The following is a 57,671-nucleotide window of genomic DNA, read 5'->3' on the forward strand; positions in this document are numbered from 1 at the left end:
GGAAACAATTTTCGCGTCCGTATCCGGCCGCGGAACACCGATGCTTCCTTTCACCCGCTCCCCGTCCCAAAGAAAGTTGCTATGGGTGACAGGGGATGCCTCGGTCAACCCGTATCCTTCAATCAATTTTCCGCCCGTCACCTGTTCAAACTGCTCCTGCACCTCAACCGGTAGCGGAGCGGATCCGCTGATGCAGACGTTGATCGAAGATAAATCATATTTCAGCAAATCCGGATGGTTCAACAAAGCGATGTACATCGTCGGTGCGCCTGGGAACATCGTCGGCCGGGTGCGCTCGATTGCTTTTAATGTTTGCTTGACATCAAAGCGCGGGAACAGCACCATTTTGCTCGCCATCATCACGGACAAATTCATCACCGTCGTCATGCCGTACACGTGGAAAAACGGAAGCACACCGAGCACCGTTTCTTTTCCTTTTTCGCATTTATACACCCAATGGGCGCACATGAGCGTATTGGCGATCAAGTTGCGATGCGTCAACATGGCCGCTTTCGGATGTCCCGTCGTGCCGCCTGTATATTGCAGCAGCGCCACATCTTCCACGGGGTCGATGTCCACCCCGATCGGAGCGGTTTCCTTGCGGCTCATGATCGTACGGAACAGATGAACAGTTTCGCTTTCCGCGATGCGGACAATCGGCATGTTTTGCTTCCATTGCACAAGCGGATACAGCCATTTCTTCACCGTGGGCAAATACTCTTGCATTCTCGTGACAATCCAATGCTTGACCGGCGTCCTCCCTTTCACCTTTTCCGTCTTTGGATACAAAAGATCCATCGTCACGAGCACCGAGGCGCCGCTGTCGTTCAGCTGGTATTCAAGCTCATACTCGGTGTAAAGCGGATTCGTCTGCACGACGATGCCGCCCGCTAGGAGCGTCCCGTAGTAGCTGATCACCGCCTGCGGGCAGTTTGGCAGCATCACCGCCACCCGGTCTCCTTTTTTGAACACCAAGGCGGCGCAAAATTTCAACTGCCTTTTATTGGCGACACAAAATTCTATATGCGATTCGTTCTCTTGGTCATCCAACACTAAAGGGAATCGTGGAAAGCGATGAAACTTACTTTTTAGAAAGTGAAAAAGGCAAAAAGTTCATCGCTCACAGAAAGGCTCGTAAACGTGGCGGTGTAGCCAAAAAACGTGGCATTTCTGAAGAACAAATTTGTGTGGTAGTTGCACACGATAGAAACGGACAAATCCTTTCCCAAATGGTAGGAAGAGGTCGTGTTACGGCTATGGAAATTGATGAGGTGTTAGGAAAACATATTGACACCTCTGCTTTGCTATGCACAGATACAGCAACCAACTATAAAAAATTCGCTACGATGAAGGAATTACAACACGAAGCCATTAATGTTTGCAAAGGTGTCTATACAAAGAAAGGAATTTACCATATTCAACACGTCAACGGGTATCATACTCGTTTGAAAAAGTGGATGGATAGGTTTCAAGGTGTAGCAACGAAATACCTTGATAACTACTTATTCTGGCATCGTTTTCTTGAATTGAATAAGAAGATACCGAAAAAAGAACAAGCGAAAGAAATGTTCCTTGCCTCTTGCCAACAAGTAAATTTTACAACTGTTGAAACAATTAGAAGGAGTGCATAAATCAATCCCCTCCTAAGGCATTGACCTTGTAATTACTTCAATGACTAACGTAAGAACACCTAAAACGATGGTCATTAAAGTTGAACTGAATAATACTTTTCTACTGACAACAGTAAATTTTTGGTTTTTAATGAACTTTCGATAAGCAAAATAGACGAAAATACCCAATATAATTGAGAAAATCCAACTTATTAAGCCCACTTGTGTAACCAATTTTCGCCAATCGAAAACCCAAAAGTATAGAATGGCGAAATGAATGGCTACTAAGGGTATCGTTATGATTACCGATATTAACCTTAACATAATCATCACTCCCAGATTTATTATACCATTATTTTTAAAAAAATTTGGTAAACATTTATTGAGGTTATTAGCAACAATTTTTTAGAAAAGAGCCTTCCGAAAAAATCGATGGCGTCTTTGTCGCCATATTGTTCCGCCGTCTCCCACAAATAGTCGGAAAGCGTTTTCTTTGGATAGTCGAGCGTAGCAGGAATGGACGGCGGATAATGAGCGAGCCACGGTTTTTCCATATGCATCCCTCCTTGTTTCTATTTTATTTCACTTTTTGTAATTTTTCATCAAAAAAACGCCTCGCCTGAGCGAGACGTCACCAAAACCAGTACACCAAACCAATGAAGAAAAAGCACGCGCAAATGACAAACAAGATTTTCGCCAGCACATCGACCGATCGGTTGCGCACCGCCATATACGCGATGCCGGCGATCAAAAACAGCCCGACCGCAATCAACAACCATTTGACTACTGCGTTCATTCGGTTGTTCCCCTTTACTGAATCCCTTCGCCGATGACAAACGACAAACCGACGGAAATGACCATCGAGATAAAGCCGACCGCCCGGTTGTCGTTGGCGATTTCATCATCGATGTTAAACTTCGGCGTCAAAAATTCATAAATAAAATACGCAGCGAGCAGAAGCAAAAACCCGTACACGCCCCAGCCGACCATCGACAACAGCGACTCATGGTGGGCGAGCGCGTAACGAAAAATATTGGCAATGCCAAAAATCTTTCCGCCGGTTGCCATCGCCACTGCCATATTGCCTTTTTGAATTTCTTCCCAGTTTTTATACTTCGTGACGAGTTCAAACACGGCCAAAAACACCACGATGCACAGCACGGCGACGCTGAAATTGGCAGCGGTTCTCACCATTTCGTGCTCCCAAAACGGCGCCATCATTCTCGCCCCCATCATTTCAGTTCCACGACCGTCACCCCGGTCCCGCCTTCATTCGCCTCACCAAATCGGAAGCTTTTGACCGCCCTGTGCTGCTTTAAAAACTGCTGCACCCCTTGACGGAGCGCGCCTGTCCCTTTGCCGTGGATGATGGAGACGCGCGCATATCCGGCGAGCACGGCGTCATCCAAGTATTTCTCAAGCCGAAGGAGCGCATCTTCGTACCGTTCGCCGCGCAAATCAAGCTCAAGGCTCACATGGGCGTCCTTGCCTTTCACGGTCGCAATCGGCGTCACGTCGTTCACCGGCGCGCTGCCGATGTATTCTAAGTCACGCTCGTGAATTTTCATTTTCAAAATGCCGAGCTGCACTTGCCATTCATCGTCCGACACTTTTTCGATCAAGTAGCCTTTTTGGTTGAGGCTCGTCACCTTCACTTCATCACCCGGCTGGAATACATGGCGCGGCGCCTGTTTTTTTGCTCTTTTCCGTTTCTCGACTTTCGGCACGGCGGCGGCGAGCCGCTGTTTTGCCTCGGCGAGCTCATGTTCTTTCACTTCCGCCTGCTTTTCTTTTTGCAGGCGGCGCAGTTCATGGATCACCCGCTCGGCTTCGCGCTCGGCGGCGCGGATGATGTCCGTTGCCTGCTTCGCCGCTTCAGCCAGCCGCTCTTCTTTTTCCTCTTCGAGCGCTTCGAGCTTTTGCTCCCACTCGGCGCGCAGCCGCTCCGCTTCCTCCAACGCCGCGCGCGCCCGTGCTTCGTCTTCCTCGGCTTGCTTTTTGCTCCGTTCGAGCGACGCGATCATGTTTTCCACGTTATGGCTTTCCGCGCTCACTTGCGCTTTCGCCCGCTCGATAATCCGCTCATCCAACCCCAAGCGGCGTGAGATGTCAAAGGCGTTGCTGCGGCCGGGAATGCCGATCAATAGTTTATACGTCGGACGGAGCGTTTCGGTGTCAAATTCAACGCTCGCGTTCACCACCCCGGGGCGGTTGTAGCCGTACGCTTTCAATTCGGGATAATGCGTCGTCGCCACCGTCCGCGCCCCGCGCCCGTGCACTTCATCCAAGATGGCGATGGCAAGCGCCGCCCCTTCCTGCGGGTCGGTGCCTGCTCCGAGCTCATCAAACAGCACAAGGCTTTGGCCATCGACATGGCGCAAAATGTCGACAATATTGACCATATGGGACGAGAACGTGCTCAAGCTTTGTTCGATCGACTGCTCGTCGCCGATATCCGCGTACACTGCGCGGAACACCGCCGCTTCCGATCCGTCGGCCGCCGGGATAAACAGCCCCGCTTGCGCCATTAATGTCAACAAGCCGACCGTTTTTAACGTCACCGTTTTCCCGCCGGTGTTTGGGCCTGTTATGACGATCGTCGTATAATCGCCGCCGAGTTCAATGTCATTCGGCACCGCCTTTTCTTGATCAAGCAGCGGATGGCGGGCCTGCACAAAGCGAAGATAGCCTCGGTTATTGACCGCTGGCTTCGCGGCTTGCAGCCGGCGGGCGTATTTCGCCTTGGCAAACGCAAAATCGAGCGCCGCAAGCGACTCAACCGCCCGCGCAAGCGGTTCAGCCTGCTCAGCGACTTTTGCCGACAGTTCGCGCAAAATGCGTTCGATTTCTTGCTTTTCTTTCGCCCGCGCTTCGCGGAGTGCGTTGTTCAACTCGACGACCGCCTGCGGCTCGATAAACAGCGTCGCCCCGGACGCCGACTGGTCGTGGACGATGCCGCCATAGGCACTGCGATACTCTTGTTTCACCGGAATGACATAGCGGTCGTTGCGGATCGTAATGATGGCGTCCGACAGCCGCTTTTGCGCCGACGGAGAGCGAATGATGCTCTCAAGCTTCTCGCGGATGCGCGCTTCCACTGACCGAATTTGCCCGCGGAGCGAACGGAGGCGGTCGCTTGCGGCATCCAATACCTCGCCATGGTCGTCGATCGAACGGCGAATGTCATGCTCAAGCGCCGGCACCTCCACGAGCTCATCGGCATAAATGGACAGACGATCCAATCCCCCCTGCTCTTCATGCAGATCCATAATCAGCCGTTTCATCTGCCGGCTTGCGGTCAAGGTGGATGCCGTTTCCACGAGTTCTTGCGGACTGAGCACGCCGCCGATCGACGCCCGTTTCAAATGAGGGCGAATGTTGACAACTCCGTCAAGCGGCGCATAGCCAGCAAGTCGCAAAACAGCGGCCGCTTCATCCGTTTCCTCAAGCCAAGCGGCCACCTCCTCCAAATCGGATGACGGCATGAGCGCCTCGATTTTTTCCAAACCGAGCGGCGAGGACGCATGCTCAGCCAACTGCTCTTTCACTTTATCGAACTCCAAGATGTGAAGCACTTTTCGTTGCACGTATCTGACCCCCAGCTCATTCATTTCGTTCGTTTGTCGCGCAAAAACTGCCGCAGCTTGTCAAGCGGCCATGTGTTGATGACCGTTTCGTTCTTGATCCAGCCTTTCCTTGCCGTCGCCACGCCAATAGCCATATCATCAAGCATGTCCAAATGGTGGGCGTCCGTGTTAATGGCAATATACGCCCCCGCTTCCTCGGCTTTTTTCACGTAAGCTGCCGACAAATCGAGACGGCTCGGGTTGGCGTTTAACTCAAGCACCGTGTTCGTCTCGGCCGCGAGTTTCATGAGCCGATCGAGATCGACGTCATAACCGCCGCGCTGGCCGATGAGCCTTCCGGTCGGATGGGCGATGACATCGACGTACGGATTGCGAAACGCCGCCTCGAGCCGCTTCATGATCGCCTCGCGCGGCTGTTTGAACGCAGAGTGAATGGCGGCGATGACAAAATCCAGCTCCTTGAGCACGTCATCATCGTAATCGAGCGTCCCGTCCGGCAAAATATCCATCTCAATGCCGGCGAGGATGGTAAAATCCGAATAGCGCGCGTTCAGCCGTTCGATTTCCTCGCGCTGGCGCCGCAATCGATCCGGCGTCAAACCGTTGGCGACTTTCAAAAATTGCGAATGGTCGGTGATGGCCATATACCGATAGCCGCGGCGGCGGCACGCCTCAACGAGCTCCTCAAGCGAACACGCCCCGTCGCTCCATGCCGAATGCATATGCAAATCGCCTTGAATGTCTTCAAGGCGGACAAGCGGATATCGATCCGAATAGCGCTCGATTTCCGTGCCGTCTTCACGCAGCTCCGGGGGAATGTGCGGCAGCCCGAAATGGGCGTAAAACGCCGCTTCATCCGGGAACGTTTTCACCTTGCCAGTCGCTTCGTCTTCCACGCCGTATTCGCTGATTTTCTCCCCGCGCTCTTTGGCGAGCTGGCGCATGCGCACGTTATGCTCCTTCGATCCGGTGAAATGATGGAGCGCGGTCGCAAACTGCGCCCCGCTAACCAGCCGGAAGTCGACGGCCACATCGTCGTCATAGCGAAGCAGAAGCGACACTTTCGTTTCCCCAGCAGCGATGACCTCGCGGACACGCTCAAAACGAAGAAGCCCGTCGCGCACCGCAGCCGGACGGTCGGTGGCGATGACATAATCCAAATCTTTCACCGTTTCGTTTACGCGACGCAAACTGCCGGCCCGCGAGAAGCGGATCACGCCATCAAGACAAGCAAGCTGGCGTTCCACATCCGCCGCGGCGGCGAGCACCCGAGCGAGCGGCAGCCGCTCAGGGCGTTTGCCCGCCTCCTCAATCGCCGCCAACAACTTTTCCTCCGTTTTCGCGCCAAAACCAGGAAGCTCCCGCACTTTTCCCACCAGACACGCTTCTTTCAATCCATCCATATCGACAATACCGAGCTCTTGATGCAGCTTGGCGATTTTTTTGCCGCCAAGCCCCGGGATCTTAAGCAAGGAAAGAAGCGTTTCCGGAATATCGCGCTTTAATTCCTCGAGCACCGATGATGAACCGGTTTCGACAAACTCGGTGATGATCGCCGCCGTGCTTTTGCCGATGCCGGGAATGGCGGTGAAGTCGCCGATTTCCGCGAGGCTCCGCTCATCCGTTTCCAAGGCGTTCGCCGCTTTGCGGAAGGCGTTGACCTTAAATGGATTTTCTCCTTTGATCTCCATATACAGTGCGATCGTTTCAAGCAGGCGGATGACTTCTTTTTTATGGACGCTCATCCCCATTTCCTCCCTTTCCCGCAAAACCGCGGCCACGCCCGGTCAGACGCGGCCATGAATCCACCAGTTGCCAAGCATCTCCGACAACACCGGCGTATGTTTCACAATCACGGTCGCCATAAGCGAACGCTGCAGCTGCTCCTGCACGCTGTCAATCGGCACGAGCGCCCCGATATACAACAGCAAAAAGACGAGCAAATACACTTCCGCAAACCCGAGCGCCGCCCCCGCCAGACGGTTGACGCTTCGCAAGAGCGGCAACTGGGCGACGAAATCAAGCATCGAGCCGATGATTTGCAGGACGATTTTCACAGCAAAAAACAAAAGCGCAAAGGAAATCGCCCGATAATAGGCATCGTCCAAATGCGTGCTCTGAAACAGCAGCTTCATCGTCTCCGGATCTCCGAACGTCGGATACGGAATCCAAAGGCGCAATGTCGGCACAAACCGTTCATAATAGCGATAGGCGACGAAAAAGGCGATGAGAAACCCGGCCATATGAATGAATTGAAGGATAAAGCCGCGCTTCAGCCCGATCATCGCCCCCATCAACAGGACAAACAGCAGCACGACATCAATCATCCTGTTTCCCGTCCTTTTCCTGTTTCAGCTGTTCCGCCAGCCGTTGATATTGTTCTTTCAGTTTGAGATACTCACTGGCGATGTTGACGGCTGTCAACACGGCCAGCTTCGGCACATCAAGGAGCGGATTTTTCTCGCTGAATTCATGCATTTTATCATCAACGAACGCCGCCACGAGCCGGATGTGGGCCGGGCTTTCCGCGCCGACGATCGTGTAGTCTTGTCCATAGATGCGGACGCTCACTCGCGTTTTTGGCTGTTCTGTCAAGCTTTCTCCCCCATTTCGCCAAATCCTACTGTTTATCATATCATGAACGCTGGTATAATGGAAAGAAGCGACACACAGCAACGATAGAGAAGATTAAAGGAGCGATCGAACGTTGTCAAACTATGTGATTCAAGCCGACCAACAGCTGCTTGACGCCTTGCGCGCCCACTATGAAGGCGCCTTGTCCGACCGGCTTCCGGCTGGAGCGTTGTTTGCCGTCAAACGCCCGGATGTCGTGATCACCGCCTACCGCTCAGGCAAAGTACTGTTTCAAGGGAAAGCGGCGGAGCAAGAAGCAGCGAAATGGATATCAGGGGCGAGCGCCTCAAACGAAACAGCTGACCACCAGCCGTCCGCTTTGGCAGCTCATCAACTCGGGTCTCTTTCCGCCATCGGTTCCGATGAAGTCGGCACCGGCGATTATTTCGGCCCGATCGTCGTCGCCGCCGCCTACGTGGATCGGCCGCATATCGCCAAAATCGCGGCGCTTGGCGTGAAAGATTCGAAACAATTGAACGATGAAGCGATCAAACGGATCGCACCAGCCATCATGGAAACCGTGCCGCATGCGGTCACCGTGCTGGATAACCCCCAATACAACCGCTGGCAGCGAAGCGGCATGCCGCAGACGAAAATGAAGGCGCTGCTTCACAACCGGACGCTCGTGAAACTCGTTGACGCCATCGCGCCCGCCGAACCAGAAGCAATCATCATCGACGAATTTTTAAAACGGGATTCGTATTTCCGTTACCTTTCCGATGAAGATCGCATTATCCGCGAGCGGGTGCACTGCCTTCCCAAGGCGGAAAGTGTCCACGTATCAGTCGCCGCCGCCTCGATCATCGCCCGCTATGTGTTTTTAGAGGAGATGGAGCAATTATCCCGCGCCGTCGGCCTCCTGCTTCCAAAAGGTGCCGGCGCCATCGTTGACGAAGCCGCCGCCCGGATCATCCGCGCGCGGGGGGAAGAAGCGCTCGCGGCGTGCGCCAAGCTTCATTTCGCCAATACGAAAAAGGCGCTTGCCATCGCCAAGCGCCGGTAGTGAAGGAGTGGGATTGATGAACAATGATGTTTGTTTGAGTTTATCTAGCACCACGGGTAATATGTGTGTCCCTGCATCCCGTCATGAAGAAAGGGTGCCCCGTTCTCTTGGGACACCCCTTTGCCGCACATTCAGCCTTTATCGCTCACGCCCGCTCTTCCAGCGCGGCGACGACTTTTTCCGCCGTGCTTCGGCTTGATTGCGGATTTTGCCCGGTGATCAAGTTACCGTCGCGCACCGAGAAATCGGTCCATTTCTCGCCGTGGACGAAATTTGCACCGCGCAGGCGCAGCGTCGACTCGAGCAAAAACGGCATATGCACATCAAGCCCGACTTCACGCTCTTCTTCATCCGTAAATGACGTGACCGTTTTTCCTTTCACAATCGGCGTGCCGTCTTTGTATGTGGCGTTCACCAGCCCTGACGGACCGTGGCAGACAGCGGCGATGATGCGCCCGTCTTCGGCAAACTGCTGCAAGACGTATTGCAGCGTTTCATTGTCGGGAAAATCGAACATCGTCCCGTGTCCACCGGGAAGGAAAATGGCGTCAAACCCGTGTGCATCATCCTTGCTTAAACGTGTTGTGTTCTTCAGCACTGCTTCCGCCTCCGCCCAAGACGGGTCTTTTTCATTGATGCTGCGCGGGTCAAGCGGCACCTCGCCGCCTTGAATGCTCGCCACTTTCACGTCATACCCTTTTTCTTTAAATACCAAATACGGTACGGCAAACTCCTCAAGCCAAAGCCCGGTTTTATGGTCGTCGGTGATCGTCGTATGGTTCGTCACCACCATGAGCACTCGTTTCGTCATGCGGCAGCCCTCCTTTAGGTTTTGGAATGTTCTCTACTACTCATCATACTTTATGTTGGGCAAAAGAGGAAAAAATATGCTTTGTGAAATGGAAAAGGAATGAATCGCTGGCGGACGATCAAGCAACGAGCACCTATATTTCGTTGATGAGGAGAGGCGGCATCGTGCCAGCTCTCCTGAAAAAGAACGCCGCCCCCAGCATGCGGGGAGCGGCGTTGACTCGCCTTCCTAACTGATTTTTTGTTGTTCCAGACCATCCACTTCGCTCACTGGTTGCCGAAACGGCCACCAGTTCGCGCGGCCGAACGTGCGGACCATGACCGGCACAAACAGCGGCAGAACGACGAGGGCGTAAAGGAGAAGCCCTGTCAGCACAATCGTCGCGATTTGCAAGAGCGACAAGACACCGGACGGATACATCGCGGTGAACGTTCCGCCTAAAATCACGGCGGCCGAGATGATGACCGGCCCCATATGGCCCATCGCCGACAGCATCGCTTCCTTCACCGGCCAGCCGCGGTATTCGTTGAACCGATCCATGAGGAAGATGCTGTAGTCGATGCCAAGCGCCAACAGCAACACAAAGGCGAAGAACGACACCGCCCAGTTCAAGCCGGCATAGCCGAGGCCGTTGACGAAAATGAGTTCGGTGACGGCCATCGATGTGTAATACGTCAGGACGAGCGACAAGATCAAATAGAGCGGCATGATAAGCGAACGAAGGAGCGCTGCGAGCACGATGGCGATGCCGATCAACATCAGCACGGCCGTCCGTTTATAGTCGGCGTTTGAGATCGCCTGCAAATCGGCGTACGTGCTGGTGACGCCGCCGACAGCGATCGTCGCGTCTTCCCACTTCGTCCCTTTCACCGCCCGCTCAGCGGCGGTGTGAATGTCATCCACACGGCTGAGCGCCGATGTCGAATACGGATTTTCTTGTGAACTACCCACCACCTACGCTTCGCTTAGAGGTGGGGGCTTCAAGCGACTTGTGTGTGTTCGCTGAACGGTAAGCCACACACAAGAACCCTTTACGCTTCCCTTCGTTCCGAAGGTGTCCGTTCTAGCCATATTCTATCCTATTCGTTGGCTAACGCCAACCGAAATTCATCTCCCACTTTCACTGGTGCTGGCGCACCTTCACGTTTAGAAGTAGGAGACTTCTTTCCGAGGGAAGTTAAAGGTTTCCTTGTCGGCTTGGGCGACGACTGTTCGCAAATCAACCAACTCTCTCCGCAATGCGTTGACCAAACATTTCGGTTCATAATCGCGAAAATCGCGAATCCGACCATCAAACTCATCATCGATCGATTGGTTATAGTAGCCATCGCTAAAGTATCGCAATGTCTTGAATCTCTCTTCCACTCTTGCCCTCGCCATTCTAGTCTCCTCCCCTGGCTCAACAAATCGCAATCTCTTTTCTCCCTCCCGTTCAGAAATCAAGCCCGTTTTTCATTGCCGCTCATCACCGCCCCACGCGATAGCCAAGCCACGCCAGCCACACGCCACACGAATACGTAGCCGCCAAATAAACGACCACCTTCGCCCATTGGCGCTGCTGCATCATTTGCACACTTTCCCATTTCAACGTCGAAAACGTCGTGAACGCGCCCATGAAGCCGGTGCCGACAAGTAGCTTCGTCGCATCGGCGGCGCCGCTTCCGGCGAGCCAGCCAAGCAAAAAGGACCCAAGCAAGTTGACAATGAGCGTCCCTATGGGAAAACGCGGTGAACGCCGAGCCGCCCAGCGGCTGACGGCATAACGGCAGATGGCGCCAAAAAAACCCCCCATCATCACCAATAGCGGTGCGGTCATCATGCTATTTCCTCCTTTCGCTTTGGATGGGCGGCAACATATCCCGCCCATGCGGCGGCTAGGCCGCCGAACAGGCTGGCGGCGATATACACGGCCGCCATGCCAAAGCGCCCTTGTTCCATCCATTCCACACATTCGACGCTGAGCGTCGAAAACGTCGTATACGAGCCGATGAACCCGGTCGTCGCCGCTGTTTTCAGCCACGGCGGCCAAGACGGGCGGCGGGTGAACACCACCGTAAGCCAGCTGAGCAAAAACGAGCCGGTCCAGTTCACCAAAAGCGTTCCGAGCGGAACCCCTCCCAACCAGGCAGCGGGCACGACAAGACCAACGACATAGCGGACAAGCGCGCCGATCATGCCGGCTGCGCCGACGGCGAGATAGACCAATAACCATCCCTCCTTCGTAAAATAAACAGACTCCTGCCGCTTTTCATTTGTAGCAGGAGTCATCAGCCGGAAGCCGGCGGTTATGGCGAACTCCATCGCCTATAACGTTTTCTTGTTTGTTATTTTACCATAATGTCCCCTTCCCATGTGAAGGACAGCAAACAGGCGGCATTTTGCCAAAAAAGAAGGCTGATTGTGCTAGGCTTCTCTAGTTGAGAAAAGACAGGATTCAGCGGTATTTTTACCCGCCCACCAGTCTTCTAGCGGGCGCGGCGAAATCCGTGCTCTTCGAACATTTGCAGCGCTGGACCGCTTGTCAAATACGAGTAAAACTGTTGCGCCTCCTTGAGATGTTTGCTCGTCTTGACGACACCAAGCGGATAGACGATCGGGTCGTGCATGCCGCTTGGCACTGCAGCGACGATATTGACGTTCTCCGAGGCAAGCGCGTTCGTCCGGTACACAAATCCGGCGTCGACATTGCCGGTTTCCACATACGTCAACACTTGGCGAACGTCTTTCGCGTACACGAGCTTCGGTGCCACCTTCTCCCACAGCCCCGCCTTCTCCAACGTTTGTTTCGCGTACATGCCGGCCGGCACCGATTCGGGGATGCCGATGGCGATCCGTTTGGCACGGATGATGTCATCGAGCGACTGAACCGCTCCTTCCCCTTGTTTTGGCGCAATGAGGACGAGTTCGTTCGCCAGCACTGTTTTTTCGTGTTTGGAATCGATCAACCCTTCTGCTTTCAATTTTTCAAACGGCTCAGCGGCCGCCGAAAAGAAAAGATCGACCGGCGCCCCTTCGGAAATTTGCTTTTGCAACGCGCCCGACGCACCGAAATTGTATTGGATGCGGATGTTCGGATGCTTTCGTTCAAACGCCGTTTTCGCTTCTTCCAGCGCTTCTTGCAGACTAGCGGCGGCGGAGACGGTGAGCTCCACTTTATCCGCCGATTTCGTTTGCCCCTTCCCCTCTTTTGAGCCGCTGTCGCAGCCATACAAGCCGAACAGCAAGAGCAATACGGCAAGCCATGCGATTTTTCGCATCTGTCTCCCCCTTATCTTTTTATATGTAATGATATCTAATTATAAATAATAATAAGTAGTTGGGAAAGAAAAATTTTTCCCCATGCGTTCTTTGCGCTACAATGAAAGAAAGGAGGATGGCATGATGACGGAGCCGCAGTCATACACGATTGAAGAAATCGCTTCCTTATTAAAAGTGTCTAAACTAACGGTGTACGATTTAGTGAAAAAAGGGAAGCTGCCCGCCTTTCGCGTCGGGCGGCAAATGCGGATTACCGCGGATGATCTTCGCCGGTACATCGACGAGCAAAAAGGGGAGACAAGCCCCGTTTCTTCCGCCGTTTCACGGCCGGTCGAAGCCGCCGTTCGCCCCATCATCATCAGCGGCCAAGATGCGGCGCTCGATTTGCTTGGCGTCCATCTGGAAAAAAACGGCCCTTATCAATCGCTCCGCACCTACACGAGCAGCCTCAATGGGCTGATCGCCCTGTATAAAGGGCAATGCGACATCGTCAGCGTGCATTTGTTTGACGGGCAGACAGGCGAGTACAACCGTCCGTATGTGGAAAAGCTGTTGACAGGCCATGCGTACATCATGGTGAACGTCATGCGCCGGCCGATTGGATTTTATGTGTCAAAAGGCAATCCTCGCAGCATTCAAACGTGGCGCGACTTAGGAAGGAGCGACGTCGTGATCGTCAATCGGGAGAAAGGGGCCGGGGCGCGCGTCCTGTTAGATGAACAGCTGCGCCTGCATGGATTGTCGCCGTCCGCCATTCGCGGCTATGAACGCGAGGAAACAAGCCATTTGAGCGTCGCCTCCGCGGTGGTGTCAGGTCTCGCCGATGTCGGCATCGGCACGGAAAAGGTGGCGCGAATGGCCGGCGTCGAGTTCATTCCGCTAATGAACGAACAGTATGATGTCGTCATGCTGCGGACGCCGGAGAATGAATCGCTCATCGCTTCCGTGCTCGACGTGCTCCGCTCCGATTCGTTCCGCGCCGAACTCGAAGCGCTCGGCGGGTACGATGTGTCGCAAACCGGGCGCATTATAGCTGAACGCGGCTGACAGGGCATCCACCTTTGTTAGCATCTTTCGTTTTCTGAATCTGTTTGAAAACGAGCTCTCATCAAAAAAAGCTGTTCCAAAAGTCCATCGCTTTCGGAACAGCTTTTCGTTTTACCCGCGCAACACGGCGCCAAATTGCTGCTCGACCGCCGCCAATACCCGCTCATAGACGGCCGTGACTTCTTCATCCGTGAGCGTCCGCTCCGGATCATAGAAGCGGAGCGAGAAGGCGAGCGATTTTTTCCCGGCCGGCAGGCGCTCGCCTTGGTAGACGTCAAAGAGGGAGACGTCTTTGACAAGCGGTTTCCCGGCTTCGGCGATCGCCTGCTTCAAGGCGCCGGCTTCGACCATTTCGTCAACGACCAAGGCGATGTCGCGCACGACCGACGGGAAGCGCGGAATCGGCTCGTAGCGGATCGCTTCGCTTTCGGCGTTCAACAGATCGGTCAAGGCGAGCTCGAACACGTACGTTTCTTTTAAATCGTACTCTTTTTGCACGGCCGGATGGAGCTGGCCGACAAAGCCGATCACCTTGCCGTCAAGCGCAATCTCCGCCGTCCGTCCCGGATGCAAATCGGCGCGCTTGGCCGGCTTGTACTCGATGCGGGCGGCGAGTCCAAACAAGTCGAACAAGCCGTCCAAAATGCCTTTGGCAACGTAAAAATCAACGGCCTTTTTCTCTCCTTGCCATAAATGGGCGTGCCATAAGCCGGTGAGAACGCCGGCGAGGCGCTCTTTTTCCGCTGGTTGGACGCCTTCTCCTTTGGACAAGTAGACAGAGCCGATTTCGTACAAGGCGACGTTCTCGACTTGGCGGGCGCGGTTGTAGCTCGCCGCTTCAAGCAGATGCGGAATTAAGCTTTGCCGCAAAACGCTCCGCTCTTCGCTCATCGGCAGCGCCAAGCGGACCAATTCGGCCGTCTCAAGCGCAAAGCGCGCCGCTTTGTCCGGGCTCGTGAGCGAATACGTGATGGCTTGGAACAAGCCCGCCCCTTCCAAATAGCGTCGGACGCGGCGGCGCTTCGCCTGATGCGGCGTGAGTCCGCCCGGCTTCGCCTCCGCCACCGGCAGCGTCGCCGGCAGACGGTCGTAGCCATACAGGCGCGCCACTTCCTCGATGATGTCTTCTTCAATCGCAATGTCGCGCCGACGCGACGGGACATCGATCGTAAACGTTCCGTTGTCTCCTGTGAACGGAAATTGCAAATTCGAAAGAATCACGGCCACTTCCTCTTTCGACATCGCCGTGCCGAGGACGCCGTTGATGCGTTCGAGCGTGACCGTCACCACCACTGAGTCTTGGCGCCACACGCTCGCTTCCACGACGCCGCCGACGACCTCGCCGCCGGCGTATTCGGCCATCAACGCCGCGGCGCGCTCGAGTGCTTCTTTCGTCCGCGCCGGATCGATGCCTTTTTCAAACCGAGTGCTCGCTTCGCTGCGCAGCCCGTGGTCTTTCACCGCTTGGCGGATGACCGGGCTTGTAAAGTACGCCGCTTCAATGAACACGGTCGTCGTGTCGTCGCGCACTTCCGAATTCGCCCCGCCCATCACGCCGGCTAAGGCGACCGGCTCGCGGCCGTTGGTGATGACGAGATGTTCTTCCGTCAGCTTCCGCTCGACATCATCAAGGGTGATGATCGTTTCGCCCGCTTTTGCACGGCGGACGACAATCTCCTTCGAACCGAGGCGGTCGTAGTCAAACGCATGAAGCGGCTGGCCGTACTCAAGCAAAATGTAGTTCGTAATGTCGACGACGTTGTTGTGCGGGCGAATGCCGGCCGCCATCAAACGCGCTTGCATCCAAAGAGGCGACGGGCCGATCCGGACGTTTTTCACAATCCGCCCGGCGTACAGCGGGTTGTCTTCCGGCGCCTCGACGCGGACGGAAATGTAGTCGTGAACGTTTTCGTTCGTTTCTTTGACCGCCGCTTTCGGCAACTTTACTTCACGTCCGAGAATGGCCGCGACTTCATAGGCGACGCCGATCATGCTTAAACAGTCGGCGCGATTGGGCGTCAAAGACAGTTCGAGCACTTCATCGTGCAAGCCGAGCCATTCCAGTGCATCGGCGCCGACCGGCGCATCGCTCGGAAAGACGAAAATGCCGTCTGCATACTCTTTCGGCACGACTTTCGTTTCGACGCCGAGCTCTTGGAGCGAACAAATCATTCCGTTCGATTCTTCCCCGCGCAGCTTCGCCCGTTTGATTTTGAAATTGCCCGGCAGCACCGCCCCGACTTTGGCGACGGCGACCTTTTGCCCTTTGGCGACGTTCGGGGCGCCGCAAATGATTTGCACCGGCTCGCCTTCGCCAAGGTCAACGAGGCATTTCCGCAGTTTATCCGCGTTCGGATGCGGCTCGCACTCGAGCACATGGCCGATGACGACGCCGTTCATCCCGCGGTCGAGCGCCTCAACCCGCTCGACTTCAATGCCGCTTTTCGTGATGCGATCAGCGAGTTCCGCGGCGGTGACCCCCGTCAAATCGACGTACTCGCTCAGCCAACGGTAAGACACGAGCATGGAAAACCCCTCCTTTTTCTGTTACACACGCAAAAATTGCCGCAAGAAACGTAGATCGTTTTGATAGAAATGACGGATGTCGTCAATGCCGTACTTCAGCATCGCGATCCGCTCCGGCCCCATGCCGAACGCAAAGCCGGTGTACGTTTTCGAATCAAAGCCGGCCATCTCAAGCACGTTCGCATGCACCATGCCGGCTCCTAAAATTTCGATCCAGCCGGTGCCTTTGCAGACGCCGCAGCCCCGCCCTTCGCATCGGAAGCAGGACACATCGACTTCGACCGACGGCTCGGTGAACGGGAAAAAGCTCGGCCGGAAGCGGATGTCGCGCCCTTCCCCGAACAGCTTGCGGGCAAATTCGCGCAGCGTCCCTTTCAAATCGCTCATCCGGATGTTCCGGTCCACAACCAATCCTTCAATTTGCGTAAACTGGTGCGAATGCGTCGCATCGTCCGTATCGCGGCGGTACACTTTGCCCGGACAAATGATTTTCACCGGGCCGCGCCCGCGGTGTTTTTCCATCGTCCGCGCCTGCATCGGCGATGTGTGGGTGCGAAGCAAAATCTCCTCCGTGATGTAAAACGAATCTTGCATATCGCGGGCCGGGTGGCCTTTTGGCAAATTGAGCGCCTCAAAGTTGTAATAGTCGGTCTCGATTTCCGGCCCTTCGGCGACCGTATAGCCCATGCCGATAAACAAATCTTCAATTTCTTCAATGACGCGTGTCAGCGGATGGGGATTGCCAAGACTCACAGGTCGTCCCGGCAGCGTCACATCGATCGCTTCGGCGGCCAGCTTCCGCTCGACTTCCTCCTGTTCCAGTTTCGCTTGTTTCGCCTCGAGCGCCTGCTGAATCGCCGCTCTCACTTCATTGGCCAGCGCGCCGAGTTTCGGGCGCTCTTCCGGCGGCAATGCCCCCATGCCGCGCAGCACTTCGGTGATCGGCCCTTTTTTGCCCAAGTAAGCGACGCGCACGTCATTCAGTGCTTTGACGTCTTTCGCCTCATCGATTCGGCGAAGCGCTTCTTGCTTCAGCTCGTACAGCCGTTCTTTCACTTAAGTCCCTCCTCTATCCAAAATAAAAAACCCGCCCCCGGTAAGGGACGAGTTGTTGCTCGCGGTACCACCCTTGTTAACAGCACAAATGTGCTGTTCGCTTCATTGCGATAACGGCCGAAAGCCGGAACACCTTTACATCCCCTTTTGGGATGGTCCCGGTGCCAACTCGGGAGGTGAACTTCACTTGCGTCGGCCATAAAAACGCTCCCAGTCTCCGGCGTTTTCTCCCTGGATGGCGAGCGGCAAGCTACTTTTCTCCGTCATCGTTGTTGTCCGTATGGAAAATGTCGCTATTTATTATACGCAAAGAAAACGGCAAAGGCAAGGTCAGGCCGAAATTTCTTTGCGCAGCTCATCGTTTACCGCACCGCCTGCAAGGAATAAAGCAAAATTCCGGCCGCGACGGCGACATTCAGCGACTCGGCTTGGCCGTAAATCGGGATGTAGATGGTTTCCGTCGTCATCTCGAGCCATTCGCGCCGGACGCCGCTTCCTTCATTGCCGACGAGCAAGGCGAAGGAAGACGAAGGCGGAACGGTGCGGTAATCAACGGCATTCTCCAAGGCCGTTCCGTACACCGGAATGCCCTGCTCCTTGAAACGCGCGATCCATTGCGCCAAATCGCCTTTGACAACCGGAAGATGAAACAGCGACCCTTGCGTCGCCCGCACGACTTTCGGATTGTACACATCGGCGCACCCTTCGCCAAGGATGACAGCATCGATCCCGGCGGCATCGGCGGTGCGAATCATCGTCCCGAGATTGCCCGGGTCTTGCACGGCGTCAATGAGCAAGGCGGTCTTCACGCCTTCAAGCTCGGCCGGTAGCTGTCGGCACACCGCGGCGATGCCTTGCGGCGTCTCCGTGCTGCTGATCGCCTTCATCACCGCTTCGGTCACGATCACAACCGGGACGCTGACGTCCCAGCCGGGCGGGATGGCTGTCCGCTCGTCCACCATCAGCTCAACAAGCGGCGCTCGGCTTTTTACAGCCTCTTCGACAAGATGAAACCCTTCAAGCAAAAACAATCCGGTCTCATCGCGCCCTTTTTTGGTCTGCAGCTTTTTCCATTGTTTGACGCGCGCATTTTTCGGCGATTCGATCCGCTTCACCGTTTCGTCCCCCAATGTTTGGCGATAAACTCGTCGCGCCCGGACGCGGCGCGGTCTTGCTTGTAATGCTCCGGATTTTTCTTATGGTAGTTTTGATGATACTCTTCCGCCGGGTAAAACGTCGTCGCCGGCAAAATTTTCGTTACAATCGGCTTCGAGAAGCGCCCGCTTTCCTCGAGCGCCCGCTTTGACTGCTCGGCGAGCTGGCGCTGTTTTTCGTTATGGTAAAAAATCGCCGTCCGATATTGCGGCCCGCGGTCGTGAAACTGGCCGCCGTCATCGGTCGGGTCGATTTGACACCAATACAGCTCCAACAGCCGCTCATACGGAAAGACGTCCGGGTCAAACGTGATTTGCACCGCTTCGTAATGGCCGGTCGTGCCGGTTTTCACTTGCTCGTATGTTGGGTTTTCGACATGCCCGCCCGTATAGCCGGAGACGATGCCGTAAATGCCGTCAAGCTCCTCAAACGGCGTCACCATGCACCAAAAGCAGCCGCCGGCGAATGTCGCTTTTTCCATTGTGTCGTCACCTCACAAGTTTCTTCATTTGATTATAACAAAATGTGTGCCGTTGTCATCTTTCACGACCAAAGCCAAGTTCCTTCACAAAGCCAGGCTCGTTCCGTTCCGTACGCCGGCCGCTCGGTTTCTCGTCCATCGTCGCCATCACTCATTTCGGTCTAGTTTTTCCTCTATTTATACCATATACGAGAGCCGCTCCATGTATAAATCCGCCGCCATTGGCAAACGATAACGGTGTATAATACGGCCAATGAGGTGAGACAAATGGATTTGAACTTGCGGAAAGCCATTATGCACAACGTCGCCAACAACTCGAAAGAACAGCTCGAGAATACAATCGAGGACGCGATCCAGCGTGGCGAGGAAAAATATTTGCCCGGCCTCGGCGTCCTCTTTGAAGCCATTTGGACGCACGCCAATGAACAGCAAAAAGACATGATGCTCACCACGCTCGAGCAGGCGGTTAAACAATGACGAACACCGGCCGAATTGGCCGGTGTTTTTATTCGTCAAACGTCAGTTGTTTCACTTTGTCGGCGTCAAGCCGTTTGATCACTTCGACAAGCAGCTTGACCGTGTTCTCGTAGTCGTCGCGATGCAAAATGGCGGCGTGCGAGTGGATGTAGCGCGTCGGGATGGCGATCGTGAGCGACGGAACGCCGATGCCCGTTAAATGAATCGCTCCCGCATCCGTACCGCCGCCCGGCATGGCATCAAAATGGTACGGAATGTTCAGCTCTTCCGCCACTTCGATGACGAATTCGCGCAAGCCGCGGTGCGACACCATCGTCGCGTCGTACAGGACGATGTGCGGGCCGGCGCCGAGTTTGCCCATCGCTTCTTTTTCCGACACGCCCGGTGTATCGCCGGCAATGCCGACATCCACCGCAAAGGCGATATCCGGCTGAATGAATTGGGCGGCCGTGCGCGCGCCGCGCAAGCCGACTTCTTCCTGCACCGTGCCGACGCCGTATACCGTGTTTGGATGGTCGACGCCTTTCAGCTGCTTGAGCACATCGATGGCGACCGCACAGCCAATCCGGTTGTCCCATGCTTTCGCGAGCAGCATTTTTTCATTGTTCAATACCGTAAATTCAAAATACGGCACGATCATATCGCCCGGGCGGACGCCCCACTCCATCGCTTCCTCGCGGCTTGTCGCGCCGATGTCGATGAACATATCTTTGATTTCCACCGGTTTTTTGCGCGCCTCCGGCGGCAGAATGTGCGGCGGCTTCGAACCGATGACGCCGGTGATGTCGCCTTTTTTCGTCACGATCGTCACGCGCTGGGCGAGCATCACTTGGCTCCACCATCCGCCAAGCGTTTGGAAGCGGATGAATCCTTTGTCGTCGATTTGCGTCACCATAAAGCCGACTTCATCCAAATGGCCGGCGATCATCACTTTCGGCCCGCCCGATTTCCCTTCTTTTTTGGCAATCAAGCTGCCGAGGCCATCCGTTGTCACTTCATCCGCATACGGAGCTATGTATGTCTTCATCACATCGCGCGCTTCCCGCTCATTGCCCGGGACGCCTTTCGCATCGGTCAGCGCTTTCAGCATCGTCAACGTTTCGTCCAACTTCGCCATCTTGGTACTCCTTTCCGGTTTTGTCCACTTTTTTATTATACTTGAAAAGGCTGACGATTGGCAAAATGAATCATTCGCCATCCAAAAAAAGATCAATAGCGCTCGTTTTGCCGCTTGTGGTTCACTTCATTTTTCCGCCGATACGCCGCCTCGATGTCATCGGAAGAAAAACCGAGCGCCACGCCAAGCCGCCAATACTCCGCAAACAGCGCATCATATTCCCCTCGCGCTCTCGTCTCCCCGAACCGCTCGGCGGCGCGAAACACGGCAAGAAACTGCTCGACAAGCGGCCGTCCCGCCGACGGAGCTTCGTTTTCTTCATAAAACAAGCCGCACTCCAGCCCGAGCGACAATAAAAAATGCAAGCCGTCCACATATTCCTCAAGCACTCGCTCGGCTGGCGCGGGCGGTTTGATGCTCCAAAATTTAAAGCAACGCGTCTCATTCGCGAGTTCACCCAGCTCCACAAGAAAGGCGAGCTGCTTGCGGGCAAACAAATCTTCCTCCATCAAGCCATGCTCCGTTTCAATGCGCCGATCCAACATGCGCTGCATATCGTAAAGCAAAGGCCAATTCATTCTTTCCTCCCCTTTCTACCTCATCCATCGCCAATAGAGAAACAGCTCCACCGCTACCAACAGCGGCAAGCCATAGCCAAAAGCCCGATGGCGCGTTTTATGGCGAAACGTGTACATTCCAGCTGCCGCACCGATGGCCCCGCCCGCAAACGCCAGCAGCCAAAGCGTCCGCTCAGCGGTGCGAAAGCGGCGGCGTTTCGCTTTTTGTTTGTCGAGCCCCATCATAAAAAAGGCAAGAAGATTGATCGCTATTCCGTATTGTACCATATCGATCCCTTTCCTTGATAAGAAAATGGCCATCCTGATCAAGGATGGCCATCGTTGTTATTTATTCAAATTCGCTTTCGCCAAGTCGGCGAGTTGGGCGAACGCGGCTTGATCGTTCACCGCCAAGTCGGCGAGCATTTTCCGGTTCACTTCCACGCCGGCCAGCTTCAAGCCGTGCATCAAACGGCTGTAGGACAAGCCATTTTGGCGAGCCGCCGCGTTGATGCGGACAATCCACAGTTTGCGGAAATCGCGCTTCCGTTGACGGCGGTCGCGATACGCATACATGAGCGATTTCATCACTTGCTGGTTCGCAACTCTATATAACGCGTGTTTCGCGCCGAAATAGCCTTTCGCAAGCTTCAATACTTTTTTGCGACGTCTGCGCGTCACTGGTCCACCTTTTACGCGTGGCATAATCGTTCCCTCCTATAGTCGGTCGTTATTTCAAGTTGTCGAGCATTTGGCGAATGCGTTTGAAATCGCCAGGCGAGACAAGCGTCGCTTTGCGGAGATGACGCTTTTGTTTTTTCGTTTTATTGGCAAACAAGTGGCTCGTATACGCATGGCCGCGTTTCAATTTGCCGCTCGCCGTCTTTTTGAACCGTTTCGCCGAGCCGCGGTGAGTTTTCATTTTTGGCATCACAGTTTCCTCCTTACTTGTTGTCGTTTTTCGGTGCGAGCACGAGAAACATGTTGCGCCCGTCCATTTTCGGCGCCGTTTCGACGACCGCGATGTCGGCACACGCTTCCGATAAGCGGTCAAGGACGCGCTGTCCGATTTCTTTATGGGTGATCGCCCGTCCTTTGAAGCGGATCGTCGCTTTCACTTTATCGCCTTTTTCCAAAAACTTGCGCGCGTTGCGCAGTTTCGTGTTGAAGTCATGCTCCTCGATCGTTGGGCTGAGGCGCACTTCTTTCACATTGATGACCTTTTGCTTTTTGCGCGCTTCTTTTTCTTTCTTCTGCTGCTCGAAGCGGAATTTCCCGTAATCCATGATGCGGCAAACAGGCGGTTTGGCGTTCGGCGCCACAAGCACGAGGTCCAAGTTGCGTCTCGCCGCAATTTCGAGCGCTTCCTGCTTCGACTTGATGCCAAGTTGGTCGCCGTTTTGATCGATCAAGCGCACTTCCCGGGCACGAATTTGCTCGTTGATAATGAAATCTTTGCTAATAATGAGCCACCTCCAAGGTTTTTTCCAACTGGCTTGTTTGCCGGCAGAGCCCGCTCTCAACGAAAAAGCGCGGATGCACAAAGCACCCGCGCACGACGTTCGGACAAAAAGTTGGCGAACCGTAACAACCTGCCAACAGCCTTCTTAGCGTCGGTCAGGTGAGAAGCGGGCGCTTCTGCTTTCGTTACAAACAAGCAATCATTCCACTTTATACACTATACCACCTTGGCGATGGCATGTCAAGGAGCGGCTCTTGATAAACACAACGTCCTTTATTATAATGGATTCTCACTTCGTTAGCAAGAGAAAATTTTCAGTTGACCGCAACAATGCGCTCCAGCCTCCGCCTGCGCGCGAAAAAAAGCGGTCCGAAACGCGTCGGACCGCCATAGGTCGTTCCTTATTTCGCCCGTTTTTCCCGCACGTCTTCCGCTAACAAGGCAGCAAATTCATCAAGCCCCATCGTCCGGCTCTCTTTTTCGCCGTAGCGTCGGACGTTGACCGCTCGCTCGGCCGCCTCTTTGTCGCCGACAACGAGCATGTACGGGATTTTTTGCATTTGCGCTTCGCGGATTTTGTAGCCGATTTTTTCGTCGCGCTCGTCGACTTCAACGCGGAAGCCGCGTTCTTTCAGCGTCCGCTGCACGTCATAGGCGTAATCGAGGTGCGCCTCCGGCGACACCGGGATCACCTTGACTTGAACCGGGGCGAGCCATGTCGGGAACGCGCCTTTGTATTCTTCGATCAAGAACGCGACAAACCGCTCCATCGTCGAGACGACGCCGCGGTGGATGACAACCGGGCGGTGCGGCTTCCCGTCTTCGCCGATGTACGTAAGGTCAAAACGTTCCGGCAAGAGGAAGTCGAGCTGCACCGTTGAGAGCGTTTCGTCTTTGCCGAGCGCCGTGCGCACTTGCACATCGAGCTTCGGCCCGTAAAACGCCGCTTCCCCTTCAGCCTCATAGTAGTCGAGACCAAGCTCGTCCATCGCTTCGCGCAGCATTCGTTGCGCTTTTTCCCACATTTCATCGTCGTCGTAATATTTTTCTTTGTCATGCGGATCGCGGTATGACAAGCGGAACGAGTACTCGTCAAGCCCGAAATCTTTGTATACTTCTAAAATCAAGTTGACGACACGTTTAAACTCGTCTTTGATTTGGTCAGGGCGCACGAAAATATGGGCGTCATTAAGCGTCATGCCGCGGACGCGTTGCAAGCCGGTAAGCGCTCCGGACATTTCGTAGCGGTGCATCGTGCCAAGTTCGGCGATGCGAATCGGCAGCTCACGGTAGCTGTGCAGCTTGCTTTTGTAAATCATCATATGGTGCGGGCAGTTCATCGGACGCAGCACAAGCTGTTCATTGTCCATTTCCATCGGCGGGAACATGTTTTCTTTGTAATGGTCCCAGTGTCCTGACGTTTTGTACAGCTCGACGCTGCCGAGCACCGGCGTATACACATGGTCATAGCCAAGCTCGATTTCTTTGTCGACGATATACCGTTCAATGATCCGGCGGATCGTCGCCCCCTTCGGCAGCCAAAGCGGCAAGCCTTGCCCGACTTTTTGCGACGTCGCAAACAGCTCAAGCTCTTTTCCTAATTTGCGGTGGTCGCGCTCCTTTGCCTCTTCGAGAAGATGCAGATAGCGCTCCAAATCTTCCTTCTTGAAAAACGCTGTCCCGTAAATGCGCTGCAGCATTTTGTTGTTGCTGTCACCGCGCCAGTAGGCCCCCGAGATGCTGAGCAGCTTGAATTCTTTGATCTTGCCGGTCGACGGCACGTGCACGCCGCGGCAAAGGTCGAAAAACTCGCCTTGCTCGTAAATGGAAATCGTCTCGCCTTCCGGAATATCAGCGATCAACTCGAGCTTCAACTCATCGCCGATTTCTTCATACAGCCGGATAGCTTCTTCACGGCTCACTTCTTTGCGGACGATATCCAAGTTTTCTTTGACAATGTTGCGCATTTCCGCCTCAATTTTCGGCAAATCGTCCGGCGTCAGCTTATGCTCCATATCGATATCATAGTAGAAGCCGTTTTCAATAACGGGTCCGACGCCGAGCTTGACGTTGCGATACAGCCGTTTGATCGCCTGCGCCATTAAATGGGCGGCGCTATGGCGCAAAATATCAAGCGCCTCTGGCATATTTTGGGTGATAATCACCAGCTCGCCGTCCTCATGAAGCGGCGTGCGCAAATCGACGAACCGGCCGTTCAGTTTCCCGGCGATCGCTTTTTTCTTCAGCCCCGGACTGATCGACGCGGCGATGTCTTCGGTCGATGTCCCGCTCGCAAACTCCTTTTGCGCTCCGTCCGGGAACGTGATGCGAATCATGTCTGGCATCGGCAATCACTCCTTTGTCATAATTAAAAAAGAAAAAAACTCCTCCCTCAAAAGGGACGAGTTTTCGTCGTGGTTCCACCCTTCTTCCCATGGCAACACAACGCCATGGCTCAACAACAATAACGGCTAGCCACCGGCGGCAACTACTGGGCGCTCCGTTCGCTGCCGCAGCTCTGAGGGGGTAAGCGCATTTTTCGTGTTAGGAAGGTTCCAGCCGCCGCCTTCCCTCTCTGGAAACCGTAAAAATGCACCCATATCCTCGTCATCGCTTGTCTATGCGGTTATTTATGTACGATATTATAGCGGAACCGAAAAGAAAAATCAAGATTCTTCCCCATTTCCGGCGCTGGCGACAAACAAGCGGGAAAAATCAGCGCGGCGGCGGAGGCGAAGCCGCTCTTGAAACACGTTTTGCAGCGTCTGCACCATGCCGTCATCCGGGTGGTCGGTATACAGCTCAATTTCCGCCGGAGCAAGCGAGACAAGCGGCGCGAGCACCGAAGAATCGATATACATCGGCTGGCTGACGACGAGATGGCGGTCGATCAGCCGTTTCACTTCCGCCGCCGACAGCTCGCGGCGGTGGCGGTCGTAAAACACGAAGTGCGGCGGGTCGTGCACCAAATACAGGCGCGGCCATTGCGGCGTCCGGCCAACCAGGCATTCGCGCAGCATTTGCACGAAAGTTTGATACTCTTGCTCCAATTTGTACTCGTCAATCGCGAGCCCGACATAATGTTCAAGCCGCTCGATGTACGGCTTCAGCCGAAAGGTGACAAACGACGAAAACGAGAAGGACAGCCCGTCGCGAAAAAACGAAGCGCACGCCTCGCGCAGCAGCGCCATGCGCGAAGCAGCAAACTCCGCCCCTTTCTGATAATCGCGCCGTTCACCGTCCAAAAACGAATGGGCGAGCGCCAAAATTTGCTGCTGTTCCTCGCGGTCGCGAAAATAAAAGACACCGGAAATGATCGACAACAACAGCCGGTCTTCGAGGACAGACTGCACAAATGCAGTCATGGCTGGTATGATATACGTCTCGAGCACGTGCTTCTCATCGCCGTATATGTAAACCGCCACGATCTTGTTTCCGTCGTAAGCGGCGTGAAACAGCGGACAGGCATCCCGTTTCCGTTCATTCAGCAGCCAAAACAGTTTCTCCGCCTCGCTTGCCTTGTCAAAATGGATTTCGATCACCCGCTGTCCCCCCTTCTCCGAGATCAACACTTGGTTTATATATATGGGGACAATCAGCTGTTTAGACTAAAAAAGCGCAAAACGTCCAACGTTTCCCGCCTACAGGGATGCGCCGCTCGGCGGCTGCGGCGGACGGAGCGCACAGACATTCGCAACGGGTTCATTCGCCAAGATGCCCCGCTCCTTGGCGGCTGACGGAGAATGCATCCTTTCCGCCCCAGCGCAGAAAAACGGCGCCCCCTTGCGTCAGGGGACGCCGTAAGCGCGCCGTTTGACCGCTTATCCATCATTCGCGGCGGTTTGGCCCGGTAATTTCAACCGGGTGCGCGAGTGAGCGGATCCGCTCCATAATGCGGGCGGCTTTCACTTTTTCTTCCTCGCCGCGCTGCGAATACGTCAAATGGTGGGCGAGCTGCTTCATATCAAAGTTGGAGGTGAAAAAGGTCGGCAAATTTTCAAACATCCGGTATTGCAAAATTGGGCCGAGCACATCGTCGCGCACCCAGCTCGACATCGCCTCCGCTCCAAGGTCATCGAGCATGAGCACCGGCACTTTTTTCACATAATCGAGCTTTTCGTTCATCGTCTGATCTTGCAATGAATGCTTCAGCTCTCGAAACAGCTCCGGCACATAGACGATGAGCGACGGAATGTTCCGTTTCGCCAGTTCATTGGCGATCGCCCCGAGCAAATACGTTTTGCCGACGCCGAACGACCCGTACAAGTACAATCCTTTCATTTTTTTCCCCGGCTCGTACTCCGTCACGAACTTCTCTGCAAACTGGATGGCTTTAATGCGCCCATCGTCGCTAAGATCCACATCCGACAGCGAAGCTTGCAAAATTTCCCGCGGCACGAACATGCTTTGAATGAGCGCTTCCTGCCTTCTCCGTTCATCATCTTGCACTTTTTTCGGGCAGCGGTCGTATTCAACGTCAATTCGCCCGCCGGCGACCACCAAGTTCGGATGATACCCCGGCAACATATTTGGGCATTGCTCGAGCCCTGGGCACTGGCGGCAATGGCCATGTTGCTCGATAAATTCGTACAGCTTCATTAAACTTCGGTCCACCGCATCGCGCGACAGCTGCTGCTCGTGCGCCTGCAAAAACGGCTGCACGTCCGGATGCGTCAAAATATAGCGCCGCATTTGTTCATAGCGCCGCCGGAACCCTTCGTTTCCGAACAGCCGCTGCAACAGTTGATTTACTCGTTCCATCGCCTTTACACCTACGATCCATCACGGTATTTTTTCAGCCGTTCCTCGAGCTCTTTGCGCGCCTGTTCCACATCAAAGTCGTCATCATCCGGTTGGCTGTAATCCATGTTCAGCCAGTCGGGGACGATTTCAGTGCGCACGACTTTGCGCACTGTCCGCGTCCCTTTTTCTTTTTCATTCGCCCAGTTTTGGTACGTCTTTGCTTCCTCTTTAGCCAGCTCCATCGCCTCTTTGACGGTGCGCACCTTTTTGCGCGCCCAATGGCTGGCGATTTTCTCGACATATTTTTTCGATAGTTTCATATTCGTCCGCAGCATGACGTAATAAATCAGCACATTGACGACGCCCGGAAGAAGCTGCTGTTGAAACATAATATCTTCGATCAATTGCAAATCGGCGAGCGACGGCTCCGCTCCCCCGGAAATTTCCTTCAGAAGCTGGCGCGGGGAGATCGTCTCGAGCTGCTTCATCAACGCCTCCTCTTTTGTGCGTGGCTCGATGTATTCCATCGTCCGGTAAGCGAGCGGCTGCACCCGTTCGACAAGGCGCGGGGCGGCGCCGCCGTGCTCGATCTCATACCACTCCCGGGCCGCCCGGCGCAGGGCGTCAATGTCAATCTCGTATGCCGGATCGATGACGCCGAGGACAATTTTTTGCATTTCCAGCGGCGGGATGCCGTACAAAAATGCCAACTTTTTGATCGCTTCTTTCACTTTCGCGGTTACGGCCCGGCGCGGCACCATCTGTTTCGACAAGCCGGCAAAAAACAGCTCAAAATCAAACACGCCGTCATCGAGCGCATACGACGCCTCGTCCCGCCCCATGTGCACTTTTCCATCCGGCGGCTCGAGCTCGCGCCCGGCCTCTTCATTGAATCCCGCGACGATTTGTTCAGCATGAACGGACGAAAATACGTCCGAAAACGCGCGCGTCACCCGGGTGAACTTTGTCTCATCCACAACCGGGCAGGCAAAACAGTCATTCAGCTGGGCAAACATATGACGGCCGACTTGCCGGTACAAAAAGACGCCGAGCATTTCGTCGCGGAAAAATTGATCCGGCGCCAGCGGCGGGCGCAGCTCATACACAAACTGCTTCGGCTCTTCCGCCTCGGGGGCGTGGACGTACGTATTCAGCAGCCCGATGCCTTCGAGCTTCAGCCGCTCGCTGTAAATGTCCGGCAGGCCGCACTGCATGAGCGCCATAAGCCGATGGTGGTTCGCTTCCCGGCCGCCAAGCAGCTCGAGCTCCCCCCAAAGCGTCATATATAAGGCGAGCGCACGATGGCCGATCAGCGGCTGATACAGCATAGTCAACACTTTTCGGTCCGCATCGTGCAGCGCAGTGCGGCTTTGCACCATATACCGATCAACGGCCAACAACTCTTTCCAATGGTGTGGCATCGCTCCGACCTTCCATTCTGCCATATTCGTTTCCATCCACCTCTCGCCTTCCCGGCCGAAAAATAAGCTGAAAAAAGGGCCTGCCGCATTCCCGCCCGAGCCCTTTTACCGTTGTCCTTTTTTAATCAGCTCTTTTAGCTCTTCGATAAATACGTTGATATCTTTAAACTGCCGATAGACGGAAGCGAAGCGGACATAGGCCACCTCATCGATGCGCGACAGCCGCTCCATGACCATTTCGCCGATCGTTTCGCTTTTTACTTCCGATACACCTTGGCTGCGCAGCTCGCGCTCGATTTCCTGCGTCACTTTTTCCAATTGCTCAAGCGCCACCGGCCGTTTTTCACACGCTTTGATCAAACCGCGCAAAATTTTTTCCCGGCTGAACTCCTCGCGCGTCCCTTCTTTTTTGACGACAATCAGCGGCGGTTCCTCGACCCGCTCAAACGTCGTAAATCGATAGTGGCATTGTTCGCACTCGCGCCGGCGGCGAATCGAGCGGCCTTCTTCGGCCGGGCGCGAGTCAAGCACGCGCGTGCCTTGGTGATGGCATGACGGACATCGCATAACATCCACTCCGTTCCTCTTCTTATCTTCTATCATACCGGAATGGCAGATGGCAGACAAGCCATAGTCAGCTATTGAGGCCAGAACCGATATACGGCAGGCGGCCGTCAAGCTTCCGGTATAACTCAAGGATGACCGCCCGGCTGCGGCCAAAATCAAACGGCAAGAACTTTGTCTCGGTCGTCACCGAAAAGTCCACCGCCGTTTCAAACGGGCGGACGGAAATGACGGTGGCGACGATAAACAGCTTGGGGCCGCGCCGCGTTTGGGCGCAAAGCTCGCCGCGCTCTTCGGAAACGGAAAGCAGCTCGGCGTCAGGCAGCGAAGCGAGCAGCTCTTTCACCGCGTCGATGACAGCGCGGTGGGCCGCTTTGTAGTAATGGCTCCGGAGCTCGGCGTCCTCATGGTTTTCCCGCGTTTCGCAATGGTTCGTCAACGCATACTTCAACTTTTTCCACATGCTCATAGCCACGTCTCCCTAATCGTTCTTTTTTTCACCATCATACCATGATTTTGGCCGCCATGGCACCGCCGAAAGCGTAAAAAAAGGAGCGTCCTGTTTACGCTCCTTTTGCTTCCGTTGTTATGGAATTACAGCGCGTGCGCCTTTTTCACTTCAATCGGGCGCATGCCGCGCGGCAGCTCAATCGTTTCCCGCGTTTGCGCGCCAAGCTTTTCGGCGATGTAATCCGCGGCGATGGTCGGGTCTAAATGGCCGCATGTATACACATCAATGCTGGCATAGCCGTGTTCCGGAAACGTATGAATCGTTAAATGGGATTCGGAAATAATGACGACCCCGCTTACGCCTTGCGGAGCGAATTTATGGAACGCGACTTCGCGAATTTCCGCTCCCGATTTTAATGCGGCGTCTACAAACGTTTTTTCAATAAAGTCCATATCGTTCAGTTTGTCAAAGTCGCATCCCCAAAGTTCCGAGATAACGTGACGACCCATCGTATCCATGCGAAAGTCCCCCTTTTAACCAATTTTCTCAAATAAAAAACAGATTTGTAGGTTGCAAAATGGCATGTATAACTACCACGGGGGAAAGTTAGTCCTAAGAGGTCCTAACCCTTTAAGTAGTCACATTACCTTTGCCGTTAAGAAGTTCACGAAACATAGTATACTTTGTTTAGGGGGTTTTTGCAACAGGCTTTTTTAATTTTTCGCATGCCAAAAGGAAAAAGCGCCCACACCGCCACACGGGCGGATCGGACGCTTTGCGCATCTTTTCACGATTGCGAGATTGGAAGAAAAACTGCTTAAGCGCTCACATGAAGACGCTCATTCATTTTGGCGGCGACAAGGCTGGCCAAGTCGACGACGCGGCACGAATAGCCCCACTCGTTGTCGTACCAGGCGAGCACTTTCACTTTCCGGCCGTCAATCACCATTGTCGACAAACCGTCAATGATCGCCGAATGCGGGTTCATGCGGGTTCGTGTTGAAATCGATCGACACAAGCGGCTCCATCGTGAAATCCAAAATGCCTTTCAGCGGACCATTGGCTGCGCGGAGAAGAGCTTCGTTCACTTCCTCGACCGTCACATCCCGCTTGACGTCAACGACCAAATCGACAAGCGACACGTTCGGCGTCGGAACGCGCAACGCCATGCCATGAAGCTTTCCTTGTGAACTACCCACCACCTACACTTCGCTTAGAGGTGGGGGCTTCAAGCGACTTGTGTGTGTTCGCTGAACGGTAAGCCACACACAAGAACCCTTTACGCTTCCCTTCGTTCCGAAGGTGTCCGTTCTAGCCATATTCTATCATATTCGTTGGCTAACGCCAACCGAAATTCATCTCCCACTTTCACTGGTGCTGGCGCACCTTCACGTTTAGAAGTAGGAGACTTCTTTCGGAGGGAAGTTAAATTTGCCGGTCGCTTCAATCACAATATCAATATCAAGCTCTTTCCACGGCAATTGTTGCGGTCGCGCGAGTTCAGCAATTCCACCTTTTTGCCGTTGACAAGCAATCCGTCTTCCAAAGCGGCGACATCGCCGTCGAATTTGCCGTGGTTGGAGTCGTATTTCACCAAATGGGCTAACGTTTCCGGCGGATAGCTAGCATTCACCGCCACAATTTCAAGGTCGGGAGGATTGATGGCTCTCCGGAATACCATCCGTCCAATTCGTCCGAATCCGTTAATCGCCACTTTCGCCTTCATTCACCTTGTTCCCTTCTCATATATGTTATACTATTTATTTTAATCCACATAAATAGTATATCATATTTTTGTGAAATACGGAGAGCAAAATCAATAAAACGCAGCAAAAAAGACGCCTATTTTCCCAAGGCGTCCCATTGATGCAAAATGGCCAGCAACTGCCGGCGTGTCTCTTCGATCGTCCCGTTGTTGTCAATCACCGCATCGGCCCGTTTCACTTTTTCCGCCATCGGCCACTGGGAGCGGATGCGGGCGAGCGCTTCCTCTTCGGTGAAACCGTTGCGCGCCATGAGCCGGCGGAGCTGAACGTCATCGTCGACGTACACAACAAGCACTTTATCCACCCAATGAGTCAGCCCGCTTTCAAATAACAGCGGAATATCTAGGACGACGGTCTTCGCTCCGGAGCGGATGTGCGCTTCTTTTTCAGCCAGCATTTTTTTCCGCACCGCTGGGTGAACGATGGCGTTGAGCACTTTCCGCTGTTGTTCGTCGTTAAAGACGATCGCCCCGAGTTTGGCTCGGTCGATTTCGCCGTCCGCCCGCAAAATGCCCGGACCGAATGCAGCGACGATTTGCCGGTACGCCTCCTCCCCCGGGCGGACGACGGCGCGCGCCGCCTCATCCGCATCGATGACCGGAAGGCCGAGCTCGCGCATCATCGCGCTGACCGTACTTTTGCCGCTCGCAATTCCACCGGTTAATCCGATCGTGAATGCCATTCGGCACCCCTCCTTTTTTGTCTGCTGCCTAGCGTTGGCAACGCGGGCAATAATGCGTGCCGCGGCCGGCGACAACCATTTTCTCAATCGGGGTGCCGCACCGTTTGCACGGCTCCCCTTTGCGGCCGTATACGAACAGGTGATGCTGGAACATTCCGGCTTCTCCTTGCGTATTCACATACGTGCGCACCGTGCTTCCCCCTTTCATGACCGCCTCGCCGATCGTCGCTACCATTTCTTCGTGCAACCGTGCAAGTTCTTCATCCGTCAGCGAAGCAGCCGGCCGTCCAGGGAGAATGCCGGCGCGAAACAGCGCTTCGTCGACATAAATGTTGCCAAACCCGGCCACGACCGTTTGATCAAGCAACAACGCTTTCACCGTCCGCTTTGTTTTCGCCGCTTTTGCGGCCAACACCGCCGGAGAAAACGCTGGGGACAGCGGTTCCGGCCCTAATTGAGCGAGCGGCGGCCGGCAGTCTGCTTCCTCTTTCGCGTACACGTGCATGGTTCCGAATTTGCGTACATCGCGATAACGAAGCTCACTGCCGTCTGTAAAACGAAACACAATGTGCGTATGCGGTTCAAGCGGCTCATCGGACTGGGCGACCGCGTAGCGCCCCTCCATGCGCAAATGGGAGATGAGCATATCCCGGTCAAGCAAAAATTTCAAAAATTTCCCGCGCCGATCGATGCCGCGCACCGTCTGCCCGGCCAGCCTGGCAGCAAACGCCGCCGGGTCTTGCGGATGACGAATGATATTCGGCCAAAACACCCGCACCTCTTCAATCGTTTTGCCAGCGACAAGCGGCAACAGCGTGCGGCGGATCGTTTCCACTTCCGGCAGTTCCGGCATGGCGCCTCCCTCCTTTTCCTGTTCGTGCACCTGTTTTAAAGCAACAGCTCATTGCGCGGCCCCGTGAAAAACCGAGCAGCTGGCGGGCAGGCCGCTTTTATTTGGCGTCGTACCACGTCGGACCGTAATGGTAATCGACTTTCAGCGGCACGCGGAGTGCGACGGCTTGCTCCATCACCTCTGGAACGAGGCGGCACAGCCGCTCGATTTCCTCTTTCGGCGCCTCCAAAATGAGTTCGTCATGCACTTGCAGCAACAGGCGCGCCTGCAGCCGTTCTTCGCGCAGCCTCACGCTTAGATCGATCATCGCTTTTTTAATAATATCAGCGGCACTCCCTTGGATCGGTGTGTTCATCGCCGTCCGCTCGGCGAAGCTGCGGACGTTGAAGTTGCGGCTTGTAATATCGGGCAAATAGCGGCGCCGATGCAGCAGCGTCGTCACATACCCTTTTTGTTTCGCTTCTTGCACAATGTTGTCCATATATTGCTTTACACCTGGAAAACTAGCAAAATATCGCTCAATAAATTCAGCCGCTTCTTTGCGCGTAATGTTCAAGTTTTGCGCCAGACCGTAATCACTAATGCCGTACACGATGCCAAAATTGACGGCCTTCGCTTGGCGGCGCATGTTGGCTGTCACGTCTTCTTCGCTCACATGGAAAATGTCCATGGCTGTTTTCGTATGGATGTCCAACCCGCGCCGGAACGCTTCAATCAAATTGTCATCTTCCGCGATATGGGCGAGGACGCGCAGCTCGATTTGCGAATAGTCGGCCGCAAAGATGAGCCAGTCCGGCTCCGACGGCACGAACGCCTGGCGGATTTTCCGCCCTTCCTCAAGCCGAATCGGAATGTTTTGCAAATTCGGTTCGACGGAGCTGAGGCGCCCGGTTTGCGTCAACGCCTGATTGAACATCGTGTGCACTTTGCCCGTCACGGGGTGCACCACTTTCAGCAGCCCTTCAATATACGTTGACTGCAGCTTGCCGAGTTGGCGGTAATGCAAAATATGTTCGACGATTTCATGGTGCGGTGCAAGCTTCTCAAGCACATCGGCTGAAGTCGAATAGCCGGTTTTTGTCTTTTTCAACACCGGGAGCTGCAGCTTGTCAAATAAAACCGTCCCGAGCTGTTTCGGCGAGTTAATGTTGAACTCTTGGCCGGCGAGTTCGTAAATGCGCCGCTCGACCGCCTGCAGCTGCTCGGTGAGCTCCGCCCCCATCTGTTCAAGCCGCTTCGTGTCCACTTTCACTCCAGTAAATTCCATATTGGCCAAAATGCCAGCCAGCGGCTGTTCGAGCTCGGTCAGCAGCCGATCTTGTTCGTTGCGGCGCAGTTCGTCCATCAACGGCTCTTCAAGCGCCCAAATGGCCGCCGCCTTGCGGGCGAGATGCTCGGCAAGCATCGGTTCATCAGGAACCGTCCGCTTCGCTCCTTTTCCATAGACCGCCTCATCCGATCGCACCGCCTCGTACTGATGCATTTTCGCCACCGCGGCAACGTCGCCCGCCGCCTGCGCCGGATCGAGCAAGTAAGCGGCCAGCAACAGATCGAACACGACGCCGCGCAGTTCGATTCCTTTCCATTTTAACGCGACGGCCGCCCGCTTTGAATCAAACATCGTTTTTTTCTTCGTCTCATCGCCAAGCCAAGCGAGAAATTTCGGATCGGCGAGCGCCGTCTCCGGGCGCAGGAAAAACCGCCCGCGTTCGTTGGCCAAGGCGATCCCGACAATCGGGGCATGGTGATAGTTGTCGCCCACCACCTCCACGACGAGGGCCGCTTTGTCGGCGAGCATTTCGTCCGTGACGCTGTCGGCGATCGCAAAATCCATCCCGGCGAGCGGCTTTTCGCCTTCATCCGTTTGGACGGCCATCTTGTCGAGAAACGACTGGAATCCGAGCTCCTGAAACAAGGCGACCACTTTTTCCCGGTCTTCTCCTTTGTAGACAATGTCATCGAGCGTCAGCTCAACCGGGGCGTCGCGGCAAATAGCGGCCAGCTGTTTGCTTAAAAGCGCCAAATCCCGGTATTGGCGCAAATTTTCTTTCAGCTTCTCCCCTTTGATCTCATCGATCGATGCCAGTACGTTTTCGACCGTGCCGAATTGCTTGAGCAGCTTGACGGCTGTTTTTTCCCCGATGCCGGGCACGCCAGGGATGTTGTCGGATTTGTCGCCCATCAATCCTTTCAAGTCGACAATTTGCTCCGGGGTGAGGCCGTATTTTTCCGCGACCGTCTCCGGCGTGTACGACTCGATGTCGGTAATCCCTTTTTTCGTAATCTCCACCGTCACTTGCGGGGAAGCAAGCTGGGTTAAATCGCGGTCGCCGGAAATGACTTTCACTGCAAACCCTTCTCGCTCAGCCCGCGCCGCCATCGTTCCGATAATATCGTCCGCTTCGTAATGGTCGAGCTCATAGGCGGGGATGCGGTACGCCTTGAGCAATTCGCGCAGCAGCGGAAACTGTTCCGACAGTTCCGGCGGCGTCTGCTGCCGCCCGCCTTTATAGTCTTGGAACGTTTCATGGCGGAACGTCGTTTTCCCGGCGTCAAACGCCACGAGAATGTGGGTCGGCTGCTCTTCCGCCAAAATTTTGTTTAACATCATCGTAAACCCGTAGACTGCGTTCGTATGAATCCCTTTATCGTTATGCAAAAGCGGCAACGCGAAAAAGGCGCGGTACGCCACGCTGTTGCCGTCAATTAAGACGAGCTTGTTTTTCAACATCATCCCTCCTCGGACGTTCCTTGTTCTATTGTACCACGCCGGCGGGCGGCCATAAAAAGAAGCCGGCTACCGCTCCGGCTTCGGGAAATGAATCGTAAACTCGGTGCCGCGCCCGACTTCGCTCGCCACCGTAATGTAGCCGCGATGCGCCTCGACCAAGTGCTTGACGATCGAAAGGCCCAGCCCCGTCCCTCCTGAGTTGCGGCTGCGCGCCTTGTCGACGCGGTAAAAGCGTTCGAAAATGCGCAGGATTTCGTGTTCTTCAATGCCGATGCCGGTATCTTTCACATGGATGAGCACTTCTCCATCTGTTTCTTCCGCCCAAACGGCGACGTTCCCCCGTTCCGGCGTGTACGCCAACGCATTGGCGAGCAAATTGAGCAAAATTTGCTTCAGCCGGTTCCTGTCGCCGCGGATCGTCAACCCGGGCGGAGCCTCGGCGCGCAAGTCGATTCCTTTTTCCGCTGCCTGCTTGCGAAACACGGCCACCGCCTCCACCATCACTTGGGCGACGTCGACGTCCTCCATGTTCAACCGAAACCCTTGCTGCTCAATTTTTGACAGATCAAGCAGCTCCTCAACGAGCGTCTGCAGCCGCTCGCTTTCCTTTAAAATGATGGTCAAAAAATGCTCAAGCGCCGCTTCGTCTTTCATCGCCCCGTCAAGCAGCGTCTCAGCGAATCCGCGGATCGACGTCACCGGCGTTTTCAACTCGTGCGACACGTTGGCGACAAAGTCTTTGCGGATTTGCTCGAGCCGCTTGAGCTCGGTAATGTCGTGGAACACGACGACGATCCCTTTCCATTCGGCGTTCGTGCCGATAATCGGGGCGCCGTACACGTCGAAATGCTTCCGCTCAATGCCGACCGTCAATCGCATTTGCCGGCGGATAGGCGTTTCTGTAATAAAAATGTCGTCAATAAGCCGGACAACGTCGCGGTATGGTAGCACATCGGCATATGGACGGTACAAGCAGGCGGATGGCTCAAGATGAAAATAGGTTTGGAACGTGCGGTTGAGCAAATGAACATGCCCGCGATGGTCAATAAACAACAACGCGCTGCCGACGTTTTCAATGAGCGTATGAAGCCGTTCGGTTTGGATTTCTCGCGCCCGGCTCATCTCCTGCAAGTTGCGGGCGAGGCGGTTGATCGAGCGGACGAGCATGCCGGCTTCTTTATATTCGCCATCAGGCACACGGGCGGCATAGTTGCCTTTTTCGAGTTCAAACGCCGCCTTCGTCGCTGCTTCAATCGGCCGCATATATTGGTTGGTGATTTTAAAGACAAGGGCGATTATGACAACAAGCGCCATGCCGAGGCTGCTCGTGAGCACGCCCCAAATTTGCTGGTTCACTTTTTTCAGCGAGCTCGTCGGCGTGCTTAACACGACATAGCCGTCCCGCTCCGAGCCGCGTCCGTATGGAGCGATGTAATAGTATACATCATTCGCTTTTTCAATAACCGAGAAGCGCGGAAACTGCTGTTTGCGCAAAATGGTGCGGATGATGCGCTCATGGTCTTCATCGCTGATCGCCGCGATGCGCCCACTGTCAAAGAGCACTTGTTCATTTCGGTCAAGCACCGTGATGCGCGATGACAGCTCGTTCCCCATGTCGTGCAAGTCGATGCGAATTTGCTCAAGCGACTCGTTTTCAAGCAAAATGGCGAGCGCTTTCGCCTCTTTTTCCATCCGCTTGTTCATCGTCTCGGCGTAAAACTGTTTGAGCAGTTGTCCAAGCAGCAAACCGAGGGCGATCAAAACCGTGACGATGAGCGTGATGAGCCAAAACAACAGCCGGTTGCGCAAGCTATCCATGCTGCTTGGGCTCCTCCAGTTTGTAGCCGAGGCCGCGCACCGTTTTGATGTATGCCGGTTTTTTCGTGTCCTCTTCGATTTTCTCGCGCAAATGGCTGATATGGACATCGACAATGCGCGTATCGCCGGCAAAATCATAGTTCCATACCGCGCTGAGCAGCTGGTCGCGCGTCAGTACCCGTCCTTTATGCCGCGCCAAATACAGGAGCAGCTCAAATTCTTTCGGCGTCAGCTCGAGCGGCTTGCCGCTGATCGCCGCCTCATATCGCTCTGGAAAAATCTCGAGCCGGCCGACAGAAAGCCGCTCGCCCTCCTCCGCTGCCGGCTGTGCAATCTCCGTACGGCGCAAGATCGCCTTCACCCGCGCAACGACTTCCCGCGGGCTGAACGGCTTGGTCATATAATCGTCGGCGCCAAGCTCGAGGCCAAGCACTTTGTCAAACTCGTCATCGCGGGCCGTCAGCATTAAAATCGGCGTCATGATTTGCTGCTGACGGAGCCGCTTGCACACTTCGACACCGTCAAGCTTCGGCAGCATCAAGTCCAAAATGATGAGCGCCGGCTGTTCGGACGCCACTTTGGCGAGCGCTTCTTCGCCGTCATAGGCAGCCACAACTTGAAAGCCGGCTTTCTCCAAGTTGTACGCCAACAATGTCACGATCGGCTGTTCGTCATCAACGACTAAAATTTTTTTTTCCATGCCGCTCCTCCGTTTCATCCGATAGTTTCTGCCCTTATGATACCATAACTCGCGATTTGTCACGAAAAAAATAAAGAGACTGCTCCCCCGGCGGGCAAGCAGCCCCGCAAGGAACAGTCTCTCGCACGTTGTCGCCGGCTTTTGGCCGCCGGCGAAACACGATTCCGGTCAAAAATTTTCTAAAACCCGGCCATCAAAGCGCGGCAAGGCGTGCGGCGGACAGACGGACAACGTTCCATCCAGCACCGTCTCTGTCCCGCGCGTCGCGGTCACGGCCAAGGTGACGCAATGGCCTTCCTCATCCACCCCGGTCACTTCGAGCAAAAATTCGAGCGTCTCATAATGGTAAACCGGGCGGAGAAAGCGGATGTCCTGCCGGGTGATGTAGCTTCCCGGACCGGGCAAATATTTGGAGACCGCCGACGTAATCATCCCCGTCAGCATAATCGGCGCACAACCGGCTGGCCGAGCGGCGTCTGCAAAGCGTAGTCATGTTGGATGTAAAGCGGGTTGGCATCATCGGTCAGTCCAAGGTAAAGAAGCAAGTCTTTGTCCTCAATGGACGCCTGAAAGACAATTTTTTTCTCCAACCTGAATCTCCCTGATCGTTCTCCCGGGTTTCCGTTTTTTCAACACGTTCCCACCCCTCCTATCAGAAAGCGCTTTCATTAATCACGGGCAAAAATTCGGGACAGCGCCCGAATTTTCGCCTTTTCGTTATTCCAACACGCGCATGACGTTTTTGACCGATTCGACCGATTTGGCCAGCGCCGCTTTTTCATCTTCGGTCAGCTCGAGCTCGATCACTTTCTCGATGCCGTTGCCGCCCAAGATCGTCGGCACTCCCAGGTAAATCCCTTCATAGCCGTACTCGCCCTCAAGGTAGGCGATCGCCGGCAAAATGCGGCGCTGGTCTTTCAAAATCGCTTCGACCATTTCGACGAGCGAGGCGGCCGGCGCGTAGTAGGCGCTGCCGTTGCCGAGCAAGTTGACGATCTCGCCGCCGCCTTTGCGCGTCCGCTCAACGATGGCGTCCAAACGGGCTTTCGGAATGAGCTTCTCGAGCGGAATGCCGCCGGCGTACGAGTAGCGGACGAGCGGCACCATGTCATCGCCATGGCCGCCCAGCACGAAGCCGGTGACATCTTTCACCGAAATGTTCAGCTCTTGGGCGACGAACGTGCGGAAGCGCGCCGTGTCCAACACCCCCGACTGACCGATGACGCGGTTTTTCGGAAAGCCGGACTCTTTGAAGACCGTGTACGTCATCGCATCGACCGGGTTCGTCAGGACGATGATGTAGCAGTTTGGTGAGTATTTGACGACTTCTTTCGTCACTTGTTTCATAATTTTTTGGTTCGTCGTCACCAAGTCGTCGCGGCTCATCCCCGGTTTGCGGGCGATGCCGGCCGTAATGACGACGATGTCGGAATCGGCCGTGTCGGCATAATCCGACGTACCGATAATGTTGGCGTCAAAGCCGAGCACCGGGCTCGACTCGAGCATGTCAAGCGCCTTCCCTTTCGTCGGATTTTCCAACTGCGGAATATCGACCAATACGATGTCGCCAAGCTCTTTTTGCGCCAGCAGGAACGCTGTCGTCGCCCCCGTGAATCCGACGCCGATCACCGAGATCTTCTTCCGTTTCATCGCCATCGTTTTGCCAACCCTTTCAGTGAACTACCCACCACCTACGCTTCGCTTAGAGGTGGGGGCTTCAAGCGACTTGTGTGTGTTCGCTGAACGGTAAGCCACACACAAGAACCCTTTACGCTTCCCTTCGTTCCGAAGGTGTCCGTTCGCCATATTCTATCCTATTCGTTGGCTAACGCCAACCGAAATTCATCTCCCACTTTCACTGGTGCTGGCGCACCTTCACGTTTAGAAGTAGGAGACTTCTTTCGGAGGGAAGTTAAATTAGTCCATATTGCGGATGAGCGCATCGGCAAATTCCGAACATTTCACTTCGGTTGCCCCTTCCATCAGGCGGGCAAAGTCGTACGTGACGATTTTGGCGGCAATCGTTTTTTCCATCGCCTGGATGATGAGCTTCGCCGCTTCGTTCCAGCCGAGATGCTCAAACATCATGACGCCGGACAAAATGACGGACGACGGATTGACTTTGTCAAGACCGGCGTATTTCGGCGCCGTGCCGTGCGTCGCCTCGAAAATGGCGTGGCCGGTTTCATAGTTGATGTTCGCCCCCGGCGCGATGCCGATGCCGCCGACTTGGGCTGCGAGCGCATCGGAAATGTAGTCGCCGTTTAAGTTCATCGTCGCAATGACGTCAAATTCGCGCGGACGCGTCAAAATTTGCTGCAGGAAGATGTCGGCGATAACGTCTTTGACGATGATTTTGCCGGCTGCTTCCGCTTCCGCCATCGCTTTGTTCGCCGCCTCTTTGCCCTCGGCTTCGACGATCCGATCGTATTGCGCCCACGTGAACACTTTATCGCCGAATTCTTGTTCGGCAAGCTCATAGCCCCAGTTTTTAAACGCGCCTTCCGTGAACTTCATAATGTTCCCTTTATGGACGAGCGTCACCGACTTGCGGCCGTGTTCGATCGCATAGTTGATCGCCGCGCGCACAAGCCGTTTCGTCCCTTGTTCGGAAATCGGCTTAATGCCGATGCCGGACGTTTCCGGGAAACGGATTTTGCGCACGCCCATTTCGTTTTGCAAGAAGTCGATCACTTTTTTCACTTCCGGCGTTCCTTTGGCGTATTCAATGCCGGCGTAAATGTCTTCCGTGTTCTCGCGGAAAATGACCATATCGGTGTCTTCCGGACGTTTGACCGGCGACGGAACGCCAGGAAAGTAGCGGACCGGACGCAGGCAGACAAACAGGTCGAGCTCTTGGCGGAGCGCGACGTTGAGCGAACGGATGCCGCCGCCGACCGGCGTCGTCAACGGCCCTTTAATGGCGATTATGTATTCGCGGATCGTCTCAAGCGTTTCATCCGGAAGCCAGCTGCCCGTCAGCTTGTACGCTTTTTCGCCGGCGAGCACTTCCTTCCAAACGATTTTTTTCTCGCCCTTGTACGCTTTTTCCACCGCTGCTTCCAGCACGCGCGAAGCGGCCGCCCAAATGTCCGGGCCGGTTCCGTCCCCTTCAATGAACGGAATGATCGGATTGTTTGGAACATTGAGCACACCATTGGTGACAGTAATTTTTTCCCCTTGCGTCACGAGTAAAACCCCCAATGCCAGTTTTTTATTGAAAAGGCGTGAAGGCTCACCTTCAACGCCTTGTCCACTTATTTCAGCCGCGCTCGTCGATCGGCACGTACGCCCGCTTGCCCGGGCCGGTGTACTCGGCGCGCGGACGGATGAGACGGTTGTTGTCATATTGTTCCAAAATATGGGCCAACCATCCCGATGTCCGGCTCACGGCAAAAATCGGCGTAAACAAATCATGATCGATTCCTAAACAATGGTAAATCGAAGCGGAATAAAAGTCAACGTTCGGCGGCAACGCTTTTTCCGACGTGACAATTTCCTCGATTTTCGCCGACATTTCGTACCAGTGCGGTTCGCCGACGATCTTCGTCAGTTTTTCCGACATTTTCTTCAAGTGCTTGGCGCGCGGGTCGCCTTTCCGATAGACGCGATGGCCGAAGCCCATAATTTTTTCTTTGTTGGCGAGCTTCGTGCGGATGTACGGCTCGACGTTGTCGACCGTGCCGATTTCCGTCAACATTTTCATCACCGCTTCGTTCGCCCCGCCGTGAAGCGGTCCTTTCAACGCGCCGATCGCCGCCGTGATGCCGGAATAAATATCGGACAGCGTGGCTACGCAGACGCGCGCCGTAAACGTCGACGCGTTCAACTCATGGTCGGCGTGCAGCACGAGCGTCTTGTTGAACGCTTCCGTGGCGATGTCGTCTGGTTCTTTGCCGGTCAGCATATACAAGAAATTGGCGGCAAAGCTCAAATCTTTGCGCGGCGCAACTGGTTCCAACCCTTTGCGCACGCGGGCGAAGGCAGTGACAATCGTCGGAATTTTCGCCTGCAGGCGGATCGCTTTCCGGTAGTTCGCTTCTTTCGTCATCACGTCCGCTTCTTCGTCGTACAGGCCAAGAAGCGAGACGGCAGTGCGCAGCGCGGCCATCGGATGCACGTTCTCAATCGGATAGAGCTTGAAGTGTTCGATGATCTCACGCGGGATGTCGGCATTTTCCGCCAATTGCTGTTTCAGCTCCTCGAGCTGTTCTTTCGTGGGCAGCTCGCGGTGCCAAAGCAAATAAATGACTTCTTCAAAGGAAGCGTTTTCAGCCAAATCGTCGATGTCATAGCCGACATACGTCAATGTATCGTCGATGATTGAGCTGATGCTAGAGGTTGTCGCTACAACTCCTTCCAAACCGCGAGTTACCGTCATGCCAATCTCCCCTTTTCTTTATAGTTCCTCGTTCCTGCTTGCCGCTTTACGGCCGGTGAGCGCTTGCTCGAAACAGGCGCAAAAAACAAGCGCACGCTATCGAAAGTGCTTACATCACCGTGCGGATGCCGCCGCGCTGTGGCGAGGGGGGCTCCGTTTGACCCGAAAACTAGCTTACGCCTACTATTATAAATATTATAAACAATTATCAGACTTTTGTGAACGGAAATGTATCGTCCTGGCAAAAGACATTACATAAGAATAACGTTCCCCGTCCCCAGTTCAAAAATATTCTACCATTTTTATGACCATATAGGCAATCCCCGCGCCGATCAACGGGCCGACCGCCACCCCGTGAAACAGCGACACCGCAATGACCGTGCCAAACACAAGCGCCGCGGTGATATGTGGGTCATTCGCCAAAAGCGTCACGCCCCCTTTCGCGATCAACGCAACAAGAATGCCGGATAAAAGCGCCACCCAGGCCGCCAACGATTGCAGCGAGCCGGCAAGCTGCTTAAGGCCGATCTCCCCGGAGGCAATGGGCGCCAGCACGGCGATCGTAATGAGCGTAATGCCCCAGTTGAGGCCTTTGGCATGGATCAACGGGAGCAGCCGCTGATCGAGGCCGGCGAGTTTAATGGCAAGCAGCACGACAATCGCGGCAATAAATGATTTGTTTTTCGCCAATAGGCCGACCAAAAGCAGCCCGAGCAAAAACAAGACGGGTTCGTTCATGATTGTTCACCCTTTCCTCTGAAGCTTGTCTTTTTGCTTCTTCGTAAAGAAACATGTAATATATCAGTATGGAAAACGAGTGGGGGTGAAACATTGTCCCGAATATATGTTGACCGCTTTTTGCGTTTTCTCATCGTCATCGCGATCGTTGCGTTCGGCGCTGCCGCCGCCTACTATGCCGCAACATTGACGTACCCGTTTATCATTGCCTTTTTCATCGCCTTTCTCATCAACCCGGTCGTCGACTTGTTGGAACGAAAGGTGAAAATGCCGCGCTGGCTCGCGGTCAGCGCCACGCTCATCGTCTTGTTCGCCGCTGTCGCCGGGCTGGTGACGCTGTTGATCGCTGAGATCGTTTCGGGAACGCAATATTTGGCCAATGTGGTGCCGGAAAAATTCCAGGCGCTCGTCGCGTACATCGAATCGTTTGCCGCCAATCAGCTTATCCCGCTTTACCAAGACTTGGCCGTCTTGTTTAAAAGCTTGAACGCCGATCAACAAGATACGATCATGCAAAACATTCAGGCGGTCGGAACGCAAATCGCGACGACGGTCGGCGAATTCATTCAGCGCGTGCTGCAAAACATTCCCCAGCTCATCGCCTGGCTGCCAAACGCGGCGACCGTATTTATTTTTTCACTGTTGGCGACCTTTTTCATCAGCAAAGACTGGCACCGCTTAATGCGGATGGCGCAGCGTTGGCTGCCGGCGAAAGCCCGCACGAGCGGGAAAACGGTGTTTTTGGATTTGAAGCGGGCGTTGTTTGGCTTTATTAAAGCGCAAGCGACGCTCATTTCGATTACGACGGTCATCGTGTTGATCGGCTTGCTCATTTTGCGCGTCGATTACGCGATTACGATCGCGTTGATCATCGGCTTTGTCGATATTTTGCCCTACCTCGGGACCGGCATCGTCTTCGTGCCTTGGATCATTTACGCCGCCATCAGCGGCGACATCCCGTTTGCGATCGGGCTCGGCGTTTTGTATATCGTCGTTCTCGTCCAACGGCAAATTATGGAGCCGAAAGTGCTCTCCTCCTCGATCGGGCTCGACCCGCTCGCGACGCTCATCGCCTTGTTTGTCGGCTTCAAGCTGCTCGGCTTCCTCGGCCTCATCGCCGGTCCGGTCGCGCTCGTCATCATCCGCGCGCTCCACAGCGCCAACGTCTTCCGCGACATTTGGCGCTTTATCGTCGGCAGGCCGACTTTGTAAAAAACAGCCTTGGCTCCACTGGCCAAGGCTGTTTCAGTCCGCGTTACAACACGCTGGCATGGCCGCGATAGACGGCACCGAACCCGCCGTCCACCGTAATCTCCTGCCCATCTTTAAACAAGGTTGTTGCGTTTTCCACTCCGACAATCACTGGAATCCCAAGGCTCAAACCGACGACCGCCGCATGGCTGGTCAACCCGCCCTCTTCAGTAATGATGGCTGCCGCTTTTTCGATCGCCGGCATCATGTCGGCATCGGTGCTGACAGTGACTAAAATGCCGCCGTCGACCATTTTTTGCCGCGCTTCTTCCGCTGTTTTCGCTACAACGGCCTTGCCGAACGCCGACTTGCGGCCGATGCCTTGCCCTTTGGCGAGAAGATCGCTGATAACGTGCACCTTCATTAAGTTCGTCGAACCCGTTTCGCCGACCGGCACGCCAGCCGTGATGACGACCAAGTCACCGTGCTTCACCAACCCGGAGCGCACCGCCGCATCGACGGCGACATCGAGCATTTCGTCCGTCGTGTTCACATGCGGCGCTTCTTTCGTATACACGCCCCACACAAGCGCCAGCCGGCGCGATACCGCTTCATTTGACGTCACGGCAATAATCGGCGCTTTCGGGCGATACTTCGCCACCATTTGCGGCGTTTTTCCGCTCACGGTCGGCGTCACGATCGCCGCCACATCCAAGTTGAGCGCGGTGTGGGCGACCGACTGCCCGATGGCGTCGGTGATCGTCGTTTGGCTTTCTTTTGTGCGTTGGGACAAAATGTCGCGGTGCTCAAGCGCCTGTTCGGTGCGGAGCGCGATTTGGTGCATCGTTTTCACCGCTTCGACCGGATACTGGCCGGCCGCCGTTTCCCCGGAAAGCATGACGGCGTCGGTGCCGTCAAAAATGGCGTTGGCGACGTCGCTCGCCTCCGCCCGCGTCGGACGCGGATTGCGCTGCATCGAATCGAGCATTTGCGTCGCCGTAATGACCGGCTTGCCGAGCATGTTGCACTTTTTAATGAGCAGTTTTTGAATGAGCGGCACTTCCTCAGCCGGAATTTCCACGCCCAAATCGCCGCGCGCCACCATCAGGCCGTCGGCGGCTTCTAAAATTTCGTCAATGTTGGCGACGCCTTCTTCATTTTCAATTTTGGCGATAATTTGGATATGGAGGGCGTCATGCGCCTCAAGCAGCTCGCGGATCTCCAGCACATCGGACGCCCGGCGCACAAACGAGGCGGCGATGAAATCGATCCCTTGGCGAATGCCAAACAAAATGTCAGCCCGATCTTTCTCGGTGATGCCTGGCAAGTTGACTTTGACACCCGGCACATTGACTCCTTTTTTGTTTTTCAGCACGCCGCCGTTTAACACGGTCGTGACGATTTCTCCCGCTTGCTTGTCGACCGCGTTGACTTCCAGGCTGATGAGCCCGTCATCAAGCAAAATTTTCGCGCCGACGGACACATCATCGATTAAGCTGGGATAGGTGACCGAAATTTTTTCCGGCGTGCCGAGCACTTCGCTCATCGAAATGACGAGCTTTGACCCTTCCTTCAGCTCAATGGCGCCGTTTTCCATATTGTGCGTCCGGATTTCCGGCCCTTTCGTGTCAAGCAAAATGGCGACCGTTCGGCCCGTTCGCTTCGCCGCTTCGCGAATATTGGCGATGCGCCGCCCGTGCTCTTCATGATCGCCGTGTGAAAAGTTTAGGCGCGCCACGTTCATTCCCGCTTCCATCAGTTGCACGAGCTTGTCTACGCTCTCGCTTGCCGGCCCGATCGTGCAGACGATTTTCGTTTTCCGCTTCATCTTGTCTTCTCCTTTCCCCTCGGGACTTAAATGGACAATTCTTTCGACAATGCGTACATCCGCTGATCAATCGTATGTTTGTTGGCTAGCGCCTCCGCGATGTCATGGTCGACGAGCTGGTTGTTTTGGATGCCGACGCAGCGCCCGCCTTTTCCTTCGAGCAACAGCTCGACCGCCCGGGCGCCGAGGCGGCTCGCGAGCACGCGGTCAAACGCCGTGGGCGACCCGCCGCGCTGCACGTGGCCAAGCACCGTCACACGCGTCTCAAAGCCGGTCGCTTCCTGGATTTGCCGGCCGAAGTCGACGCCGCTTCCAACTCCTTCCGCCACGATGATGATGCTATGTTTTTTGCCGCGCTCATGGCCGCGCTTTAAGCGGGCGATGACGTCGTTCATATCATAATCGGCTTCCGGAATTAAAATCGTTTCCGCCCCGCCGGCCAGCCCCGACCATAAGGCGATGTCGCCGGCATGGCGGCCCATCACTTCGATGACGTACGTCCGCTCGTGCGACGTCGCCGTGTCGCGGATTTTGTCGATGGCATCAATGACCGTATTGAGCGCCGTGTCAAACCCGATCGTAAAATCAGTGCCCGGAATGTCGTTGTCAATCGTCCCCGGCACGCCGACGCACGGAAAGCCGTGCTCGGTCAGTTTTTTCGCCCCTTGGTACGAACCGTCGCCGCCGATGACGACCAGCCCTTCAATGCCGTGCTTTTTCAGCTGCTCGATCCCTTTTTTCTGACCTTCTTCCGTCTTAAATTCCGGACAGCGGGCCGTATAGAGTATCGTGCCGCCACGGTGGATAATATCCCCGACATCGCCGACTTCCAGCTTTTTAATGTTGCCGGCGATCAGTCCGGCATACCCGTGATAAACGCCGTACACTTCCACACCGTGGTAAATCGCTTTGCGGACAACCGAGCGAATGGCCGCATTCATTCCCGGCGAGTCGCCGCCGCTTGTCAACACACCAATGCGTTTCACTCATTTCACCTCATTTGTATCAAATTCAACACGTCCGACCTCATACATCTGTCGCTCTTGAACAACTTTAATGTACCATGAACATGAGCGGAACACAACAGCGACGCCTTGTTGAAACGGTTTACATGAACAAAATTTTTTCATGGACAGAACAAAGCTGCCCCGAAAGTCGAGACAGCTTTTTCCTTATCTTGCCCGAATCGTTTCCTGCAAAAACGACACTTGGCCGATTTGTTTAAATTTTTCATAGCGCTGCCGGACGAGCGCCTCGCCGTCAAGCGCCAACAACTCTTTCAACGACCGGCGCAGCACGCGGTCCATTTCCTTTGCCTGCTCGTCAGCGTTGCGGTGGGCGCCGCCTTTCACTTCCGGAATGATTTCGTCAATGACGCCGAGCGCTTTTAAGTCGTGAGCGGTAATTTTCATCGTTTCCGCCGCCCGTTGCGCCAATGATGCATCATTCCATAAAATGGCAGCCGCCCCTTCCGGCGAAATGACCGAGTACGTGGAATTTTCAAGCATATGAATATGATTGCCGACGCCAAGGGCGAGCGCCCCGCCGCTTCCGCCTTCGCCGATGACGATGCAGACGACCGGCACGGTGAGTCCTGCCATTTCAAACAAGTTGCGGGCGATCGCTTCGCTTTGCCCACGCTCTTCGGCCGATTTGCCCGGATAGGCGCCTTTCGTGTCGATAAAGCAGATGATCGGCCGCGAAAACTTTTCTGCCTGCTTCATGAGCCGCAGCGCCTTCCGGTAGCCTTCCGGGTGTGGCATGCCGAAGTTGCGGCGCAAATTTTCTTTCGTATCTTTGCCACGCTGGTGGCCAATGACTGTCACCGGCAGCCCGTCGTATTCGGCAATGCCCCCAACGATCGCTTCGTCGTCGCCAAAACAACGGTCTCCATGGCATTCGAGAAAGTTCGTAAACAGCCGCTCAATATAATCAAGCGTCGTCGGCCGCTGCGGATGGCGGGCGATTTGCACGCGATCCCACGGCGTCAAATTGGCATACACGTCGTTTTCCATCTTGGCGAGCCGCGCCTCCAGTTTCTCGATTTCCGCCGACAAATCGACATCGGCCGTTTTCATAAACTCTCTCAGCTCTTGAATTTTGCGGCGCAGCTCAACAAGCGGCTTTTCGAATTCTAGTTCCGCCACCATCCTGATTCCCCTCCTCCCGTGTGAATGCGAAGCACAGTCGCCAGCGTCTCTTTCAGCTCATGGCGGTGAATGACGGCATCCAACTGACCGTGCTTTAATAAAAACTCCGCCGTCTGGAAGTCTTCCGGCAGCTCTTCGCGCACCGTCTGTTCGATGACGCGGCGGCCGGCAAAGCCGATGAGCGCACCTGGTTCGGCGAAGTTGTAATCGCCAAGCGAGGCGAAACTCGCTGACACGCCGCCTGTTGTCGGGTGGGTCATGACGGAGATGAACAAGCCGCCGTCGTTGCTGAATCGTTTGAGCGCGGCGCTCGTTTTCGCCATTTGCATTAGGCTTAGCACTCCTTCTTGCATGCGGGCGCCGCCGGAAGCGGTAAAAATGAGAAACGGCACACCTTTATCGTGCGCTTGTTCGACTGCACGGGTGATTTTTTCGCCGACAACAGACCCCATGCTGCCCATGCGAAACGAGGAATCCATGACCGCGATGACGAGCGGATGGCCGTCAAGCGTCCCTTCGCCGGTCACGACCGCCTCGTTCAATCCCGACTTGCGCCGGTCTTCCTCGAGTTTTTCTATGTAGCCCGGAAACCCGATCGGGTTGACAGAAATCATATCGGCATCATATTCGCGAAAGCTGCCGTCATCCAGCACGCTCTCGATCCGTTCGCGCGCCGGCATCGGATGATGGTAGCCGCAGCTTAGGCAAACGCGCAAATTTTTCACCAACTCTTTTGTATACATAATTTTTTTGCATTGCGGGCATTTCGTCATCACGCCTTCCGGCACCTCATGCCTCACTTGCTCGGAAGAAAGCGACGCATACTTCTTCTTTTTGGCAAATAAATCTTTCCACACGAGGGAGCTCCTCCTTTGCGTTTTCGCCTCTCTACTACTTTATCGAAAATGCAAGCGGTTGTTTGTCAAACGGTGTCAGTTCTGTTTCGACAACGGCGAAGGCCGGTGCCTCTCCCAGACAGCAGCGGCTTCAGCCGGATCGCGTTTTTTCAATGCTGCTAACAGCTGGTCATAAAACGAGTCGGCAAGCGGCCGGTCGGGCGCACAGGCGGAGGCAAACCCAGACAGCGCCCGCCAAATGCGGATGAGCAAGTAGTTGTCAGCCGCCTCAGCAACCGCCTGAAAAAACGGCGTGAAATCAGTCGGTTTTTGGCGAACGGTTTTTTCCAGCCTCTCCAGCGCATCTTCACTGCAGCGGAGGCAAGCGAGCTCGAGCAGCAGCCGTTCGATCAGCCATTTCGTTTCCGCCAAATCCGCTTTCGCCCGTTCATTTTCAAGCAAAAACATCGCCAGCAACTCAATCAGCTGATGTCCGCCGACCTCGCACAAGTAGGTCCCTTCGCCGCGCCGCGTCTCAATCAGGCCGAGAAACTCAAGCGCCCGCAGCGCCTCGCGCACCGACGAGCGGCCGACGCTGAGCCGCTCGGCCAGCTCGCGTTCTGACGGCAGCTTGTCGCCCGGGACAAGGCCATCCTCGACAACGAGACGATGGATATGCTTCAACGTCTCGGCGTACACTTTTTCATCGTTGAACGGAGACCCCTCCTTTTCGATTCATGCCATACTCCATGCGTGGGCGGCATGCCGTTCAACCGCAGCCAGATGCACTGGTCTGACCACCTAATGGTTATACGATATAATAAAATAGCGAAATAGTAAAGGGGAGTTATTTCACAGCAATGCGCCCGAAGCCGAATAAGGCGAGCAGCCCATCGACAAGCGGCGCTGTGAGCGCGACGGCGTACTGCTCCGGAAGACGGAGAAGCGTCCGCTTCGCTTCGTCATACAAATAGACCGGCGTAGCGCCGCGCTGCTGCTCAAGCAGCTGTTTCAGCTTGGACAATTTGGCCTCATCGGCCCGGCTCGCGTTAATGTATAGCGCCGACACGGGCAGGAGGCCGGCGCGGCGGATGATGAGCTGTCGCCTGCCTGCGCGCCGGTCGACCGTTCCAAAAAGCAACACAAAGTTTCCTTCCGCCAGCTCATCGGAGGCGCGGGCATAAATGGACGGAAAGGCGACCGCCTCCACTTCCCCGCTTTCATCGCTAATTGTCACAAACGCCATTTCCTCCCCCCGTTTCGTTCTCGTTTTCCGCTGTTTGGCCACATAGCCGCCGACCACGGCCGCCGAACCGTGCATTTCGGCAATCGGCACCGCCCGGGCCGCTTGAAACAGCGGGCGGCAGACCGCGGCCGGATGCGGGGTGACGGCAAACCCGAGCAACTCTTTTTCCTGTTTCCGCCGCTCATCCGGCGGCAGCGGGGGGGCATCCATGTATTTCGGCTTCAGCGACAATCCGCCTGTGTTCAAGTACGGCCCGACCAATTGCACGTGTTCGACCGCCACGTCAATGCTCGCTAAAAGCGAAGCCCGCTCCCCGTCCATTTCATCAAACGCGCCGGCCAAAACGAGCGCCTCAAGCGCCGGGCGCGGCAATCCTTTCGGCAACAGGCGGATGGCGAAATCGAAAAAATCGGCAAACGGTCCGCGCTCCCGACGCTCTTCGATGATGAGCCTCGCCGCTGTGCCGACATGTTTCACCGCCGCCAGCCCGGTGCGGATCGCCTTGCCTTCGATCGCAAACCGATAGCCGCTCCGGTTGACGGATGGCGGCAGCAGCGGAATCCCTTTTTGCGCTGCTTCGCTAGCGTAAAGAGCCGTTTTTTCCCGGTCGCCGGAAGCGCCCGAGAGCATGGCCACGTAAAAACAAAGCGGATAGTGAGCTTTAATGTAGGCCATCGCATACGACAACAGCGCATAGCTGACCGCGTGGCTCCGGTTGAAGCCGTAATCGGCGAAGCGGACGATATGCCGGTACAATTCCTCGGCAACTTCCTTTGGATAGCCGTTCGCCGTGCAGCCGGCGACAAACGCCTCCCGCTGTTCAGCGAGACGCGCCTTCTCTTTTTTCGCCACCGCCCGCCGGAGCACGTCCGCTTGTCCGAGCGAAAACCCAGCCATGCGGGCGGCGATTTGCATAATTTGCTCTTGGTAGATCAGCACTCCGTAAGTCGGCGCCAAAATCGGCTCAAGGTCAGGATGGATATACGAAATCGCCTCGTCTCCGCGCTTGCGCCGGATATAAGCAGGAATCATGTCCATCGGCCCCGGCCGGTACAAGGCGTTGACAGCGACCAAGTCTTCCAGCTCCGACGGCCGCAATTCCGCAAGCAAACGCTTCATTCCGCTTGATTCAAGCTGAAAAATGCCGTTTGTCTCTCCGGCGCTCAGGAGCGCATACGTTTTTTCGTCGTCAAGCGGAACACGACGCACATCAAACGGCTTTCCTGTCTGCCGTTCGATGAGACGCACCATTTGCCCGAGCAGCGTCAACGTGCGCAAGCCGAGAAAATCCATTTTGAGAAGGCCGAGCGCCTCGAGCGACCCCATGGCGTATTGCGTGAGCGGCCATTCGCCATGGCTTGGCTGCAACGGGACTTGGCGCACAAGCGGCTCAGGGCTGATGATGACGCCAGCCGCGTGAATCGATGTATGGCGCGGCAGCCCTTCGAGCGTTTGTGCGATATCCAGCCACTGCTTGCCGTCCGGCACCGTTTCGGCGGCGCGGCGGAACGCGGTCGACTCGCTGCGCCATTGGCGGATCGTCACCCCTTGTTTATCCGGCAAAAGCGACACAACCCGCTCCGCCTCGCGCCCGGGAATGCCGAGCGCTTTCGCCGTCTCGCGCAGCGCCGACTTGGCGCCGAACGTCCCAAACGTAATGATTTGCGCGACGCGGTCGCGCCCGTATTTGTCCGCCGCATAGCGAATCATTTCTTCGCGCCGGTCATCGGGAAAATCAAGATCAATATCCGGCACCGACACCCGCTCCGGATTCAAAAACCGCTCAAACAACAGCCCATATTGGATCGGATCGACATCGGTAATAGCCAAAGCATAGGCGACGAGCGAGCCGGCCGCCGAACCGCGGCCCGGTCCGATGAGAATGCCACGTTGGCGGGCGTAGGCAATCACATCGGCGACAATCAAAAAATAATCGCTAAAGCGCATTGCCTGAATGACATCAAGCTCATGCCGCAGACGCTTCCAGTAACGCTCATCGGCGTCCGGCACACGGCGGGCGAGCCCTTGTTCGCACAGACGGCGTAAATACCCGTCCGCCGTCTCGCCGTCAGGCACCGGAAATTTCGGCAGCCGCCAGCCGCCAAACGGAATGTGCAGTTCGCACCGATCAGCGATCGCCGCGCTGTTCTCAAGCGCTTCTGGCAAGTCAGCAAACCGACGCGCCATCTCATCCGGCGCCGCCAAATAACGGCCGCCATCCTCTTGGACGTCAGCAAATGGCACGCCGAGCCTGATCGCCTGCAGGCAGCGCCACGCTGCGGCGTCGCCGCGCTCAACATAACGGACGTCATTCGTCGCCACGACCGGAACCCCGGCTTCTTCCGCCAACTGCCGCAACGCTCCTTCGTACGGTGCGCGCGTCCGCTCGCCGCGCTGGACAGCCACATACAAACAGCCAGGAAACAGCTGTTGATAGCGGGCGAGCACCGCTTTCGCCTGCTGCCATTCCCCGGCGGCCAGCAGCGACTCGACCCGCCCTTCAGCCCCCGGGGTGATGGCGACAATTCCACCGCTCAACCGGCGGAGGGCGTCTTCATCGATCTGCTTTTCTTCTCCCATTTGGATCATCGTGCTGATTTCGATTACATGGTGGTACCCTTCCTCATTGGCGGCCAACAGCACGAGCGGATAGGCGCCGTCCCCGCTGAGAGCAATATCGGCCGTCACGCCGATGATCGGACGGATGCCATGGCGCTTGCACTCCTTGTAAAAGGGCAGAGCGCCATACAGCACGTTGCGGTCGGTCAACGCCAAGGCGGGGCAGCCGAGCTGTTTCGCCTTGGCCGCCAGCGCTTCCACGGTGGCCGTGCTTTGAAACAAACTATAGCCGCTTGACACATGCAAGTGCACAAACGTCATAGACAGCCCTCCCTTATTCATCCATCTGCGGACGAAAACTTTTCCATTGGCTGCATGCTCCGTCCCATTCGTTGATATACATAGTAAAAGAGAAAGAAAGGGCGGGGAAACGATGGACGAAAAAGCAGCGTTTTTGCCGGCGTTGATCCAAAGCTATTTTATCGCGGTCGGCGTGTTGCTTGGCGGCGCCATCATCGGCGCTCTCGGCGCATTTTTGAGCGGCGGCCAGCCGCTGACGGCCATGTACCGGTTTGCCGGCGACTTGCGCATTTGGGCGGTCGTCGCCGCCATCGGCGGAACGTTTGATACGTTTTACGTCGTCGAGCGAGGGCTGTTTCTCGGGGAAACAAAAGACATTGTGCGGCAGTTTTTGCTCATTTTGTCCGCCATGGGCGGCGCGCAAACAGGAGTGGCGATCATTACGTGGCTGACACAGGAGCACATTTCGCCATGAGAATTCCTCCGTATTACCAATATCCGTCATGGCAGCGTTTTTTCGCCGGCGTAGCGATTGGGGCGCTCATCAGCTGGTTTGTCTTTTTGTACATTTTCGGCGTCCTGCAGGAAAAGCAGGTGCGGCACGTCAATGAGCTGAACGAGCAGATCGCCGACTTGCAAAATGAAATTCGCATTTGGCAAGAAGACTATATCCATTACAACAAAGAAATGAAAAAAAAGCTGACCGTGCAGGACGTGTCCGTCCATCTTGTCAACGCCAAGCAATACAAGCTTGATTCGTACACAGCGTTCCGCATCGAAGACAGTGTGAAAGAAGATTTGTCCCATTTAATCACCAAAGATATTGAAACGGTGTACAACAGCCGCGAGCTGATCAAGCGGGCAATTGAAAACAAAACGTATACGATCCACGAAAAAGCGTACCGGCTGGAAATTCATACGCTCACCATTTTCACCTTTTTGGCTGTGGAAGTGAAATTGAAGCCGCTCCCTTAACACGCCATGCAGCCGACAAACGAGAAAAGCCAAAACAAACCGACACCCCGACGCCGACAAGAGCGCCGGACACTGCATCAGGCGGCAAAAGAGGGGGCGGCGCCGCATGACGCCCTTCTCGCCCCCTTCTGTTACCGTTCCGCCCGGCAAACGGCTCTCACCTCTTCAACAATGCGGTCGGCTTCTTCCCATGAAGCGATCGACGCGCCGGCCGCCAGCGGATGGCCGCCGCCGCCATGCCGCTTGGCGACGACATTGATGACCGGCCCTTTCGAACGAAAACGCACGCGAATCTCCTTCTCCTCCTCAACGAAAAACACCCAGGCGATGATGCCATCAATGTTGCCGAGCAGCCCAACAAGCTGCGACGCTTCAAGCGGGGTGACGCCGTATTCTTCAAGCAGCGCCCGCGGCATTTTCACCGCCGCCACTCCTTCATCGATCGTGAAATTCGACAGCACATAACCGCTCAAACGGGCGAGCGGCAGGCTCGTCCGGTACAGCCCGTCATACAATTCCGTCAGCGAAAAGCCGTACGAAATGAGCTCTCCGGCATAGCGAAACGTTTTTTCGCTCGTGCGCGGAAACAAAAAACGGCCCGTGTCGCCGACAATGCCGGCGTAAATCAGGCGCGCCGCCTCGGCGGTCATCGTCAGCCCATCGTCTTTGCCGGCCAAATACAGTTCGTAAATCATTTCGCTCGTCGAGCTGGCGTCGGTGTCAACCCACATGATGTCGCCGTACGGCGTATCGTTCGGATGGTGGTCGATTTTGATCAGCTTCCGCCCGAGCCGGTAGCGGCTGTCACAAATCCGCTCTTCGTTCGCCGTGTCACAGACAATCACGAGCGCCTGTTCATAGGCGCCATCGTCAATGACATCCATTTGACGTAAAAATGACAACGATGGATCATCCGTCCCCACCGCATACACTTGTTTTTCCGGAAACGACGCCCGAAGCAGCGCCGCCAGCCCGCCTTGCGACCCGTACGCGTCCGGGTCCGGGCGCACGTGGCGATGGATGATGATCGTATCAAATTGGCGAATCGTTTCAAGAATGTCCCGGCAAACGTCTTTCATCACTTCGTCCCCTTTTTATGGCTTGTCATTTTCAACCGCTGGCATTTTTCCGCGCTTCTATGTACAATGGAAAAAGAAACGGACTACGGAGGGAGCCAGCATGCCCGTATTGGTTATTTTCATTATATTTTCCTTTTCGTTTTACGTCTATTATAAAATTCGCTACGTTCGCTCGCAGCGCCCGATGGAGCGCCGCTTCCTCTCGGCGAAATCGAGCATGGCGCTCGGGCTGTTTGTCGCCTTGTTCGGAGTCAACCAATTGTTTTTGTATCAGACAACTGTCACCTATATCATCTCCTCCATCTTTATCGCCCTAGGCGCCGGCAGCGTCTGGGCCGGCTGCCGCGCCTACCGCTGCTATCTGCCGCAGGCGATCGAAGAGGCGGAAAAAGCGGCGAAACAAAGCTGACCATAACCGTTCACAGCGAAAGGGAAAGGATGTCCAGCAACAAAGGGCGGACATCCTTTTTTCGTTGTCGATTACCGGTCGATCAGCTGGCACATCATCATCGCCTTCCCGACGATGGCGCCTTCATTGTACACCTCGACGTCCACTTTTCCGAACTTGCGCCCGAGCTCTAAAAGCTTCGCCTGCACGTCGACTGTAGTGTCGATTTGCACCGGCTTGATGAAATAAATCGTAATGCTTTCCATCACCAAATCGCCGCGTTTGTACGCCCGCAGCATCCGCGCCGCCGCTTCGGTGACGATCGTCGTAAACACGCCGTACGAGAGTGTCCCTAAATAGTTCGTCATTTGCGGCGTGATCGTGCAGCGAAACAGCGTTTCTTTGTCGCCTGACTCGCGGAACTGGGCGGTGACGAGGTCATCGATCGTCTCGCCGACTTGCAGCTGGCGCTGCGCCATTTGCAGCGCTTTTAACACGTCTTGGCGGCTGATGATCCCTTGCAGCCGGTTATGGTCATCAACGACCGGAAGCAGTTCAATTCCTTCCCATACCATGATGTGCGAGGCAAATGCGACCGATGTTTTTCCGTTCACCGTAATCGGCTGCTTCGTCATCACCTTTTCGACCGGCAGCTGCCGGTCGACATCCAGCACGTCTTTTGCCGTCACAATACCTTGCACTTTCAACTGGTCGTCGACGACCGGAAACCGGGTATGGCGCGTCTCGCGATTTAGCGCATACCAGCGCTCGACGGGATCGTCTGTATATAAATAGACTGTTTTCTCGACAGGGGTGACAATGTCCTCAACGAGCACAATCTCCTTTTTGATCAGCTGGTCATAAATCGCCCGGTTGATCATCGTCGCAACCGTAAACGTGTCATAGCTCGTCGAAATGATCGGCAGCTGCCGCTCATCGGCGAGCTTTTTCACGTGGTCGGCCGTGTCAAACCCGCCGGTGATGAGCACGGCCGCCCCGGCTTCAAGCGCCAGTTCGTGCGCCTTCGTCCGGTTGCCGACGATAAGCAAATCCCCTGCACCCGTATAGCGCATCATTGCCTCCAGCTGCATCGCCCCAATGACGAAGCGGTTGAGCGTCTTGTGCAGCCCTTCCCGCCCACCGAGCACTCGTCCGTCGACAATGTTGACGACTTCAGCGTACGTGAGCTTCTCAATGTTTTCCTTCCGCTTTTTCTCGATCCGAATCGTGCCGACGCGCTCGATCGTGCTTACGTATCCTTTGTTCTCCGCATCTTTGATCGCTCGGTACGCCGTTCCTTCGCTCACGCCCATTTCCTTGGCGATCTGCCGGACGGAAATTTTCTCGCCGATCGGCAGCCGGTGGATGTATTCTAAAATTTGTTCATGTTTGGTCGCCAACGGTCTTCACCCTTTACGCATTGTTACTTTCATTATACAGGGCTCAGCAGCGGGGATTCAACGATCGCGCCGGCCATCAGAAAGCGCCCT

General features: G+C 55.2%; 53 protein-coding genes, 6 pseudogenes, 1 riboswitch and 2 other annotated features (1 of these 62 cut by a window edge). Of the genes and pseudogenes, 8 read left to right on the forward strand and 51 right to left on the reverse strand.

Features of this window, described 5'->3' with window-relative positions; genetic code table 11:
- A pseudogene (locus NSQ51_RS12410) lies at positions 1-966 on the reverse strand (AMP-binding protein); its annotated part reaches 541 nt to the left of the window's first position; the annotation flags it as partial.
- Positions 967-986: 20 nt separating this feature from the next.
- On the opposite strand from NSQ51_RS12410, the pseudogene NSQ51_RS12415 reads away from it, so the two are divergent.
- Positions 987-1,631, forward strand: a pseudogene (locus NSQ51_RS12415) (IS1595-like element ISBsm2 family transposase); the annotation flags it as partial.
- 323 nt (positions 1,632-1,954) lie between these two features.
- Here NSQ51_RS12415 and NSQ51_RS12420 read toward each other — a convergent pair.
- From NSQ51_RS12420 to zapA, 7 genes are all read right to left on the reverse strand, one after another.
- On the reverse strand, positions 1,955-2,164 hold the full coding sequence (locus NSQ51_RS12420) for a hypothetical protein (protein WP_049626569.1): 210 nt from the start codon (positions 2,162-2,164) through the stop codon (positions 1,955-1,957).
- A gap of 77 nt (positions 2,165-2,241) precedes the next feature.
- The gene (locus tag NSQ51_RS12425) at positions 2,242-2,406 is read right to left on the reverse strand and encodes a hypothetical protein (protein WP_162839634.1); all 165 of its coding nucleotides are present in this window, start codon (positions 2,404-2,406) and stop codon (positions 2,242-2,244) included.
- A 14-nt stretch (positions 2,407-2,420) separates the two neighbouring features.
- Complete coding sequence (locus NSQ51_RS12430; RefSeq protein WP_033010786.1) at positions 2,421-2,828, reverse strand: DUF350 domain-containing protein; 408 nt, start codon at positions 2,826-2,828, stop codon at positions 2,421-2,423.
- Between the two features lie 14 nt (positions 2,829-2,842).
- Positions 2,843-5,197: an endonuclease MutS2 gene (locus tag NSQ51_RS12435; protein ID WP_310794009.1), complete on the reverse strand. Its 2,355-nt coding sequence runs from the start codon at positions 5,195-5,197 to the stop codon at positions 2,843-2,845.
- A 20-nt stretch (positions 5,198-5,217) separates the two neighbouring features.
- Positions 5,218-6,942, reverse strand: a complete 1,725-nt coding sequence (gene polX, locus NSQ51_RS12440; RefSeq protein WP_049625691.1) for a DNA polymerase/3'-5' exonuclease PolX — start codon at positions 6,940-6,942, stop codon at positions 5,218-5,220.
- A gap of 42 nt (positions 6,943-6,984) precedes the next feature.
- Complete coding sequence (locus NSQ51_RS12445; protein ID WP_044742486.1) at positions 6,985-7,524, reverse strand: CvpA family protein; 540 nt, start codon at positions 7,522-7,524, stop codon at positions 6,985-6,987.
- The gene (zapA, locus tag NSQ51_RS12450; protein ID WP_014196491.1) at positions 7,517-7,792 is read right to left on the reverse strand and encodes a cell division protein ZapA; all 276 of its coding nucleotides are present in this window, start codon (positions 7,790-7,792) and stop codon (positions 7,517-7,519) included. The genes NSQ51_RS12445 and zapA overlap by 8 nt, the downstream gene beginning before the upstream one ends.
- Positions 7,793-7,904: 112 nt before the next feature.
- Here zapA and rnhC point away from each other — a divergent pair, with 112 nt between their 5' ends.
- Positions 7,905-8,834 (forward strand): ribonuclease HIII, encoded by a 930-nt coding sequence (gene rnhC / locus NSQ51_RS12455; protein WP_121649959.1) that lies wholly within the window; start codon positions 7,905-7,907, stop codon positions 8,832-8,834.
- 145 nt (positions 8,835-8,979) lie between these two features.
- Here the strand turns inward: rnhC and NSQ51_RS12460 are convergent, their stop codons facing one another.
- The 6 genes and pseudogenes from NSQ51_RS12460 to modA form a co-directional block, all read right to left on the reverse strand.
- Entirely contained in the window at positions 8,980-9,645 is a 666-nt protein-coding gene (locus tag NSQ51_RS12460; RefSeq protein ID WP_015375566.1) for a type 1 glutamine amidotransferase domain-containing protein, read from the reverse strand.
- Positions 9,646-9,873: 228 nt separating this feature from the next.
- A pseudogene (locus tag NSQ51_RS12465) lies at positions 9,874-10,584 on the reverse strand (MMPL family transporter); the annotation flags it as partial.
- 207 nt (positions 10,585-10,791) lie between these two features.
- Positions 10,792-11,025: a contact-dependent growth inhibition system immunity protein gene (locus NSQ51_RS12470; protein ID WP_233434055.1), complete on the reverse strand. Its 234-nt coding sequence runs from the start codon at positions 11,023-11,025 to the stop codon at positions 10,792-10,794.
- Between the two features lie 85 nt (positions 11,026-11,110).
- Positions 11,111-11,461 carry a fluoride efflux transporter CrcB gene (crcB, locus tag NSQ51_RS12475; protein WP_033006429.1) on the reverse strand — a complete coding sequence of 117 codons (351 nt, stop codon included), beginning with the start codon at positions 11,459-11,461 and terminating at the stop codon, positions 11,111-11,113.
- On the reverse strand, positions 11,461-11,850 hold the full coding sequence (locus tag NSQ51_RS12480; RefSeq protein ID WP_033006426.1) for a CrcB family protein: 390 nt from the start codon (positions 11,848-11,850) through the stop codon (positions 11,461-11,463). The genes crcB and NSQ51_RS12480 overlap by 1 nt, the downstream gene beginning before the upstream one ends.
- Before the next feature lie 46 nt (positions 11,851-11,896).
- Positions 11,897-11,959: riboswitch (Fluoride riboswitch) on the reverse strand.
- Between the two features lie 151 nt (positions 11,960-12,110).
- Positions 12,111-12,902: a molybdate ABC transporter substrate-binding protein gene (gene modA / locus NSQ51_RS12485; protein WP_049626572.1), complete on the reverse strand. Its 792-nt coding sequence runs from the start codon at positions 12,900-12,902 to the stop codon at positions 12,111-12,113.
- A 124-nt stretch (positions 12,903-13,026) separates the two neighbouring features.
- On the opposite strand from modA, the gene NSQ51_RS12490 reads away from it, so the two are divergent.
- Positions 13,027-13,950: a helix-turn-helix transcriptional regulator gene (locus tag NSQ51_RS12490; protein WP_121649958.1), complete on the forward strand. Its 924-nt coding sequence runs from the start codon at positions 13,027-13,029 to the stop codon at positions 13,948-13,950.
- A 111-nt stretch (positions 13,951-14,061) separates the two neighbouring features.
- Here the strand turns inward: NSQ51_RS12490 and pheT are convergent, their stop codons facing one another.
- From pheT to msrA, 4 genes are all read right to left on the reverse strand, one after another.
- Complete coding sequence (pheT, locus tag NSQ51_RS12495; protein WP_055358670.1) at positions 14,062-16,476, reverse strand: phenylalanine--tRNA ligase subunit beta; 2,415 nt, start codon at positions 16,474-16,476, stop codon at positions 14,062-14,064.
- Positions 16,477-16,497: 21 nt separating this feature from the next.
- Entirely contained in the window at positions 16,498-17,532 is a 1,035-nt protein-coding gene (gene pheS, locus NSQ51_RS12500; RefSeq protein ID WP_049626574.1) for a phenylalanine--tRNA ligase subunit alpha, read from the reverse strand.
- 40 nt (positions 17,533-17,572) lie between these two features.
- Positions 17,573-17,808 (reverse strand) — a binding site (T-box leader).
- Between the two features lie 86 nt (positions 17,809-17,894).
- Entirely contained in the window at positions 17,895-18,647 is a 753-nt protein-coding gene (locus NSQ51_RS12505) for an RNA methyltransferase (protein WP_049624977.1), read from the reverse strand.
- Positions 18,644-19,168, reverse strand: coding sequence for a peptide-methionine (S)-S-oxide reductase MsrA (gene msrA / locus NSQ51_RS12510; RefSeq protein WP_013144533.1), 525 nt, complete (start codon positions 19,166-19,168; stop codon positions 18,644-18,646). The genes NSQ51_RS12505 and msrA overlap by 4 nt, the downstream gene beginning before the upstream one ends.
- Positions 19,169-19,435: 267 nt before the next feature.
- Between msrA and sspI the strand changes: the two genes are divergently transcribed.
- Positions 19,436-19,645: a small acid-soluble spore protein SspI gene (sspI, locus tag NSQ51_RS12515; RefSeq protein WP_015375579.1), complete on the forward strand. Its 210-nt coding sequence runs from the start codon at positions 19,436-19,438 to the stop codon at positions 19,643-19,645.
- Between the two features lie 28 nt (positions 19,646-19,673).
- On the opposite strand, the gene NSQ51_RS12520 is transcribed toward sspI, so the two are convergent.
- The 25 genes and pseudogenes from NSQ51_RS12520 to NSQ51_RS12640 form a co-directional block, all read right to left on the reverse strand.
- Positions 19,674-20,762: a M42 family metallopeptidase gene (locus NSQ51_RS12520; RefSeq protein ID WP_011232187.1), complete on the reverse strand. Its 1,089-nt coding sequence runs from the start codon at positions 20,760-20,762 to the stop codon at positions 19,674-19,676.
- Between the two features lie 92 nt (positions 20,763-20,854).
- Entirely contained in the window at positions 20,855-21,340 is a 486-nt protein-coding gene (locus NSQ51_RS12525) for a dUTP diphosphatase (RefSeq protein ID WP_011232188.1), read from the reverse strand.
- A 15-nt stretch (positions 21,341-21,355) separates the two neighbouring features.
- Positions 21,356-21,607 carry a DUF1294 domain-containing protein gene (locus tag NSQ51_RS12530; RefSeq protein ID WP_049624978.1) on the reverse strand — a complete coding sequence of 84 codons (252 nt, stop codon included), beginning with the start codon at positions 21,605-21,607 and terminating at the stop codon, positions 21,356-21,358.
- A gap of 57 nt (positions 21,608-21,664) precedes the next feature.
- Positions 21,665-22,024, reverse strand: a complete 360-nt coding sequence (rplT, locus tag NSQ51_RS12535) for a 50S ribosomal protein L20 (RefSeq protein WP_011232190.1) — start codon at positions 22,022-22,024, stop codon at positions 21,665-21,667.
- Between the two features lie 25 nt (positions 22,025-22,049).
- The gene (gene rpmI, locus NSQ51_RS12540; protein ID WP_011232191.1) at positions 22,050-22,250 is read right to left on the reverse strand and encodes a 50S ribosomal protein L35; all 201 of its coding nucleotides are present in this window, start codon (positions 22,248-22,250) and stop codon (positions 22,050-22,052) included.
- Between the two features lie 13 nt (positions 22,251-22,263).
- The gene (infC, locus tag NSQ51_RS12545; protein WP_080706499.1) at positions 22,264-22,842 is read right to left on the reverse strand and encodes a translation initiation factor IF-3; all 579 of its coding nucleotides are present in this window, start codon (positions 22,840-22,842) and stop codon (positions 22,264-22,266) included.
- Positions 22,838-22,969 (reverse strand) — a sequence feature (ribosomal protein L20 leader region). It overlaps the preceding gene by 5 nt.
- Before the next feature lie 213 nt (positions 22,970-23,182).
- Positions 23,183-25,126, reverse strand: a complete 1,944-nt coding sequence (thrS, locus tag NSQ51_RS12550; protein WP_049626418.1) for a threonine--tRNA ligase — start codon at positions 25,124-25,126, stop codon at positions 23,183-23,185.
- 321 nt (positions 25,127-25,447) lie between these two features.
- Entirely contained in the window at positions 25,448-26,323 is an 876-nt protein-coding gene (gene ytxC / locus NSQ51_RS12555) for a putative sporulation protein YtxC (RefSeq protein WP_049624980.1), read from the reverse strand.
- A 286-nt stretch (positions 26,324-26,609) separates the two neighbouring features.
- Positions 26,610-27,542: a primosomal protein DnaI gene (gene dnaI / locus NSQ51_RS12560; protein ID WP_033010808.1), complete on the reverse strand. Its 933-nt coding sequence runs from the start codon at positions 27,540-27,542 to the stop codon at positions 26,610-26,612.
- Between the two features lie 11 nt (positions 27,543-27,553).
- On the reverse strand, positions 27,554-28,945 hold the full coding sequence (locus NSQ51_RS12565) for a replication initiation and membrane attachment family protein (RefSeq protein ID WP_121649960.1): 1,392 nt from the start codon (positions 28,943-28,945) through the stop codon (positions 27,554-27,556).
- A 105-nt stretch (positions 28,946-29,050) separates the two neighbouring features.
- On the reverse strand, positions 29,051-29,512 hold the full coding sequence (gene nrdR, locus NSQ51_RS12570) for a transcriptional regulator NrdR (RefSeq protein WP_033008531.1): 462 nt from the start codon (positions 29,510-29,512) through the stop codon (positions 29,051-29,053).
- Between the two features lie 67 nt (positions 29,513-29,579).
- Positions 29,580-29,978 carry a hypothetical protein gene (locus NSQ51_RS12575; RefSeq protein ID WP_033008532.1) on the reverse strand — a complete coding sequence of 133 codons (399 nt, stop codon included), beginning with the start codon at positions 29,976-29,978 and terminating at the stop codon, positions 29,580-29,582.
- A 125-nt stretch (positions 29,979-30,103) separates the two neighbouring features.
- Positions 30,104-30,478 (reverse strand): adenosylmethionine decarboxylase, encoded by a 375-nt coding sequence (gene speD / locus NSQ51_RS12580; RefSeq protein ID WP_033008533.1) that lies wholly within the window; start codon positions 30,476-30,478, stop codon positions 30,104-30,106.
- A 299-nt stretch (positions 30,479-30,777) separates the two neighbouring features.
- Positions 30,778-31,144 (reverse strand): annotated as a pseudogene (locus NSQ51_RS12585) (type I glyceraldehyde-3-phosphate dehydrogenase); the annotation flags it as partial.
- A gap of 240 nt (positions 31,145-31,384) precedes the next feature.
- Positions 31,385-31,686: pseudogene (locus tag NSQ51_RS12590) on the reverse strand (glyceraldehyde 3-phosphate dehydrogenase NAD-binding domain-containing protein); the annotation flags it as partial.
- 116 nt (positions 31,687-31,802) lie between these two features.
- The gene (gene coaE, locus NSQ51_RS12595; RefSeq protein ID WP_033008536.1) at positions 31,803-32,408 is read right to left on the reverse strand and encodes a dephospho-CoA kinase; all 606 of its coding nucleotides are present in this window, start codon (positions 32,406-32,408) and stop codon (positions 31,803-31,805) included.
- A gap of 28 nt (positions 32,409-32,436) precedes the next feature.
- The gene (mutM, locus tag NSQ51_RS12600; RefSeq protein ID WP_033014418.1) at positions 32,437-33,261 is read right to left on the reverse strand and encodes a DNA-formamidopyrimidine glycosylase; all 825 of its coding nucleotides are present in this window, start codon (positions 33,259-33,261) and stop codon (positions 32,437-32,439) included.
- A 97-nt stretch (positions 33,262-33,358) separates the two neighbouring features.
- Complete coding sequence (gene polA / locus NSQ51_RS12605; protein WP_049624518.1) at positions 33,359-35,995, reverse strand: DNA polymerase I; 2,637 nt, start codon at positions 35,993-35,995, stop codon at positions 33,359-33,361.
- 63 nt (positions 35,996-36,058) lie between these two features.
- Positions 36,059-37,810 (reverse strand): HAMP domain-containing histidine kinase, encoded by a 1,752-nt coding sequence (locus tag NSQ51_RS12610; RefSeq protein WP_049624517.1) that lies wholly within the window; start codon positions 37,808-37,810, stop codon positions 36,059-36,061.
- Complete coding sequence (locus NSQ51_RS12615) at positions 37,803-38,510, reverse strand: response regulator transcription factor (protein ID WP_049624516.1); 708 nt, start codon at positions 38,508-38,510, stop codon at positions 37,803-37,805. Before NSQ51_RS12615 ends, NSQ51_RS12610 begins: the two co-directional genes overlap by 8 nt.
- Positions 38,511-38,678: 168 nt before the next feature.
- A pseudogene (locus NSQ51_RS12620) lies at positions 38,679-39,146 on the reverse strand (MaoC/PaaZ C-terminal domain-containing protein).
- Positions 39,147-39,227: 81 nt separating this feature from the next.
- Positions 39,228-40,166 carry a malate dehydrogenase gene (gene mdh, locus NSQ51_RS12625; RefSeq protein ID WP_121649956.1) on the reverse strand — a complete coding sequence of 313 codons (939 nt, stop codon included), beginning with the start codon at positions 40,164-40,166 and terminating at the stop codon, positions 39,228-39,230.
- 261 nt (positions 40,167-40,427) lie between these two features.
- A complete protein-coding gene (gene icd / locus NSQ51_RS12630) occupies positions 40,428-41,699 on the reverse strand; it encodes an NADP-dependent isocitrate dehydrogenase (protein WP_049624514.1) in 1,272 nt (423 codons plus the stop codon).
- 73 nt (positions 41,700-41,772) lie between these two features.
- Positions 41,773-42,891 (reverse strand): citrate synthase, encoded by a 1,119-nt coding sequence (gene citZ, locus NSQ51_RS12635; protein WP_049624513.1) that lies wholly within the window; start codon positions 42,889-42,891, stop codon positions 41,773-41,775.
- Positions 42,892-43,173: 282 nt separating this feature from the next.
- Positions 43,174-43,629, reverse strand: a complete 456-nt coding sequence (locus NSQ51_RS12640) for a DUF441 domain-containing protein (protein ID WP_044743525.1) — start codon at positions 43,627-43,629, stop codon at positions 43,174-43,176.
- Between the two features lie 93 nt (positions 43,630-43,722).
- Here NSQ51_RS12640 and ytvI point away from each other — a divergent pair, with 93 nt between their 5' ends.
- A complete protein-coding gene (gene ytvI, locus NSQ51_RS12645) occupies positions 43,723-44,841 on the forward strand; it encodes a sporulation integral membrane protein YtvI (RefSeq protein ID WP_033014434.1) in 1,119 nt (372 codons plus the stop codon).
- Positions 44,842-44,884: 43 nt separating this feature from the next.
- On the opposite strand, the gene pyk is transcribed toward ytvI, so the two are convergent.
- The 6 genes from pyk to dnaE form a co-directional block, all read right to left on the reverse strand.
- Positions 44,885-46,648 carry a pyruvate kinase gene (gene pyk / locus NSQ51_RS12650; RefSeq protein WP_033014443.1) on the reverse strand — a complete coding sequence of 588 codons (1,764 nt, stop codon included), beginning with the start codon at positions 46,646-46,648 and terminating at the stop codon, positions 44,885-44,887.
- A gap of 26 nt (positions 46,649-46,674) precedes the next feature.
- Positions 46,675-47,634, reverse strand: a complete 960-nt coding sequence (pfkA, locus tag NSQ51_RS12655) for a 6-phosphofructokinase (protein WP_033014452.1) — start codon at positions 47,632-47,634, stop codon at positions 46,675-46,677.
- A 186-nt stretch (positions 47,635-47,820) separates the two neighbouring features.
- Positions 47,821-48,798, reverse strand: coding sequence for an acetyl-CoA carboxylase carboxyl transferase subunit alpha (gene accA, locus NSQ51_RS12660; RefSeq protein WP_033014453.1), 978 nt, complete (start codon positions 48,796-48,798; stop codon positions 47,821-47,823).
- Positions 48,783-49,655, reverse strand: a complete 873-nt coding sequence (gene accD / locus NSQ51_RS12665) for an acetyl-CoA carboxylase, carboxyltransferase subunit beta (protein ID WP_033014454.1) — start codon at positions 49,653-49,655, stop codon at positions 48,783-48,785. The genes accA and accD overlap by 16 nt, the downstream gene beginning before the upstream one ends.
- Before the next feature lie 75 nt (positions 49,656-49,730).
- Positions 49,731-50,333: a GntR family transcriptional regulator gene (locus tag NSQ51_RS12670; protein WP_049624512.1), complete on the reverse strand. Its 603-nt coding sequence runs from the start codon at positions 50,331-50,333 to the stop codon at positions 49,731-49,733.
- A 148-nt stretch (positions 50,334-50,481) separates the two neighbouring features.
- Positions 50,482-53,760, reverse strand: a complete 3,279-nt coding sequence (dnaE, locus tag NSQ51_RS12675; RefSeq protein ID WP_033014456.1) for a DNA polymerase III subunit alpha — start codon at positions 53,758-53,760, stop codon at positions 50,482-50,484.
- A 112-nt stretch (positions 53,761-53,872) separates the two neighbouring features.
- On the opposite strand from dnaE, the gene NSQ51_RS12680 reads away from it, so the two are divergent.
- Both NSQ51_RS12680 and ytrI read left to right on the forward strand, forming a co-directional pair.
- A complete protein-coding gene (locus tag NSQ51_RS12680) occupies positions 53,873-54,214 on the forward strand; it encodes a YtrH family sporulation protein (RefSeq protein ID WP_033008565.1) in 342 nt (113 codons plus the stop codon).
- Positions 54,211-54,714 carry a sporulation membrane protein YtrI gene (ytrI, locus tag NSQ51_RS12685; protein WP_033014457.1) on the forward strand — a complete coding sequence of 168 codons (504 nt, stop codon included), beginning with the start codon at positions 54,211-54,213 and terminating at the stop codon, positions 54,712-54,714. Before NSQ51_RS12680 ends, ytrI begins: the two co-directional genes overlap by 4 nt.
- 131 nt (positions 54,715-54,845) lie before the next feature.
- Here the strand turns inward: ytrI and NSQ51_RS12690 are convergent, their stop codons facing one another.
- On the reverse strand, positions 54,846-55,793 hold the full coding sequence (locus NSQ51_RS12690; protein ID WP_033008569.1) for a bifunctional oligoribonuclease/PAP phosphatase NrnA: 948 nt from the start codon (positions 55,791-55,793) through the stop codon (positions 54,846-54,848).
- Between the two features lie 100 nt (positions 55,794-55,893).
- Here NSQ51_RS12690 and NSQ51_RS12695 point away from each other — a divergent pair, with 100 nt between their 5' ends.
- On the forward strand, positions 55,894-56,202 hold the full coding sequence (locus NSQ51_RS12695) for a YtpI family protein (protein WP_033014458.1): 309 nt from the start codon (positions 55,894-55,896) through the stop codon (positions 56,200-56,202).
- 71 nt (positions 56,203-56,273) lie between these two features.
- Here the strand turns inward: NSQ51_RS12695 and NSQ51_RS12700 are convergent, their stop codons facing one another.
- Complete coding sequence (locus NSQ51_RS12700; protein ID WP_033014460.1) at positions 56,274-57,581, reverse strand: CBS domain-containing protein; 1,308 nt, start codon at positions 57,579-57,581, stop codon at positions 56,274-56,276.
- Between the last annotated feature and the right edge of the window lie 90 nt (positions 57,582-57,671).

This window comes from Geobacillus sp. FSL K6-0789, assembly GCF_038593135.1.
Classification (GTDB): Bacteria; Bacillota; Bacilli; order Bacillales; family Anoxybacillaceae; genus Geobacillus; species Geobacillus stearothermophilus.

Coding starts and splice junctions, on each gene's coding strand:
- pyk (WP_033014443.1), bottom strand. CDS start 46,648: ATGAAGCGGAAAACGAAAATCGTCTGCACGATCGGGCCGGCAAGCGAG.
- citZ (WP_049624513.1), bottom strand. CDS start 42,891: ATGACGGTAACTCGCGGTTTGGAAGGAGTTGTAGCGACAACCTCTAGC.
- NSQ51_RS12530 (WP_049624978.1), bottom strand. CDS start 21,607: ATGGTACAATACGGAATAGCGATCAATCTTCTTGCCTTTTTTATGATG.
- NSQ51_RS12420 (WP_049626569.1), bottom strand. CDS start 2,164: ATGGAAAAACCGTGGCTCGCTCATTATCCGCCGTCCATTCCTGCTACG.
- NSQ51_RS12425 (WP_162839634.1), bottom strand. CDS start 2,406: ATGAACGCAGTAGTCAAATGGTTGTTGATTGCGGTCGGGCTGTTTTTG.
- mdh (WP_121649956.1), bottom strand. CDS start 40,166: ATGGCGATGAAACGGAAGAAGATCTCGGTGATCGGCGTCGGATTCACG.
- modA (WP_049626572.1), bottom strand. CDS start 12,902: ATGCGAAAAATCGCATGGCTTGCCGTATTGCTCTTGCTGTTCGGCTTG.
- NSQ51_RS12520 (WP_011232187.1), bottom strand. CDS start 20,762: ATGGCGAAGTTGGACGAAACGTTGACGATGCTGAAAGCGCTGACCGAT.
- rplT (WP_011232190.1), bottom strand. CDS start 22,024: ATGCCACGCGTAAAAGGTGGACCAGTGACGCGCAGACGTCGCAAAAAA.
- NSQ51_RS12525 (WP_011232188.1), bottom strand. CDS start 21,340: ATGAATTGGCCTTTGCTTTACGATATGCAGCGCATGTTGGATCGGCGC.
- pheT (WP_055358670.1), bottom strand. CDS start 16,476: ATGCTCGTGTCTTACCGTTGGCTGAGCGAGTACGTCGATTTGACGGGG.
- NSQ51_RS12640 (WP_044743525.1), bottom strand. CDS start 43,629: ATGAACGAACCCGTCTTGTTTTTGCTCGGGCTGCTTTTGGTCGGCCTA.
- ytrI (WP_033014457.1), top strand. CDS start 54,211: ATGAGAATTCCTCCGTATTACCAATATCCGTCATGGCAGCGTTTTTTC.
- NSQ51_RS12690 (WP_033008569.1), bottom strand. CDS start 55,793: ATGAAAGACGTTTGCCGGGACATTCTTGAAACGATTCGCCAATTTGAT.
- NSQ51_RS12575 (WP_033008532.1), bottom strand. CDS start 29,978: ATGAGCATGTGGAAAAAGTTGAAGTATGCGTTGACGAACCATTGCGAA.
- NSQ51_RS12460 (WP_015375566.1), bottom strand. CDS start 9,645: ATGACGAAACGAGTGCTCATGGTGGTGACGAACCATACGACGATCACC.
- NSQ51_RS12610 (WP_049624517.1), bottom strand. CDS start 37,810: ATGGATAGCTTGCGCAACCGGCTGTTGTTTTGGCTCATCACGCTCATC.
- msrA (WP_013144533.1), bottom strand. CDS start 19,168: ATGGAAAAAGCGACATTCGCCGGCGGCTGCTTTTGGTGCATGGTGACG.
- accA (WP_033014453.1), bottom strand. CDS start 48,798: ATGGTGGCGGAACTAGAATTCGAAAAGCCGCTTGTTGAGCTGCGCCGC.
- crcB (WP_033006429.1), bottom strand. CDS start 11,461: ATGACCGCACCGCTATTGGTGATGATGGGGGGTTTTTTTGGCGCCATC.
- NSQ51_RS12565 (WP_121649960.1), bottom strand. CDS start 28,945: ATGCCACACCATTGGAAAGAGTTGTTGGCCGTTGATCGGTATATGGTG.
- coaE (WP_033008536.1), bottom strand. CDS start 32,408: ATGGCATTCACGATCGGATTAACCGGTGGAATTGCGAGCGGCAAAAGT.
- NSQ51_RS12680 (WP_033008565.1), top strand. CDS start 53,873: ATGGACGAAAAAGCAGCGTTTTTGCCGGCGTTGATCCAAAGCTATTTT.
- NSQ51_RS12695 (WP_033014458.1), top strand. CDS start 55,894: ATGCCCGTATTGGTTATTTTCATTATATTTTCCTTTTCGTTTTACGTC.
- NSQ51_RS12470 (WP_233434055.1), bottom strand. CDS start 11,025: ATGGCGAGGGCAAGAGTGGAAGAGAGATTCAAGACATTGCGATACTTT.
- NSQ51_RS12430 (WP_033010786.1), bottom strand. CDS start 2,828: ATGGCGCCGTTTTGGGAGCACGAAATGGTGAGAACCGCTGCCAATTTC.
- sspI (WP_015375579.1), top strand. CDS start 19,436: ATGGATTTGAACTTGCGGAAAGCCATTATGCACAACGTCGCCAACAAC.
- polA (WP_049624518.1), bottom strand. CDS start 35,995: ATGATGTTGAAAAACAAGCTCGTCTTAATTGACGGCAACAGCGTGGCG.
- NSQ51_RS12445 (WP_044742486.1), bottom strand. CDS start 7,524: ATGATTGATGTCGTGCTGCTGTTTGTCCTGTTGATGGGGGCGATGATC.
- nrdR (WP_033008531.1), bottom strand. CDS start 29,512: ATGCGATGTCCGTCATGCCATCACCAAGGCACGCGCGTGCTTGACTCG.
- dnaI (WP_033010808.1), bottom strand. CDS start 27,542: ATGGAACGAGTAAATCAACTGTTGCAGCGGCTGTTCGGAAACGAAGGG.
- speD (WP_033008533.1), bottom strand. CDS start 30,478: ATGGATACGATGGGTCGTCACGTTATCTCGGAACTTTGGGGATGCGAC.
- mutM (WP_033014418.1), bottom strand. CDS start 33,261: ATGCCGGAACTGCCGGAAGTGGAAACGATCCGCCGCACGCTGTTGCCG.
- dnaE (WP_033014456.1), bottom strand. CDS start 53,760: ATGACGTTTGTGCACTTGCATGTGTCAAGCGGCTATAGTTTGTTTCAA.
- polX (WP_049625691.1), bottom strand. CDS start 6,942: ATGAGCGTCCATAAAAAAGAAGTCATCCGCCTGCTTGAAACGATCGCA.
- NSQ51_RS12615 (WP_049624516.1), bottom strand. CDS start 38,510: ATGGAAAAAAAAATTTTAGTCGTTGATGACGAACAGCCGATCGTGACA.
- rpmI (WP_011232191.1), bottom strand. CDS start 22,250: ATGCCAAAAATGAAAACTCACCGCGGCTCGGCGAAACGGTTCAAAAAG.
- thrS (WP_049626418.1), bottom strand. CDS start 25,126: ATGCCAGACATGATTCGCATCACGTTCCCGGACGGAGCGCAAAAGGAG.
- NSQ51_RS12490 (WP_121649958.1), top strand. CDS start 13,027: ATGACGGAGCCGCAGTCATACACGATTGAAGAAATCGCTTCCTTATTA.